At 60.8% G+C, this 57671-nt stretch carries 37 protein-coding genes, 1 tRNA gene and 1 riboswitch (2 of these 39 running past the window's edge); of the genes, 15 read left to right on the top strand and 23 right to left on the bottom strand.

The features are described 5' to 3' along the window. Nucleotides 1–173, bottom strand: the 5' portion of a protein-coding gene (locus ACYU7Q_RS20835) for a hypothetical protein (RefSeq protein ID WP_460611420.1). 73 nt of this gene lie to the left of the window's left edge; the window shows 173 of its 246 coding nt (coding positions 1–173); the start codon lies at nucleotides 171–173; its stop codon lies off the left edge, out of view. On the opposite strand from ACYU7Q_RS20835, the gene ACYU7Q_RS20830 reads away from it, so the two are divergent. From ACYU7Q_RS20830 to ACYU7Q_RS20810, 5 genes are all read left to right on the top strand, one after another. After that, nucleotides 78–3101, top strand: coding sequence for a COR domain-containing protein (locus ACYU7Q_RS20830; protein ID WP_460611419.1), 3024 nt, complete (start codon nucleotides 78–80; stop codon nucleotides 3099–3101). The two genes, ACYU7Q_RS20835 and ACYU7Q_RS20830, sit on opposite strands and share 96 nt — an antisense overlap. 528 nt (nucleotides 3102–3629) lie before the next feature. Further along, the gene (locus ACYU7Q_RS20825) at nucleotides 3630–5816 is read left to right on the top strand and encodes a type I restriction-modification system subunit M (RefSeq protein ID WP_460611386.1); all 2187 of its coding nucleotides are present in this window, start codon (nucleotides 3630–3632) and stop codon (nucleotides 5814–5816) included. Then, complete coding sequence (locus ACYU7Q_RS20820; protein WP_460611385.1) at nucleotides 5813–7129, top strand: restriction endonuclease subunit S; 1317 nt, start codon at nucleotides 5813–5815, stop codon at nucleotides 7127–7129. The genes ACYU7Q_RS20825 and ACYU7Q_RS20820 overlap by 4 nt, the downstream gene beginning before the upstream one ends. Nucleotides 7130–7169: 40 nt before the next feature. Next, the gene (locus tag ACYU7Q_RS20815) at nucleotides 7170–10241 is read left to right on the top strand and encodes a type I restriction endonuclease subunit R (RefSeq protein WP_460611384.1); all 3072 of its coding nucleotides are present in this window, start codon (nucleotides 7170–7172) and stop codon (nucleotides 10239–10241) included. Between the two features lie 514 nt (nucleotides 10242–10755). Continuing rightward, the gene (locus ACYU7Q_RS20810) at nucleotides 10756–11775 is read left to right on the top strand and encodes an ImmA/IrrE family metallo-endopeptidase (protein ID WP_460611383.1); all 1020 of its coding nucleotides are present in this window, start codon (nucleotides 10756–10758) and stop codon (nucleotides 11773–11775) included. Nucleotides 11776–11784: 9 nt separating this feature from the next. Here the strand turns inward: ACYU7Q_RS20810 and ACYU7Q_RS20805 are convergent, their stop codons facing one another. From ACYU7Q_RS20805 to ACYU7Q_RS20790, 4 genes are all read right to left on the bottom strand, one after another. Then, nucleotides 11785–12717, bottom strand: a complete 933-nt coding sequence (locus tag ACYU7Q_RS20805) for an alpha-glutamyl/putrescinyl thymine pyrophosphorylase clade 3 protein (protein WP_460611382.1) — start codon at nucleotides 12715–12717, stop codon at nucleotides 11785–11787. Continuing rightward, nucleotides 12714–13496, bottom strand: a complete 783-nt coding sequence (locus ACYU7Q_RS20800; RefSeq protein WP_460611381.1) for a hypothetical protein — start codon at nucleotides 13494–13496, stop codon at nucleotides 12714–12716. The genes ACYU7Q_RS20805 and ACYU7Q_RS20800 overlap by 4 nt, the downstream gene beginning before the upstream one ends. Before the next feature lie 20 nt (nucleotides 13497–13516). Beyond that, nucleotides 13517–14506 (bottom strand): thymidylate synthase, encoded by a 990-nt coding sequence (locus ACYU7Q_RS20795; protein WP_460611380.1) that lies wholly within the window; start codon nucleotides 14504–14506, stop codon nucleotides 13517–13519. A gap of 328 nt (nucleotides 14507–14834) precedes the next feature. Next, a tRNA-Gly gene (locus ACYU7Q_RS20790) sits at nucleotides 14835–14907 on the bottom strand. A gap of 104 nt (nucleotides 14908–15011) precedes the next feature. Here ACYU7Q_RS20790 and ACYU7Q_RS20785 point away from each other — a divergent pair. From ACYU7Q_RS20785 to ACYU7Q_RS20775, 3 genes are read left to right on the top strand one after another with little or no spacing between them, the layout of a single operon-like run. Further along, a complete protein-coding gene (locus ACYU7Q_RS20785; protein ID WP_460611379.1) occupies nucleotides 15012–15281 on the top strand; it encodes a hypothetical protein in 270 nt (89 codons plus the stop codon). 29 nt (nucleotides 15282–15310) lie between these two features. Further along, on the top strand, nucleotides 15311–15856 hold the full coding sequence (locus ACYU7Q_RS20780; RefSeq protein ID WP_460611378.1) for a GNAT family N-acetyltransferase: 546 nt from the start codon (nucleotides 15311–15313) through the stop codon (nucleotides 15854–15856). 23 nt (nucleotides 15857–15879) lie between these two features. After that, nucleotides 15880–16926 (top strand): hypothetical protein, encoded by a 1047-nt coding sequence (locus tag ACYU7Q_RS20775; protein WP_460611377.1) that lies wholly within the window; start codon nucleotides 15880–15882, stop codon nucleotides 16924–16926. 18 nt (nucleotides 16927–16944) lie between these two features. On the opposite strand, the gene ACYU7Q_RS20770 is transcribed toward ACYU7Q_RS20775, so the two are convergent. After that, nucleotides 16945–17949 (bottom strand): hypothetical protein, encoded by a 1005-nt coding sequence (locus ACYU7Q_RS20770; RefSeq protein ID WP_460611376.1) that lies wholly within the window; start codon nucleotides 17947–17949, stop codon nucleotides 16945–16947. Nucleotides 17950–18039: 90 nt separating this feature from the next. Then, on the bottom strand, nucleotides 18040–20349 hold the full coding sequence (locus ACYU7Q_RS20765) for a B12-binding domain-containing radical SAM protein (RefSeq protein ID WP_460611375.1): 2310 nt from the start codon (nucleotides 20347–20349) through the stop codon (nucleotides 18040–18042). A gap of 113 nt (nucleotides 20350–20462) precedes the next feature. Between ACYU7Q_RS20765 and ACYU7Q_RS20760 the strand changes: the two genes are divergently transcribed. Next, nucleotides 20463–20978, top strand: a complete 516-nt coding sequence (locus ACYU7Q_RS20760; RefSeq protein WP_460611374.1) for a DUF1440 domain-containing protein — start codon at nucleotides 20463–20465, stop codon at nucleotides 20976–20978. Here the strand turns inward: ACYU7Q_RS20760 and ACYU7Q_RS20755 are convergent. The 4 genes from ACYU7Q_RS20755 to ACYU7Q_RS20740 form a co-directional block, all read right to left on the bottom strand. After that, entirely contained in the window at nucleotides 20975–21172 is a 198-nt protein-coding gene (locus tag ACYU7Q_RS20755) for a hypothetical protein (protein WP_460611373.1), read from the bottom strand. The genes ACYU7Q_RS20760 and ACYU7Q_RS20755 overlap by 4 nt on opposite strands. A 91-nt stretch (nucleotides 21173–21263) precedes the next feature. Beyond that, on the bottom strand, nucleotides 21264–21836 hold the full coding sequence (locus tag ACYU7Q_RS20750; RefSeq protein WP_460611372.1) for a helix-turn-helix domain-containing protein: 573 nt from the start codon (nucleotides 21834–21836) through the stop codon (nucleotides 21264–21266). Between the two features lie 5 nt (nucleotides 21837–21841). Next, nucleotides 21842–22201, bottom strand: a complete 360-nt coding sequence (locus ACYU7Q_RS20745) for a hypothetical protein (protein WP_460611371.1) — start codon at nucleotides 22199–22201, stop codon at nucleotides 21842–21844. A 54-nt stretch (nucleotides 22202–22255) separates the two neighbouring features. Beyond that, a complete protein-coding gene (locus ACYU7Q_RS20740) occupies nucleotides 22256–22858 on the bottom strand; it encodes a thioredoxin family protein (RefSeq protein ID WP_460611370.1) in 603 nt (200 codons plus the stop codon). 167 nt (nucleotides 22859–23025) lie between these two features. Between ACYU7Q_RS20740 and ACYU7Q_RS20735 the strand changes: the two genes are divergently transcribed. Then, on the top strand, nucleotides 23026–23298 hold the full coding sequence (locus ACYU7Q_RS20735) for a hypothetical protein (RefSeq protein ID WP_460611369.1): 273 nt from the start codon (nucleotides 23026–23028) through the stop codon (nucleotides 23296–23298). Nucleotides 23299–23403: 105 nt separating this feature from the next. Here the strand turns inward: ACYU7Q_RS20735 and ACYU7Q_RS20730 are convergent, their stop codons facing one another. From ACYU7Q_RS20730 to ACYU7Q_RS20710, 5 genes are all read right to left on the bottom strand, one after another. Beyond that, a complete protein-coding gene (locus ACYU7Q_RS20730; protein WP_460611368.1) occupies nucleotides 23404–24459 on the bottom strand; it encodes a DUF5074 domain-containing protein in 1056 nt (351 codons plus the stop codon). A gap of 42 nt (nucleotides 24460–24501) precedes the next feature. Beyond that, entirely contained in the window at nucleotides 24502–26478 is a 1977-nt protein-coding gene (locus ACYU7Q_RS20725; RefSeq protein WP_460611367.1) for a TonB-dependent receptor plug domain-containing protein, read from the bottom strand. Nucleotides 26479–26641: 163 nt separating this feature from the next. After that, a riboswitch (cobalamin riboswitch) is annotated at nucleotides 26642–26856 on the bottom strand. 28 nt (nucleotides 26857–26884) lie between these two features. Then, a complete protein-coding gene (locus tag ACYU7Q_RS20720) occupies nucleotides 26885–27715 on the bottom strand; it encodes a transporter (RefSeq protein WP_460611366.1) in 831 nt (276 codons plus the stop codon). Nucleotides 27716–27817: 102 nt separating this feature from the next. Further along, nucleotides 27818–30247 carry a TonB-dependent receptor gene (locus ACYU7Q_RS20715; protein ID WP_460611365.1) on the bottom strand — a complete coding sequence of 810 codons (2430 nt, stop codon included), beginning with the start codon at nucleotides 30245–30247 and terminating at the stop codon, nucleotides 27818–27820. 220 nt (nucleotides 30248–30467) lie between these two features. Continuing rightward, nucleotides 30468–31841 carry a divalent metal cation transporter gene (locus ACYU7Q_RS20710; RefSeq protein WP_460611364.1) on the bottom strand — a complete coding sequence of 458 codons (1374 nt, stop codon included), beginning with the start codon at nucleotides 31839–31841 and terminating at the stop codon, nucleotides 30468–30470. A 272-nt stretch (nucleotides 31842–32113) separates the two neighbouring features. Here ACYU7Q_RS20710 and ACYU7Q_RS20705 point away from each other — a divergent pair, with 272 nt between their 5' ends. After that, nucleotides 32114–33109 (top strand): cation diffusion facilitator family transporter, encoded by a 996-nt coding sequence (locus ACYU7Q_RS20705; protein WP_460611363.1) that lies wholly within the window; start codon nucleotides 32114–32116, stop codon nucleotides 33107–33109. A 113-nt stretch (nucleotides 33110–33222) separates the two neighbouring features. Here the strand turns inward: ACYU7Q_RS20705 and ACYU7Q_RS20700 are convergent, their stop codons facing one another. Then, nucleotides 33223–36069, bottom strand: coding sequence for a gliding motility-associated C-terminal domain-containing protein (locus ACYU7Q_RS20700; protein ID WP_460611362.1), 2847 nt, complete (start codon nucleotides 36067–36069; stop codon nucleotides 33223–33225). A gap of 735 nt (nucleotides 36070–36804) precedes the next feature. On the opposite strand from ACYU7Q_RS20700, the gene ACYU7Q_RS20695 reads away from it, so the two are divergent. Then, entirely contained in the window at nucleotides 36805–40872 is a 4068-nt protein-coding gene (locus ACYU7Q_RS20695) for a fibronectin type III domain-containing protein (protein ID WP_460611361.1), read from the top strand. Between the two features lie 97 nt (nucleotides 40873–40969). Here the strand turns inward: ACYU7Q_RS20695 and ACYU7Q_RS20690 are convergent, their stop codons facing one another. Then, nucleotides 40970–42373, bottom strand: coding sequence for a PQQ-dependent sugar dehydrogenase (locus ACYU7Q_RS20690; protein WP_460611360.1), 1404 nt, complete (start codon nucleotides 42371–42373; stop codon nucleotides 40970–40972). A gap of 136 nt (nucleotides 42374–42509) precedes the next feature. Between ACYU7Q_RS20690 and ACYU7Q_RS20685 the strand changes: the two genes are divergently transcribed. Continuing rightward, nucleotides 42510–42977 carry a GNAT family N-acetyltransferase gene (locus tag ACYU7Q_RS20685; RefSeq protein ID WP_460611359.1) on the top strand — a complete coding sequence of 156 codons (468 nt, stop codon included), beginning with the start codon at nucleotides 42510–42512 and terminating at the stop codon, nucleotides 42975–42977. A 143-nt stretch (nucleotides 42978–43120) separates the two neighbouring features. On the opposite strand, the gene ACYU7Q_RS20680 is transcribed toward ACYU7Q_RS20685, so the two are convergent. Beyond that, nucleotides 43121–46555, bottom strand: a complete 3435-nt coding sequence (locus tag ACYU7Q_RS20680) for a TonB-dependent receptor (protein WP_460611358.1) — start codon at nucleotides 46553–46555, stop codon at nucleotides 43121–43123. 167 nt (nucleotides 46556–46722) lie between these two features. Next, on the bottom strand, nucleotides 46723–47175 hold the full coding sequence (locus tag ACYU7Q_RS20675; protein WP_460611357.1) for an energy transducer TonB: 453 nt from the start codon (nucleotides 47173–47175) through the stop codon (nucleotides 46723–46725). Nucleotides 47176–47555: 380 nt separating this feature from the next. Between ACYU7Q_RS20675 and ACYU7Q_RS20670 the strand changes: the two genes are divergently transcribed. Then, nucleotides 47556–48455, top strand: a complete 900-nt coding sequence (locus tag ACYU7Q_RS20670; protein WP_460611356.1) for a YicC family protein — start codon at nucleotides 47556–47558, stop codon at nucleotides 48453–48455. 355 nt (nucleotides 48456–48810) lie between these two features. Further along, nucleotides 48811–49347 carry a hypothetical protein gene (locus ACYU7Q_RS20665; RefSeq protein ID WP_460611355.1) on the top strand — a complete coding sequence of 179 codons (537 nt, stop codon included), beginning with the start codon at nucleotides 48811–48813 and terminating at the stop codon, nucleotides 49345–49347. A 54-nt stretch (nucleotides 49348–49401) separates the two neighbouring features. Here the strand turns inward: ACYU7Q_RS20665 and ACYU7Q_RS20660 are convergent, their stop codons facing one another. The 3 genes from ACYU7Q_RS20660 to sov all read right to left on the bottom strand — a co-directional run. Beyond that, the gene (locus ACYU7Q_RS20660) at nucleotides 49402–51225 is read right to left on the bottom strand and encodes a VanZ family protein (protein WP_460611354.1); all 1824 of its coding nucleotides are present in this window, start codon (nucleotides 51223–51225) and stop codon (nucleotides 49402–49404) included. A gap of 32 nt (nucleotides 51226–51257) precedes the next feature. Next, nucleotides 51258–51638: a glycine cleavage system H protein gene (gene gcvH, locus ACYU7Q_RS20655; RefSeq protein ID WP_460611353.1), complete on the bottom strand. Its 381-nt coding sequence runs from the start codon at nucleotides 51636–51638 to the stop codon at nucleotides 51258–51260. Nucleotides 51639–51792: 154 nt separating this feature from the next. Further along, nucleotides 51793–57671: the 3' portion of a T9SS outer membrane translocon Sov/SprA gene (sov, locus tag ACYU7Q_RS20650; RefSeq protein WP_460611352.1), read on the bottom strand. 1660 nt of this gene lie beyond the right edge of the window; only the last 5879 of its 7539 coding nucleotides appear in the window; its start codon lies off the right edge, out of view; it ends in the stop codon at nucleotides 51793–51795.

Genomic DNA, 57671 nt, shown 5'->3' with positions numbered 1-57671 from the left:
GCCGGGTTGAAGAAGCGCAGCGCACTGGGGCCGAAGAACTGCACCTGGATTTCTGGGCGGAGGATTATCAGGGAGAAATGCTGTTCCAATTGGTGGAAAGAGATACCGCGTTGCCACGCTTGGAACAACTTCCACATTCGGTTTATCAGCTTACGAATCTGAAAGAATTGCATGCATCGGGCAATGCAATTCAAACGTTACCTGAAGACATCAGAAAATTAATCAGTCTGCAATTAATCGATTTGGATTATAACCAACTCACGGCCTTACCTGAGAGCCTGGGTCAGCTTGGTCAGTTGTACACGTTGCGCCTTGTTCACAATCAACTCACGGCCCTACCCGAGAGCCTGGGCCAGCTTGGTCAGTTGAGAACACTGAATCTTACGAATAACCAACTCACGGCCCTACCCGAGAGCCTAGGCCAGCTTGGTCAGTTGCGAACACTGAACCTTATGAATAACCAACTCACGGCCCTACCCGAGAGCCTAGGCCAGCTTGGTCAGTTAAATAGCTTAGACTTAATGTCTAATCTATTTAAGACTTTGCCTGACACATTGGGCCAACTCAGTGAGCTAAAAATGCTGGATGTCCAATTTAATGACATTATCAACCTGCCCGAAAGCTTAGGAGAGCTTTGTCAATTAGACAGGCTGGAACTTGAGGGCAATCCACTTCCACCAGAATTAACAGCCATTTACGAGGAAAGTACGCAGGCGCTGTTAGCCTACCTCCGCGCCCCTAAAGTTGCCCTCTACGAAGCCAAACTAATACTGGTGGGCGAGAGGGAGGTGGGCAAAAGCTGCCTGCTGGGGGCCTTGCGGGGCGACCCGTGGGAGGAGAGGGTTTCTACCCACGGCGTGGAAATCAAGCCAGTGCCGGTGACTGACCTGGCCAGCGGGCAGGACATGACTCTGAACGGCTGGGACTTTGGCGGGCAGCAGGTGTACCGGCCCACCCACCAGCTGTTCTTTAGCTCCCCGGCCGTCTATCTGGTGGTGTGGAAGCCCCGTGAAGGCCAGCAGCAGGGGGCGGTACAGGAATGGATAAGGCTGGTGAAGTATCGCGAGCCAACCGCCAAAATCATTGTGGTGGCCACCCACGGCGGCCCCGGCCAGCGCCAGCCCGACATTGACAAGCAAGAGCTGTGGGACTTGTTTGGGCGCGATACCGTGGTGGGCTTTGCCTCCGTAAACAGCAAGGACGGCACCGACATTGAACGCCTGCGCACGCAAATTGCCGACATAGCAGCGGCACTACCCGAGATGGGCCGCCGGGTGCCCGAAAACTGGCTAGCCGCCCGGGCCGCCCTGCAAGCTTTGCCCGAGCCCTACTACAGCCGGGAAGAAATAGAGGCCCTGTGCCAGGTCCAGGGCATGAGCCTGACCGAGGCCGCGCGGTTTGTACGCGTGGCCCACGAGTTGGGCTACCTGATAAACTACCAGCACGACGAGCTGCTGCGCGACGTGGTGATTCTGAAGCCCGACTGGCTAACCAAGGCGCTGAGCTTTGTACTGGACGATGCCAGCACCCGCTCACGGCACGGCCTGGTAGCCTTTGAGCGCCTGGGCCAACTGTGGCGCAACCCCGCCCGGCCCATCACCGAGCACTACCCAGCCGCACTGCACCCAGTGTTCCTGCGGCTGATGGAGCGTTTCGAACTGTCGTACCGCATCACCGACGAAGTGGACAGCTCCCTGACCAAAAGCACCAGCCTAGTTGCCCAGCTGGTGCCCGACGTGCGCCCCGACCTGGCAGCTTGGGAAACCTACCCGGCCCCCTTGCAGCAAACTCAGCTGTGCCAGATTGTGGAAGCAAAGTTCGACCAGTCGGCCCCGGCTGAGGGAATTTTTTACCGGCTCATTGTCCGGATGCACCGCTATTCGCTGGGCCGGCGCGACTACGCCAACAGCCTGCACTGGCAGCGCGGGCTGGTGGTGGACGACGGCTACAACGGCCGAGCCCTGCTGGAGCACATCGGCAACGACATCAAGGTGACGGTGAAGGCCGTGTATCCCGAAAACCTGCTGAACCGGCTGACGGGCGACGTGCGCTGGCTGGTGGACAATTTCTGGAAAGGGCTGCGCTGCGATGTGATGGTGCCGTGCCAGGAGCCATGCGGGCGCCAGAGGCCGGGCATGGGCCTGTTCAATGTCGAAACCCTGATGGCTTATCGAATAAAAGGCGATATTGAATTTCCCTGCCTGGTATCCCGGTGCGTAACAAAGCAAAACATCGACTCGCTGCTGCGCAACGCCGCGCTGCCGGTCCCGACGGAAGTTGGCCCAGCTATTAACAAGCTGCTCACTGAAATTCAGGCCCTGCGGCAGCAACTAACCAACATGCAGAATGAGCAGCGGGAGCAAAACGCGTTGGAACTGGCCCGCATCAAGGAATTGCAGGATACAATTGCCAGCATGGTAGACACGGCGTTTACCAACCTGCTGGCCGCCCTCGACGACGATGGCCGTGAAGCCCCCCGCCTGTTCAGCCTGGAGCCGCTTGATGAGAACTGGCTGAGTTGGCCCATGGGCGCAGCGCGCCGGAAGTTCCGACTTACGCTCTGGTGTGAGCACACTCGCCTGCCCCTGAAGCTGTGGCATGGCCTCGACAGCACCGCCGGTGAGTACGTGCTGGAAGTGCCGAGGGAGTGGATTAGTGCAGCCGCGCCTTTCCTGAAAATGATGTTTACCACCCTAGCGGCCTCGATGCCGCTGCTGGCTGCGGCCGGCCCAGTTGGCGCGGCGCTGGGGGTATCGGTGGTGGCAGCCGGCCTTACTCTTGAGGGAGTGAAAAAGAACTTAGAAGCAGCTGCCAAAGCCACCGAGAACCTCAAAACCTGGCAGGAAGGCCGCCGCAAGACTCTGGGGACTGTAGGAGGTGCGATTCGGGAGGCTACCGCCACTGATGGGCCGATGCTCACGCTGCCCGAAATCATTAACAACGGTGGCCCAGAGCAGTCCAGCCAGGGGGCTTTGCGTAGCGTGCAAGATTTCCTGCGTAAAAATGACCCCAGCTTCGGCAACCTGGCCAGGGTGCGGAACCGGCAGCGCAAGGTATTGTGGGTATCTCCCCTGTTCGCCAAGGACCCAGAATACAACTAACTGCTGTATGTACTTAGGCGACGGCCTGCGCCCCGCTACCTCGTAAAAAGCCACACACGGCCAAGGGCTTCCTTAGCTACATCAGGCACCGCAGTTGCTTGCGTGCCCGCCCAATGTGCTTTTCAACTCGTTGCTCCGAGTTCTGCAACAGCCACGGTGGTTATTCTTCACAAGAATACCCAAACATGCTTCAGTGACGCAGAAACAAGATTTTTATGAATCTGCGCGCACTAGCGCGTACAAAAACATCTCTGAATAAAGTGCGCTGAAGTCCCACACGATGGCCTCCACTGCAAATCCGCTAGCCAGGGTTGATGAATCAGTCCAAGGTCAGTGAACGATGAGTCATGCACAAATACATATCTGATACATATTTAATTTGGGCCTATAATAAAACCTAACGAAATGCCCGCCCAGGCTCAAGGGTTACCGTAGCCAATCTGCTCACCTGCCTGTTGCCTCACAGGCTGGATATGCTACTCCTACAGGTTCGATGTAGCTTGCAGAAAATTTGCTTTTACTGAAATAATGGCCACCACATCCCACTCTACCCTCGTCAATTTCATCTTTGAAATTGCCAATAAGCTGCGCGGCCCCTACCGTCCACCCCAATACCGCAAGGTGATGCTGCCTCTCACCGTGTTGCGCCGCCTCGACCTCGTGCTCGAACCAACCAAAGAGGCGGTACTTAAAAAGCACGACGAGCTACAAGCCCGGGAGATGCCCCTGGAGCTACAACATGCCATCCTACTGAAGGCAGCTGGGCAGCCCTTCTATAACATCAGCAAGTACACCTTCCGCACCCTGCTGGGCGATGCCGACCATCTGGCCCAGAACCTGGTCACCTACATCAACGGTTTCTCGCCAGTGGTGCGCGAAATCTTCCAGCGGTTCAAGTTCGAGGCCGAAATCGCTACCCTGGACGATACCAACCGGCTGTTTCTTATCCTCAAAGACTTTGTTTCGGACGACATCAACCTGCACCCCCGCGACCTCAAGCCCTACCAGATGGGCCTGGTGTTCGAGGAGCTGATTCGGCGCTTCAATGAAGCCGCCAATGAGGAGGCGGGTGACCACTTCACCCCCCGCGAGGTAATCCGGCTCATGGCGGCCCTTACCTACGCGCACGACGAAGATGTGACGGGCGGCAAGGCCGTGGTACGCACCGTGTATGACCCCACCTGCGGCACGGGCGGGATGTTGTCGGTGTCGGAGGAGTACACTGCCGAGCTGAACCCGCACATGCATCTGGAGCTGTTCGGGCAAGACTACAACCCAGAGTCGTGGGCCATCTGCTGCGCCGACATGCTCATCAAGGATGAGCCCGTGAACAACATTGCCTTCGGCGACGTGCTGGGCGACGGCAAGAGCTTCGACGGCCACCCCACCGAGCGGTTCCACTACATGCTTGCTAACCCGCCCTTTGGCGTGAAGTGGGAGCCCCAGAAAGCCACCGTGGAGAAGGAATACGGTGCCCAGGGCTTCAGCGGGCGCTTCGGGCCGGGGCTGCCGCGCATCAACGAGGGTTCGCTGCTCTTCCTGCTACACATGCTCAGCAAGATGCACCCCAGCCCGGCGCAGGGCGGCGATGGCTCCAAGATTGCCGTGGTGTTCAACGGCTCGCCGCTGTTTGCGGGTGAGCCGGGGCCTAGCGAAAGCAATATTCGCCGCTGGGTGCTCGAAAACGACTGGCTCGATGCCATCGTGGCCCTGCCCGACCAGCTGTACTACAACACCGGCATCAATACCTACATCTGGCTGGTGAGCAACCGCAAGCCCGAGCACCGGCGCGGCCAGGTGCAGCTTATCGACGCTACCCGGCACTTCGTGAAGATGAAGAAGAGCCAGGGCAGCAAGCGCCACGAAATCGGCGATGGCCTGGAGGGACGCCCCAACCACATTGCCGACATCGTGCGCCTCTACGACGAGTACAAGGACGGCGGCACCAGCCGCGTGCTGGTCGAGGGCAAGGTGAATGAGGTCGTGTGCTCCAAAATCTTCGACACCCGCGAGTTTGGCTACCTGCGCCTCACCGTGGAGCGGCCTCTGCGCCTCAACTTCGTGGCTAGCCCCGAGCGCCTGGCGCGGGTGCAGGAGATGGGCGCTTGGAAAGCCCTGGCCGCCAGCAAGAAAAAGCACGGCTCGGAGGCGCACCGCGAGGAAATAGCAGCTGGCGAGAAAGAGCAGGCCCGCATTATGGCCGCGCTGACCCGCCTCAAGCCCGACGCCGTAGTACGCAACCGCGACGCCTTCGCCGCCATCCTGAAAGCCACTTGCAAGGGCGCCGGGGTGAAGCTGAGCGGCCCGCTGCAAAAGGCCATCCTGACGGCCCTGAGCGAGCGCGACCCCACCGCCGACATCTGCACGCTACCCAGCGGCCAGCCCGAGCCCGATACCGAGCTGCGCGATACCGAGCTGGTGCCGCTGCCCCCGGCCGTGCCCCTGCCGCTGCCCCTGAACTACACCAAGGACGCCGACAATACCGACCTGCTCAAGCTGGTGCGCCCGCACCTGGCCGCCCACTTTGCCCGCGAGGTGCTGCCCCACTGGCCCGATGCCTGGGCCGACTACACCAAAACCAAGCTGGGCTTCGAAATCCCGGTGTCGCGCTACTTCTACACCTATGAGCCGCCCCGCGAGCTGCCCGACATCGAGGCCGACATCAAAGGGCTGGAAGAGGAAATTCTGGAAATGCTAAAGGCTGTCACGGTATGAATAAAGTACCGTTTTCGCTGCCTTCTACCTGGCAAACTAAGCCACTCAAATTCGTTGTCACTTGCAACGATAACGCATTACCGGAGAACACAAACCCGGATTTTGAAATTGAGTACGTTGACATTTCCAGCGTTGATTTGATAAGTGGAATTAAATCAACGGAAGCAATGCTGTTTGAGAAGGCGCCCTCACGTGCCCGTAGGCGCGTTCAGCACGGTGACACCATAATTTCAACCGTGCGCACCTACCTAAAGGCAGTAGCAACGGTATGGAATCCGCCTTCTAACCTTGTCGTGTCCACTGGATTTGCCGTGCTTCGTCCTCAAGCGGAAATAGATGCCGGCTATTTGGGCTATTTCGCTAAATCTGAGAAATTCGTATCGGAGATAGTGGCTAATTCGACGGGGGTAAGTTACCCAGCAACTAATCCAACCGACATTCTACGATTGTCAATAGCGTATCCTCCGCTGCCCGAGCAACGCGCCATCGCTACCTTCCTTGACGAGCGCACGGCCCACCTCGACGGCCTCATCCGGCGCAAGGAGGACCTGCTGAAGCTGCTGGCCGAGCAACGCGCTGCCCTCATCACCCGCGCCGTCACGCGGGGCCTCGATGCCGCCGCGCCCCTGCAAGACTCGGGCGTGTCGTGGCTAGGGCAGGTGCCCGCGCACTGGGGCATGATGCCACTCAAACGCGATATTGAGTTTGTAACCAGCGGTTCGCGTGGCTGGGCGGAGTTCTATGCCGATGAAGGCCAACTCTTCATTCGTATTGGCAATCTGACCCGCGATGCCATCGCGTTGGACTTGTCCGACATTCAGTACGTGGCGGTGCCTGACAATGCAGAAGCCGAGCGTAGCTGCGTTCGGGCTGGTGATGTTATTGTGTCCATCACCGCTTACCTGGGCTCGGTAGCACTAGTACCGGAGGGCTTGGGCAAAGCCTACGTGAGCCAGCACGTTGCCCTCATCCGGCCTACTAGCGCCAAGCTGCTGCCCAAGTGGATTGCCTACTATATTTTGTCGGAAGTCGGCAAAACGTACTTGCAGATGCAGTCCTACGGCGGCACCAAGATTCAACTCAGCCTAGATGACATTCGCAACATACCAATGACGGCCCCGCCATTGGCTGAGCAGGCTTCCATTCTCGCCCACATTGACGAGGGCATGAAACGCTTCAAGGATATGGAAACGGCTACCAATGCCATCATTAAAAAGCTGCGCGAGTACCGTGCCGCCCTCATCACGGCCGCCGTCACGGGCCGCATCGACGTGCGGGCGGCCGTGGCCGTGCCGGAGCTGGTCGAAGCCTAACCCATCCCACCCTAGCAACTCTTTCTGCGCCGCCTACCCCGTGAAGCACCGCGAAATCCACTTTGAGGCCGCCCTGGAAGCCGCTCTCTGCACGCCGGCCGGTGGCTACACGGTGGGCACCACGCCGCTAGATGCCCGGCGCGGGCTTTTCGGGGCCGATGTGCTCGCCTTTATCGAGGCTAGCCAGCAACGGGCCTGGGCGCAGCTTTCCGGGATGCTGGGGGCCACCCTGGCCACCACCGTACTCGATACTCTGGGCCGTGAGCTGGCCAGCAAGGGCGCGCTACACGTGCTGCGCTACGGGTTCAAATGCTTCGGGCGCACGCTCCGGCTGGCCTACTTCGCGCCCAACACGGGCCTCAACCCCGATACCCAGGCGCTGTATGACCGCAACCAGGTGCGGGTGCACCGGCAGGTGCATTACCACCCCGACCGAGCCGGCCAGAGCATCGACGTGGTGCTGGCCCTCAACGGCCTGCCCGTGGCCACCCTGGAGCTGAAAAACCCGCTCACCGGCCAGACGGCTAAGGATGCCATTCAGCAGTATCAGCAGGAGCGCGACGCGCAGGCCCCGCTGTTCAAATTCAAGGAGCGGGCGCTGGTGCACTTCGCCGTGGACCCCGATACGGCCTGGATGACGACCCGCCTGCAAGGGGCCGATACGGTGTTCCTGCCCTTCAACCGGGGCAACCAGGGCGGGGCGGGCAACCCGCCCGTGGCCGAGGGCTACCGCACCCAGTACCTGTGGGAGGAGGTGTTGCAGCGCGACTCGCTGCTCGACCTGCTGGCCCGCTTCCTGCACCTCCAGACCGACCACACCACCGTGCGCCTGCCCGACGGCAGCACCGTACGCCAGACCCGCGAAACGCTCATTTTCCCGCGCTACCACCAGCTCCAGGCCGTGCGCGGGCTAGTGGCGGCGGCCCGCGCCCAGGGGCCGGGGCACAACTACCTCATCCAGCACTCGGCTGGCTCGGGCAAGAGCAACTCTATCGGCTGGCTGGCCCACCGCCTGGCCTCGCTGCACGATACCAACGACCGCAAGGTATTCGACACGGTGGTGGTGATTACCGACCGCCGCGTGCTCGACCAGCAGCTCCAGGACGCCATCTACCAGTTCGAGCATAGGCAGGGCGTGGTGATGAAGATTGACGAGAACACCCAACAACTCGCTAAGGCCCTGGCCGATGGCACGCCTATCGTCATCAGCACGCTCCAGAAGTTTCCCTACATCGCCCAGGCCCTCGATACCCTGGCCAAGCGCGGCGAGGCCACCCGCATCGACACCCGCGAGCGCCGCTTCGCCGTGGTGGTCGATGAAGCCCACAGCAGCCAGGGCGGCGAGGCCGCGCAGGAGATGCGCAAAATCCTGAACCGCGACGGCATCGAGGCCGCCCTGGCCGAGCAGCTCCTCGACCTAGACGAGGACGACCTGAGCCCCGCCGCCCGCGAGGAGATGGTGCGTGAGATGCTCAAGCGCCCCCGCCAGCCCAACCTGTCTTACTTCGCCTTCACGGCCACGCCCAAGTTCAAGACCCTGGCCGTGTTCAACGAGCCCGACCCGGCTACGGGGCTGCCGCCATTCCACCTGTATTCGATGCGGCAGGCTATCGAGGAGAAGTTCATTCTCGACGTGCTGGCCAACTACACCAGCTACCGGGCCTACTTCGGCCTCATCAAGTCCATTACCGACGACCCGCTGGTGCCCAAGCGCCAGGCCGCCGTAGCCCTGGCCCGGATGCTGGAGCACCACCCCACCAACGTTTCCTCGAAGGTAGAAGTCATCGTGGAGCACTTCCGGGCCTACACCCGCCACAAAATCGGCGGCAAGGCCAAGGCGATGGTCGTGACTGGCTCGCGCCTGATGGCCGTGCGCTACAAGCTGGGCTTCGACAAGTACCTGCGCGAAAAGGGCTATGCCGACATTCGCACGCTGGTAGCCTTTTCGGGCCAGGTGGTGGACCCCGACTTGCCCAACCAGACGTACACCGAGGTAGGCATTAACAAGGGCTTGGCCGAGCGCGAGCTGCCCGAGCGGTTTGCCTCCGACGAGTACCAGATTCTGCTGGTGGCCGACAAGTACCAGACCGGCTTCGACCAGCCCCTGCTGCACACCATGTACGTGGATAAGCGCCTAGCCGGCATCCAAGCCGTGCAGACGCTGAGCCGCCTCAACCGCATGGCCCCCGGCAAGGGCGACACCTTCGTGCTCGACTTCGTGAATGACCCCGAGGAAATCTACCTCGCGTTTAAGCCCTATTACGAGCGCACAGAGGCCGCCGGGCAGCCCGACCCGCACCACCTCTACGAGTTGCAGCATCGGCTCGAAGAAGCCCGTCTGTGGGAGGCCAGCGAGGTCGATGCTTTCTGCGACGTGTGGTTCAGCAATCGTCTTAAGCCCCTGGCCACCGACCACCAGAAGATGTACGCCATCCTCGACAAGGCCGTGGGCCGCTACGAGGCCCTGCCCGAACCCGAGCAGGATTTAATCAAGGGCCAGCTCACCAGCTTTCGTAACCTCTACGCCTTCCTTTCGCAGATTATCCCCTACCAGGATTCCAGCCTCGAAAAGCTGCACACCTACGGCCGCTTCCTGCTCACGCGCCTGCCCGCCCGCGCTGTGGACCAACGCTACCCCGTGGAGGACGATGTAACGCTGAAATACTACCGCCTGGAGCAGATTAACCAGGGCTCCATCAGCCTGAACGTGGGCGAATCCAGCCCGCTCTACGGCCCCAACGACGTGGGTACCGGCCGCGCTCAGGATGCGACCGTCAACCTCTCGCTGCTCATCACTACGCTCAACGCCCGCTTCGGCACCGAGTTCCTACCCGCCGACCAGCTATTCTTCGACCAGATTGTCGAGACGGCCATCCTCAACGCCCAGCTCCAGGACGTGGCCCAGGCCAACAGCCAGCAGAACTTCGAGTTCGTGTTCCGCAAGATGTTCGAGGGCTTCTTCGTGGAGCGCCTGGAGGGCAATGAGGAGGTATTCTCCCGCGTGTTCGGCGACGCCGAGCTGCGCCGAGCGGCCGAACAGTACCTCTCGGGGGAGGTTTACCGGCGCATCATGGCGCAAGTAGAAAAAGGTCAGAAAATGGATAGTGTTTAACAACTTATGCCGGAGTTCACTTCCGATGCTTATTATTGTCGGTGTAAGCGTTGCCTATACCCGACTGCCTGACATCATGCCGTCGCTCAGAGCAACTACCATATTGCTCAAAGCATATCTACCCGGCCAGAGATAGTTTGGAAATCAGCTTCGATACCATTGCCCTGCGTACCCTCTGTGAAGACCCAGCGGTAGCGGATGCGGCTTACAACCTGTCCGTGGCCGCCTCGCTACGTAGTCGCCTAGCTGATTTGGCAGCGGCTACTAGCGTGTACGACTTGCCGGTGGGCACCCCTCGGCCATTCAATCCTGACGAGCCGACTCGGTATGTGCTCGACCTATTCCCTCCCTACACGTTGCATTTCTGTTCGGCCCATGTGAAGCCCCCCCACCTGCCTACGGGGGAAGTGGATTGGCATAAAGTCAACCGTATCAAATTACTTGCTATTACTCGAAAGTCATGACTAAAACTTCCGCTTTCCAGCCCGCTTGGGCCTGCCCCCCAGGCGCTACCATGGTCGATATTCTCCGCGAGCGGCAACTCTCCGTGGACGCCTTCGCAGAGCAGATGTGCTGGTCAATCGCTTACACCGAGGGGCTAATCGGCGGTACTGCTCCGCTGACGGAAGAAGTAGCAAGGCGACTAGCTAAACATCTGGGTGCGTCAACAGACTTCTGGATTCGCCGCGAAGGGCAATACCAAGACGCACAGCAGCGTCTAAGCCGGCAGGAATTGCAAAGTTGGGTGAAGTCGCTGCCTACCAAAGATATGGTGCGGGCCGGCTGGATTTCGAACGCAACTGACTTAATAGAGGAATGTCTACGATACTTTAATGTAGCCAACTTGGCGGCATGGCAGAGACGATACGCCACGCCGCTGACGGCAGCGGCCTTTCATACTTCTACAACGTTTGCATTGCAGCCTGGCCCAGTCGCTGCATGGCTTCGTTACGGTGAAATTGAGGCCGAGCGGCGTGACTGTCAGCCCTGGAATCCCACGCTGTTAAACAGCCAGTTGCCTGCAATCAAGCGTCTAACCAAGCAGAAGGACCCAGCCATCTTCCTGCCTCAACTAATCGCCTTGTGCGCTGACTGCGGAGTAGCTGTTGTAGTAGCGCGGGCCCCAGCGGGCTGCGTGGCTAGTGGTGCAACCAAATTTGTGTCACCCGACCGGGCATTGCTTATGCTGAGCTTCCGTCACCTAACGGACGACCATTTTTGGTTTACATTTTTCCACGAGGTAGGTCATCTGCTGCTGCACGGCCCCAACGAACTGTTTCTAGAAGGGGCGGGTAAAGATGTTTGGGACGAGCGCAAGGAAGAAGAAGCTAATTCATTTTCAGCCGACTTGCTTATTCCCCCATCTTTGCGCCCGCGCCTGCCACGCCTGCCCTTAACTAGGCGCGGCATCGTCACCTTTGCTATTGAAGCAGGCACGTCGCCTGGCATCGTAATTGGTCAGTTGCAACATCTAGGCCGCGTCCCACATCAGAAACTTAATACCTACAAGCGGCGCTACGAATGGCCAGAATAAGCACTGAGGCTAGCCCGAAAAGTGGGTATAGGTCACCGGATTCTTCTGCCAGTTGCAAAGGGCATCCTCTAGCACTTGAAAGCCGAATGGTAGTTGGAGGTAGACTTCAAGCTGAGCTAGGTCATTCGTTAATGCTGTTGCGCTAAAGTTGGAGTTGACATCGCCTCCGAATAGCAGACGGACACCACGAAGGGGGCCAGTAGCTTGATGTAGATATGCTGAGCCTGGTACTAGGGTAGCAATGCCCAGCTTACCAAGCATACAGAGATAATCAAAACGTGCAGTGCGTCCGAACCTGAGGACCTCTTCTAGTCCCTGATACAGATAGTCAAACGCCTGTTGAGGAGTGCCGGCAGCTTGGGCCGCTTTGTGCAGTGCGTCATGGCCGCCCGCGTCCTTCACCCAGCTAACGTAACCGGCAACCGTATCAGCCGTGCCGGCACCGGTGCCGGGTGGTACCAAGCTCTCGTATTTGCGGTGGTTGCCGAAACTGCCCGCTTGGCGCAAAGTAGCCTCGTTGGCGACCAGCCACCGCCGGAAACCTTGAAGGTCGGTGCTCACGCGGGCCCAGGTCCAAGGGTTGCCACTGCCTAAGTCACCATACACGGCCCGTAGCAACCCCCAGCCGCGACGATTGCTCTTACCGAAATGCGTAGATAGAAAAACCAGCCAGCAGGCTTCTTCTAAGTTCCCATGCTGGTGCTGCCATACGGCAGCCACAATTGGATTGAATGAGGAGGAGGCAGCATCGGCTACCGTTGCACCTTGGATACGCCGCTGTCCAATAACGGTGGCGTAGCGCACGCGCTTGATACTGTCAATCAGTTGAGCCGCCAAGCAGTCGAGGCTGGCGGGTAACTGTACTCCTGGTAGAGCTGGATTGGTAAAGCGCGAAAGCCGAGTGGCAAGGGCCTGGGCTTGCGGAATATCCTTGCGGTTCATTTGGAAACATAAGCATGGTGAGCAATCCAACTGCGGAGCAATTTTAGAAAAGCCGCTGTAACTCCAAAGCTACTCTGTATGTTGTGATTATAGCCGAGTACGCGCACCGGGCGGCCCAGTTTAATTCCAGCAAGCATCGTAATTGTGCCTTCGTATGCAAAACCCGGCACTGGAACCCCACTGCGGCGTGGCAGTGCCCAGGCAGCGACTGGCAAACAGTTAAGTGTGATGCCCGCCATAGACTCAAACTGGCGCACCACTGCCCGACCATTCAGCACCAACGTTTGCAGCGCGGACTGCTGCACCAAGCGTGCCAACACGTCAACGTTAAGCGCAGCCAATGACGCTTGCTGCCGCGCAGTCAGTGCGCTCCATTTGCAACTAGTTGCGTACGGCACAAGGTCAAGGTGGCAGGCACCCTCCCCCGGAAAATAATAGGAAGTCCCCAGGCCGGAAATTAAATAATCCAAGGGCTTGAACCAGCGGTCGTAAGGGTTGCGGTTAAAATAGGTAGCGCAAGCGGCTTCTACTATGCTGGCGTGATGAGGCGTAGCTAGCGCCCAACTGGTGAGTTCCATCTGTTCCAACGTTGGAAATCTGCGCATATCCCCCTGCAGAGCCATTCCCTGCGCATCCACAAATTCGAGGTTACTAGGGTTTAGACCGACCGTTGCGACTGTGGCACTTTCCAATGCGCCGAAATATGGCACAGGACAAGCCCATGGGATAATTTCTGCCTGCGCTTCGGCGGCGGCCGGCAGTAGGGCAAACGTTGTCATAAATTCAAGCACACCACTCATCACGTTCGCACAACGAAGCCAGCCCTTTTGTTCACGTAAGTATCGAACACATTGGTACTCAAATCGGCTGCTGCTGCTACTAAATTGCTGTTATTCGCTGGTGCTGTCTTACTCAAATGATAGAGTTGGAGTAGCCTAAGTAAGTCCAGCCAGTAGGGGGATAAAGCTAAGTCATTCGAGTCGAGGCCGCCTCCCTGTCTAATGCGCTCTTCGGCTGCTACTACCTGACCAATGGCAGGCCATGGGTCACCGAGAGGCATGGGCGGCATAACCCGCGTGGTGGGCTGTACACCCTCATTAAGATATTGCTGAGCTTTATTAATTTTATTATCGTACAGGTGCATGCTGCCCACGAAGTGGTAGTAGCTGCCTAGAACTGTGCCTAACGAACGTGCCACAAGTTCCTGGAGCATTGTGAACGTAAATATGTCATGGGGTAATCCTAGGTAGGCATCGTTGGAGCGCATATGCACAACTAAGTGCAGTCGTTCGTCGCGCAATAGAAATTGCAGCGTACAGGTACATGGCACCTCATGGTGACCGCTGGCAACATCTTCGGCATCGAAAAGCTGGATGACTGCTTGACGTGAAGTTGGTTTGCGCCGCAGTAACTCAATGATATTAGCTACTTGGTCGTACTGTCCGCGAAAATTGAACAGCCGAGGGCCATATCCGCCATCCACTTCACGCAGAGAAGGGTCTAGTTGGCGATAGTATTTTAGGTAGTATGAAATCATGGCTACGTCATTTCGCTTAGCCAAGTACCAGAGCAATTCGCCGATGGCGCTGAATAGGGTTCCTTTAGTTTCTGTGCGACTGAGCCGGGCCAGAGGATTAGTGAGGTGTAACCGGCAACCTATAGATTCAGAGGTAGCGCCGCGAGTGGCTACTATAGAAAATGGCCCTTTTAGTAAGGCGGTTAGTACGACCTTCATCAGGTCATCAACGGTGCTCGCTGTAACGTCAAGGCTGGGTAGAAGCATGGGCATATCAGAGCAGTGTAGGGTAGTGTGGTACTGCTGCGACAAAGTAGGCTTAATTTATTCGATAAATAGCACATAGTCGCAGCTAAATACAATATTGACCCGTGAGCTTGCGGATGCGACAAGCGCCATACGGTTGATATGCTGAGCGCCAAGGGCGTGAACAATTATCTTGTAGAGCGGGTAGTAGATGGACGAAGGCGGTCTGTAGTCTTACTTTAACATGAGCACATAGTGTACTCGAAGCAACCTAGCATATAAATGTGTAATTCAACGTGTAATTTGAAACTAAAACAGCCACCTAGCAATGAAGCTAAATGGCTGTTAATCAATGAGCGAGAAACGAGGTTCGAACTCGCGACCCTCAGCTTGGGAAGCTGATGCTCTACCAACTGAGCTACTCTCGCGGGAATACTTGGTGCCACGAAATTACGCCAAAGAACCGAAACGGCAACGCCGGAAAAGCAAACGGCCAACCCCACCTTTGCGGGCATCGTATGCACTGTTGATAATGGCCACTCCTCCCCTCCCTCCTGCTACCCAACGTTTGGTAGGCCTGCTGCTGATATTTAGCGGCGTGCTTTTGGGCATTGGTTTGTTGTTGAAAGTAGCTGTAGGAGCCTATTCCTGGAATGCGGGCAGCCCGGAAAGCCCCTCCGCGTTGATGCTGTCGGTAAACCTGGTGGGCCTACTGGCCAGCGGCTTGCTGATGCGTTTGGGCTTGCGGATGCGGCGCGGCACCAGTGCGCATCGGAATCCCAACGCCGACGAAATTCTCTAAATCTGCGGCGGCAACGCGACCTTTGCGCCATGTCATCTCCTCTGCGCATCTCGCTGGCCAAGGCCAATACCGCCACCGCCGCCCAACTGGCCGATTTAGGCCGCCAAACGTTTCAAGACACCTTCGCCGCCACCAATACCCCGGCGGATATGGCCGCGTATCTGGCCGAGAACTTCGGCCCGGATATCCAGATGGCCGAATTGCAGGACCGCGAAAACACGTTTTTGCTAGCGCATATGCAGAATGAGTTGGTGGGCTACGCCAAGCTGCGCGACAACTCAGCACTGGGATTGCCCGAAGGCCAGGATGCGGCCGGCCGGCTCGAAATCGAGCGCCTGTATGTGCGCGACGATTGGCAGGGTACCGGCTTGGGTGCGGCCCTGATGCGCGGCATCCTTGCCCTGGCGGAGCAGCTGCACTGCACGGCCGTGGTGCTGGGCGTGTGGGAGAAAAACGACAAGGCCCGCGCTTTTTACCAGCGGTTTGGCTTCCGCGAGGTGGGCCAGCACGAGTTCCGGCTGGGCCAGGACGTGCAGACGGACCTGATTTTGCGCAAGGGCATGGCCGGCCGCTAAAGCGCCTACTTTTACGAATGCCTATGCCAGCTATTACGCGCCAGACTAATCTCTATTCCCTTCGTAAAAGGGGCACTTTGCTGGGCGCGTTTCTGGGTATATTATTGACGGCGTGCCAGCCCAAGCACGAGCAAACGGCAGAAGCCACCACGCCCCCGGTTGGACACTACGAAGGCAGCCTCAGCGCCACCGGGCAGCCCGAGGCGCGGGCCGCGCTCGACATTCGCCACCCCAGCCCGGGCCATTATGAGGCCGAATTCACTGCCCCCGGCACGCTCAGCTTCGTGGCCGACACCATTGTTTTCAGCAACAACCAACTGCGCCTGACGCGGCCCGCCCGGCCCGGCCAGACGCTGGCCCTGACGCTGGACGGCGACTTCTGGCGCGGCATTCTCACGCTGGATTCGACCAAGGCCACCACCATTCTGGTGAAGCGTGGCGTGCCCACACCCAGCGCCTACCACACCGAAGAAGTGCCGCAGGCCAACGGCTCGGCCTGGCTGTTTGCGCCCGCCGACACGGGCACGCCCGGCGCGGCCCTGGCCCTGCTGCCCGATGCCGAAACGGCTCCCACCGCCGCCATCTGGGCCGATGCGCTGGCCCGCGAAGGCCTCATCGTGCTGCTGCTCCCGCCCGCCGATTCGGCCACGGCCGCCGATGAAACGCCACGCCTACAGGCCGCCCTGCGCCTGCTACGCGGCACCGCCGGGGCCGACACGGCCAACGTGGGGGCGTGGGCAGCTGGCAGCCGGGCGACCACGCTGGCCTCGGCGCTGACCGGACCGGGCGCGCCCCGGACAGCCTTTTTCATTGCCCAAAACCCGGCGGTGGATGCCAATACCCGCGCCTCGTTTCGGGAGCTGCGCAACCGCAAAATGCCCTTGCTGGGCCTGTACGGCGGAACGGGAGCCACAACCCGGGCGGCCGCCATGCGCAATGCCCTGGGCGGGCGGCGCGGCGCGGCCGTGCTGGCTTTCCGCGCCACCGGCCCCGATTTGCTGCTGCCGGGCGGCGGAGCCTTCGGGCCGGGCCTGCCCGGTGCTGTGGTAGAATGGCTCCAGGGCAAGTAGCAGGGCAATACCCACGGGCTAAAAGGCCGCGTACTCAAGGATGGTAATGTACGACGCGCCCCTGGCAGTGGTGCCGTGCCCACGCAGTTGAAGCCTGGTTTCATTCACCACCAGGAGCTCATAGCTGGCTGGTGGGACGCCCGGGAAACTCATTTCGAGGTTGCTCTGGTTGGCGTCGAAGGCCCAGGTGCCGGTCACGGTTTGAGGGTCGGAAGCCGCACATTTGGTCGTGCCTTCGTCTTTGATTAACTGGTTTGGGATGTTGAAGCGGTAGAAGTTGTCGCGTTCGCAGGCGGCCATCTGCGCATAAACGTCCACGGCGCCGTTCGCACCAGCCTCATCGTACAAGTAGCCTGTGAGGCGCCATTTGGGCGTGCTGAGCTTGTTGGGGCGGGTGGCAACGGCCGTGATAACCGGCAGCGCCGTATTCTGCCCCGATACCACCGCCACGTTGGCCAGCGTATTGGGCGGGTAGTAAGCCAGAAACGCAAACGTCGTGATGCCGCCCAGGTAAGTGGCGTTGAACTCCACGTAGTAGTTGCCGGGCGGGAGGCTGGGGAACGAGAAAGCGCCGGTGCTGGTGGGCGTGGCCGTGGCGCTGAAACGGGTGGTGGCCTCGGTTACGGTCACGAGCGTGACGGCGCCAGCGGGCGCAATGGTGCCGCTCAGCGAGCCGCTGGTTTGCTGCACGGCTACGGCCGGCACCTGCGTGGTAGCCCCCGCTGTCACCACCGCCGTTGCCGGGGCCGGGGCGATGTAGGTGGCCGCCGGGGCGAAGCTCAGCACGTAGGAGCCGGCCGCCAGGCCGGTAAACTGAAAGGTGCCCGTTGTGGTCACGGCCGCCGTGGCGGAGGTGCCGCCGGGACCAGCTGCCGTTACAGTGGTCACGGCATTGGCCGGGGTCACCTGTCCGCTGATGCCCCCGGGGGCCGGCGCGGCGGGGTCTTCTTTTTTTGAGCAGGCGGTGAGGAAGAGCAGGCAGCCGGCCAGCAGCATCAGCAAAAAGCGTAGAGGGTGCATCATAATTAGCAAAGCGAATAAAATTCAAGCAGTAAACCACCCGAAAGTTAACGCCTTACCGAAGATACTGCCGGGGGCCGGCCACGCCCGACGCTACAGCAGCAGCAGGCCCTTCTCGCGCAGCAGGGCCCAGGCCGGGCTTTGCAGGAAGGCCTCGAACGAGCCTTCGGTGGTGGGGAAAGTGGCGGCGGCGTCCTTCAACAGCACTTTGGTGTCGAAATCCTGGCTGAGCTGGGTGAGGAGCTGGTGCAGCCAGCGGCCGGCGGCTTCGGTGGTTTTCACCTCGAAATCCTCGGCCTGCTCGTAGCAGGTGAGCACGGCGCGGGGGGCTTTTTTGCCGGCTTCGAGGCGGATTTCGGGGGCGTTGCCGAGCCAGAACAGGCGCTGGTTCTGGCGGGCGAAATCGGGCTTGTCGGATGCTTGCAGGGCCTGCTGCACCAGGTGGCGTGGGGTGGTGGGGCGCGGCGTTTTGAAATCGAACCAGCGGGCCAGGGGCTCATCCAGCGCCACGCCGTGCAGGTAGTTATACAGCGACTTGGCTAGGCCGGGGCCGAAGGCTTCGTGGTCGGTGCCGAGGGGGTCGTCGTGCCAGAGGTCGTTCCAGGCGAAACCGGCGGGCTCCGGGCCGATGGCTTCGACCTGGTACTTCGCGGGGTTCTTGCCCACGGGCGAGTGCGCCGTCATCGAAAAGCGGTGCCAGTAGCCGCTCTGCACCACGCCGGCCGCGAACAGCTGGCGCACCACTTCGAGGCTGTCCACCGTTTCCTGGGCGGTTTGGGTGGGGAAGCCGTACATCAGATAAGCGTGCACCATGATGCCGGCCTGCGTGAATCCGTCCGTGACGCGGGCCACCTGGGCGATGGTCACGCCCTTTTCCATCAACGCCAACAGCCTATCCGACGCCACTTCCAGGCCGCCCGAAACGGCGATGCAGCCCGAGGCGGCCAGCAGCCGGCAGAGGTCGGGCGAGAAGGTTTTCTCGAACCGGATATTACCCCACCAGGTGATGGCCACGCGGCGCTTCAGCAGCTCGATGGCGAGGTCGCGCAGGGCCAGTGGCGGGGCGGCTTCGTCCACGAAGTGAAAGCCGGTCTGGCCGGTTTGCCGAATGATTTGCTCGATTCTATCCACCAGCAGCGTGCTGGGGGCCGTTTCGTACCGCGAGATGTAGTCCAGCGTCACGTCGCAGAAGGAGCAGCGCTTCCAGTAGCAGCCGTGGGCCACGGTGAGCTTGTTCCAGCGGCCGTCGCTCCAGAGACGGTGCATGGGGTTCAGCACTTCCAGCACCGAGAGGTACTCGGTGAGGGGCAGGTCGGAGTAGTCGGGCGTGCCCACTTCGGCATGCGGCACGTCGGGGTAAGGGTGGTTGATGTATTCTATTTGCGCTTGCGCGTTGCGGCGGAAGGTGCGCTGTAGCAGGCTGCTGGGGTCCTGGGCGTAGAGCACGGACTGCAACGCACAATGCACACCATCAGCCACTTCTTTGCCCGATGCCAGCATGCCAGCTACTGAGCTGTGCTCTGCATCACGAGCTTTTTGCTCTTTCAAGCCGCCCAGATATTCCAGCAGCCGCAGCCAAGGCCCTTCGCCATCGTCCAGCGTCAGGTAGTCGATGTAGTCGAAAAACCGGGGTTCCTGAATGGTGCGCAGCTCAGTGTTTGGGTAGCCGCCACCCATCACGGTCATCGTTTCAGGGCTGATTTCCTTGATGTGCTTCGCCAGCCGCAACGCGCCGTAGAGGTTGCCAGGGAAGGGCACGGTGAAGCCCACCACATCCGGCTGCACCCGCGCCAAAAGCGGCTCCAACTCCTCCAGCAGCATGCGGTCGAGCAGGTTGGGGGCGCCTGCCAGCTCCTGGTGCAGGGGCTCGAAGCTGGTGGCGGAGAGAGCCAGCTTTTCGGCATAGCGCGAGAAGCCGAAGTGCGGCCCCACGGTTTCCTTGATGAGGTCGGCGAGGTCTTCGAGGTAGAGCGTGGCCAGGTGGCGGGCCTGGTCGGTGAGGCCCATGGTGCCGAAGGCGGTTTCGAGGTCGGCCACGTTGTCGAAACGACTGGCTTCGGGCAGGAAACGGCCGTGGCAAATGCGTGGGGCCAGCGTAAGGTCCTTGTTCTGGAGAAACCGAATGACCGGGCCGATGGTGGCCAGGTAGCGGTTCTGGAGCCGCAGCATGCGCCTGGCGTTGTCACTCAGGTCAAAATTCCCGGCTTCAATTTCCTGAAAAACCCGCTGTAGTCCGGCCGCTGAAAACAGCCGCAGCACCAGCTGCAAACCCATATCAGCCTGGGTCACATCGTAGCCGCGCCCGCCCAGAAAACCCTTGATGTAGGCCGTGGCCGGGTACGGGGTGTTGAGCTGCGTGAGCGGCGGCGTCAGGAGCAGGATGCGGGGCGAGTGGTTCGACACAGTGGAGACTAACCCGGCGCAGCCGGCCGGGGTTCATTTCCGGCAAAGGTCGGGCCTGACAGCCGGTGTGCCGAGTGGCTCATGACTTTCAGACAAAATCCCTATTTTACTGCATGGAAACTTCTCCCTCACCCATCGCCGCCGAGCGTCCTGCCGGCTGGCTCAGCGCGGCGCTCGTAACCGGCTTGCTGGCGGGCACGCTCGACATCACCGCGGCATGCACCCAATACGTGCTGACGACGCACAAGTCCCCGGTCGGCGTGCTGTATTTTGTGGCCAGCGGGCTGGTTGGGCGGGCCGCGTTTGCGGGCGGCCCGGGCATGGCCGTGCTGGGCCTGGTGGCCCACTACTGCATTGCGGTGGCGTTTGCCGTGTTTTTATATTGGCTGAGCCCGCGGCTGCCGGTGCTGCTACGGTATCCGGTGCTGGCCGGCCTTGGCTACGGGCTGGTGGTTTGGCTGATAATGAACCTGGTGGTGCTGCCCAGCTCGCGGGTGGCGGTACCACCCCTCAAACCCGAGCCGGCGGCCATTGGGCTGGTGATTCTCATGCTGTGCATCGGGCTGCCCATTGCCCTGCGCGCCGCCCGCTTCTACGCTGGCCGGCGGCCCGGAGCACCCCCCCATTAGCGTCTGCCCCGCAGTACTTCCAGCGTTTCGCGGTGGCGCTTTTCGGCCAGGTCCTGGCTGCGCGATGCCACGCCCCAAATAGCCGCCGGAATCCAGCCAATCAGCGTTATCTGAAGCACAAAACACAGGATACCTTTCAGCAGATGGCCGTTGACCATCATGGACAAGCCGGGCAGCAGAATAGCGAGCAACATCAGGAGAAGTGGGTAGTGACGCGGCAAACCTAAATAAAAAAGGCGGCTCCAGATTGGGAAGCCGCCTTTTTTATTGCCGAAGGGTGGTGCTCTACGCCAGCGCATCAAGCGACATGCGCTCGGGCAGCATCAGGCGGCGGAACTCGCTCACTGAATAGCCCGTCACTTGGCGGAACTGGTTGCTCAGGTGCTGGCCCGAGCTGTAGCGCATCTGGTCGGCAATCTGGTTGAGGGTCAGCTCGCCGTAGCTGAGCATCTCCTTCACGCGCTCGATTTTGAGGCGGATGAGGTATTTCTCGATGGTGAGGTGGGCGGTGCGCGAAAACACCTTGCTCAGGTGCGAGTAGGTGGCCGCAAACCGGTCGGTGAGAAAAGCCGAAGTGGTGAGCGGCGAGCGCGCCGTGCGCAGGTGCTCCAGGTACTCGGCCAGGGTGCCTTTGATTTGTTCGGTGAGCTGCTCGGCCCGGCCGCGCAGCAGCTCGAAGCCGGCGGCTTGCAGCAGCGGGGCCAGGTCTTCGGGGTCGGCGGGGGTGTTCTCGTCGAGCTCGGCCACGCCCAGCGTTACGGCTTTGGGGCTGTAACCAGCGCGCTCCAACAGGTTGTGCACGGCTTCTACGCACCGGGGGCACACCATATTTTTGATGTGCAGTAGGTTAGTTTTCAAGGGCTTTAACGTGTTTGGGGCCGCCGTGAGGCAGCCGGTGGAGAAATAGAACGCGCTGCTGATGCGCCGGGGGCCGCCCGGCGCGGGCGCGGGGCCGGCGTCGAGACTTCGGCCCACCCGCTTCCGAACCAATGCGCGGTGGCCCAGGTGACGAAGGGCACCACGGCGAGGAACGTAACGGCCAGCAGCCAGACCAATACGAGAAACGCAAAAAAAAGTCGACCAAAGAAATGGTCACTTATGCCAAACAAATACCCCACCAGCATTAGTGCCAGCAACAGGCTGACGCCGGCCAGCACGCCCATCCGCCGCCAGGGCCAGGCGGCAACGTGTTTCTGAAGGCGATGGCGCAGCGGTAAGGGCATATAATCGGGAATTAGGAAGGTGAAAATAGGGGAAATTTTGATTCAACCCCAATCTTAGCTCAATAGCGCCAGCAGCTCGTGCTGCATGGACTGGCCATTATCAGCCTCGTACCACATATTCATGCCTTTTACTACCTGGTTGGTATGCAAAGTTTTATCGGCGTGCAGCTGGTGGCTCAGCAGCTGGGCCTCGGCCGGACGTGGGCCCCAGGTGCCCAGCTCGGCGCCGGTGGCCGCGTCGTAGCGAATGAGCTTGGGGATGCTGTTTTTGCCGTCGGTCTGGTGGGTGGCCATGAGCTCGGGATGCTCAGAGCGGAGGGCTACGTGCAAGGCGATGAGGCCCTGGCTTTCTTCGGCCAGGTGGGCCAGGATGGGCAGGGAGTGGGCGGTGTCGCCGCACCAGGTTTCGCCCAGCACCAGCCAGTGCTCGGGGCGGGGCAGCTGCCGGAGCTTTTCGACCAGCGCCGGCAGCAAGGGCCGGGCGTAGGCGGTGTCGAGGTGCTGCTGGTTCTGGGCGGTGTAGCGGATGAGGCCCGGCAACTGCTCGGGGCCAGTGGTGCGGCCGGCGGTGGCCAGCGTGCCCATCAGCGCCCGGAACTCCGGGTAAGTGTAGGTTGGCCCGGGCGCGGGCAACGAAGCAGAAAGCGAATTGGACATCAGGCGAATAAAGAAAATTGAAGCGGGAACGCGCGGCTTTGGGCAACCTTGGCCCGGCCCGCGCCGGTACAACCGTACCCGCGCCCAGTGGTTCGGGTTGCGCGCGGGTCGGTTATTTTTCTACCTTGCGGCATCGCTTGTTATTTACTCCTCACCTTCGCTCTTTCATGTCTCTGAAAAACTTCCTCCGCCCCCTCGCCGTGGCCTGCGCCCTCACCGCCACCTTTAGCGCCTGCAGCTCGGGCACCAAAGAAGGCGACACCAACGTGGAGCGCGGCTACACCAAAAAAGGCCCCGCTGCCGGCACCGACGGCGTAGCCAACGGCGACTCGGCCACGGCCGGCCTCTCCCGCGACACCACGCACCGCGTGACCGGCAAAGACCTCTACAAAGCCGCCGGCGAAGCCAAAGACCGCAACCACGACGGCATCGCCGACTAGGTTTCGGCTTTTCGGTTTTACCACAAGGCCCACAAAAAGGCCCGCTCCTTCCGGGGCGGGCCTTTTCCGATTTTGCAGAAGGAGAAGGAGGATGAAAACCGTGGCTTAGCGGAACACAAACCCGTTGGGGCCGGTCACCACGCTGAAGCTGTCGATGGGTACGCCGGCCACCGTGTATCGAATGACTTTGTCGCTGCCTGTGAAGCCCGTGCCGCCGTAAATGGTGTTGTCCTGCGGGTCGATGCCCAGGCCGTAGAAATTGCGGCGAATGAGCGGCGTGGCCGGCAGCGCAGTGGCGGCTTTGTCCAGCACGTAAGTGCCCGAGCCCAGCGAAACGTAGATTTTGGAGCCGTCGGCGTTGGTACGCAGGTTGCCGTTGGTGTAGGAATTGGGGAAGGCAATGCGCGTTTGCTGGGCGGCTGCGGTGCTGCCCGGCGCAAAGCGCACGAGGTAGTCGGTGGCCGGCGCGGTGCCGGAGTTGTACTTGCTGCACAGCACCCAGATGTTGCCGCTGCCGTCGCGCAGAATGTTTTTGGGGCCGTCGGGCATGGCAATGGTGCTTTCCACGGCATCGGTGCTGGTGTTGATGACCGTGAGGGCGTTGCCGTAGGTGGCGGTTACGTACAGCTTGCCATCCGCGAGCAGCATCTCGTCGGGGGCGTTGCCCACGGCTATCTGCTTGGTTACGGCGTTGGTCTTCAAATCAATCACCGATACGCGGCCGGTGTAGTTGGGGTAGCGGCCCAGCCACTCCGTCAGGTAAGCCTTGTCAGCAGAAGCGGCCACCAGGTAGCGCGGCTGCGAAAGTCCAGTGATGGTGCTCAGGGCTTTAAAATCGGCCAGCTTCACCACCTGAATGGCATCGGTGCCGTTGCCAATCAGGTAGGCATTATCGCCCACCACGGTCATCGACTGCAGAATGGCTCCCAGCTGGCGGCCGCTGTTGGCATCGGCAAACCGGTCAAGTTGCACACGTTTCGTAGCCTTGTCGAACAGGCTCACCGCGCCGTTGGAATTGCCTTCGTTCACCACATACACCGAATTGGTGACGGTGACGGCGGGCGCGGGCGTCTCATTTTTCTTCGGGTCGCAGGCCGTGGTGAGGGCAAAGGCGGCCAGCGCAACAGCCAGCAAGCGCGGAGAAGTAGTGGGGTATTTCATCGAAAACGGGTTAGAAAAAAAGAGGTTGATGTAACGAAAATCCTAGCGCTTCGCTACCCGTAGGCTCAGCATGAAGGAGCGGGGCGGCATGGCGTGGTTGAGGTAGGTTTGATAGCGGGCGTTGGTCAGGTTGTAGCCCTGCACCAGCAGCGTGAAGCGGGCCGGGCCCTGGTCGAAGTGCCGGCCCGCACCGGCCTGCACCAGCAGGTAGGCGGGCAGGAAGTCGGCAGCACCGGGCGTAGTGTAGCGGTAGCTGCTGGCGTTGGCGGTGGCGTTCAGCAGCCAATGGCCGCGCCAAGTGGCCTCGGCGCTGGCAGTGGCGGCGTGCAGCGGCACATAAGCCAGCTGGTTGCCGATGGGCTCGGCATCGGCGGCGTAGCCCTGCTGCTTGCGGGCCTGGGTGAAAGCATACGTAGCCCGGAAAGCCGTTTGCCAAGTGCCCTGCTGGCGCTGCAGGCTGGTGGCCACTTCCAGGCCCTGAGTGCGCACCAGGCGCAGGTTGAGCGGCGAAAAGCCAATGGCCGTGGGCACCCACTGCACCCAGTTATCCACCAGTTGGCGGTAGGCCGTGAGCTCGGTGCGCCAGTGCCAGCGGCGGGTGAGGTCGGCTTCGTACTGCAGGCCGGCTTCGTAGCCCCAGCCGGTTTCGGGCAGGATATTGGGGTTGCCGGTGGGCCAGTACCGCTCGTTGAGGGTGGCGGCGCGGTAGCTGCGGGCCGCGCTGGCTTTGAGGGTGAGCAGGCGCACGGGGTTCTGGCCAGCCAGCGGGGCGGCCCGCCGGTACAGGTCCCACTCCAGGCCCGCTGCGGGCGCAAGGGGCGGCTGTTGGTTGGGCACGGCGGCTTGGCGCACGTTTAGGTTGAAGCGCAGTTCGGGGCGCGGGTCGTAGCGCAGCAGGCCAAAGGCGGCAAAGCGGTTTTCGGTGATGGGCGAGGCATAGCCCTCCACGGTGGCGGCGAAATGCTGGGCCTCGGCGCCCAGGCGCAGGCTGGCGCGGGGGCCGAAGGTAAGGGTGTGCTCGGTCTGGGCCTGGGTGGTGCGCAGGTCAGAGTCCTGCGGCTCCAGGGTGTCATCGCCGTAGCGGATACCGTCCTGCACGTAGGCCACGCGCACCAGGCCTTCGTAGCGGCCAAGTTGCTGGCGGTATTCGGTGAGCAGGCGGGTGCTCCGGTCCAGTTCACGGCCGTGGCGGTTGGCCAGGCCCAGCACAGCCTGAATCTGGCGGTCGGCCCGGCTGAGCCAGGCGGCGGCCGTGAGTTGGCCGCCCTCTCCTATCCGCAAACGCACATCCTGGGTCACGTTCCACTGGTTGAAAGCAGCGTTTTGCTGGCGCAGGCCCGGCGTGCCGGTGTAGCTTTCGGGGAGCGGAAAGTCGTTCTGGGCGGTGCGGTAGAGCGCGGTGGTGCGCACGGCCACCCGCGCGGTGCCGTAGCTGGCTTCGGCCGTGCCCGCCCCCAGCTCAAAACTGCCGGCATCGGCCTGCACGCTGCCCCGCAGCCCGCCCCCGAAGGCCGGCTGGCCGCTCAGCAGCACGGCTCCGCCCACGGCCCCGGTGCCGTAGAGGGCGCTACCCGGCCCGGCCTGCACCTGCACCTGGGTATTGCCGCCCACCGGCAGCAGCGAAAAATCAGCCTCGCCCAGCGAAGAAAAATTGATATTGAACCCGTTCCAGAGCACGGCCGTGTGCCGCGCCGTGGTGCCGCGAATGCTAACGGAAGCCAGCTGCCCCGGCCCGTAGTTCTTAAAATAAATGGGCGTGCGGGCCGCCAGCGCCTCGGCCAGGGTAGCGCCCCGGAACTGGCTGAGCGCGGCTGAATCGAGGGCGTAGCGGGTGGTGCCCAGGGCGTAGCGGCTGGTGCGCTCGGCCGCTACCGTCACCTCGGCCAGCGTGTGGACGCGGCCGGTGAGCGTATCGGGCCGGCCCTGGGCGGTGGCCAGCTGGGGCAAAACGCAGAGCAGGCTGCCGCTCAGCAGGCGCGCACAGCGCGTCAGGCCCCAGTCAGCAAGCAAACAACGCATTGGAATCAAATTTTCGGTCAGGAAAATTCGATTCAAAATCTGCCGGCAGCCGTCTCCTTTTTAGAAGCCAACCAGCGCCAGACCGAGGCCGAAAAACAGTTAAAATCCGGCCCACTAAGACGAGCCAGCTGTTCTCTTTCTCCATTCGTCCTCCGCGAATGCTGAACCTGTGAATGTCCGGGCAGGTTTCCTGGCTTGCTCCGCCGAGCGGGCCGCCTTCCCATTCAGTCAGTTGATAATCAACCGACAAACAGTGGCATTCGTGGCCCGCCCCGATGTGAAGCGTACAGTTGCGGGGACAGCTCCGGCATTGAACCGAATTCCCTTTTCAGCCGCGCCCCGCGATTGGGGTCTGGCACCTTGACGGCGCAAAGGTACGGGAAGGACGCTTAGCAGGGCGCAAGCCTTAGCGCCGGAAGCTCATGCCGATGAAATATTCACGGTCCACGGAATTGGTGATGGGCAGATGGGTACCGAAATCGAGCTGTACGTTGTCGCTCACGTCGAGCTGTGCCCCGGTGTTGATGGAGCTCAGCCACGAGGACTGGCGCACGTCGCGGTAGCCCACCAGCTCCACAAAGGCCTGAAAGAGCTTGGTAAACTGATAGTCAGTGGTGAACGTGGGCGTGAGCTGCAGGTAGTGTGAGTGGGTTTCGCGGTCCCAGTACACCTGCGTAGCCACCTGCCCGCCAATGCTCCAGGGCTTAGTGAGCTGGTACACCACGGGCAGCACGGCCCCGTACTCCACGGCCCCGTCGCCGCGCGGGCCGCCGGTGGGCAGGGTCACGTAGCCAATCAGGCCCAGGGCCCAGCGGCTGTCGTCGTCGCCCACCAGCGTGTGCTTCAGGCGCAGGTTCAGGTCGCCGAGGCCGCGGAATACGGCCGTCTGGCCGGGGTCGGCGTCGTCGTAGTTGCGGGTATCGGTGTAGGAATCGAGGCCCACTTGTAAATCCGTCCGGTCGGTGAGGCCAATTTTCGCCAGGGCGTGGTTGATGTACCAGTCGTGCCCGTAGGCCGTGCCCTCGCGGCGCGTGAGCAGGCGCAGGGCATCGGTTTCGTACTGAAAGTGGCCCGCATCGACCGAATACGGACTTTCGGTAATGCCGGGCCGGTCGGGCACCATGGGGCGCATGTATTTGCGCGGCGTAGGATTGAACAGGTTAAATTGATGTTTATCAATATGAAACGTGTCGTTTTCAACGCCCTGCTGTGCGACGGCCGAGTGCATTAGCATCATTAAAAACAAACAAAGCGTACCTAAACGAAGCATAGCACAAAGAGAAAGAGAGCCCCGCATACGCTGTTTCCATCTGAACAGTCGTCTTACATCAAGGTTAATTTAGAACGGCACCACCACTTTCACGCCCACGTTCCGGCCGGGGTTGTAGATGCCCGAGCGGCCGTTGGGCGCGGCAGCGTAGTATTCGAAGTATTTCAACCGGTTGAGGTGGGCCTGATAGGCGACATCAAACACGTTATCAACCTGCACGATGAGCTGCACCACCGGCCGGCCGCCTGGGGTAGCCAGGGTGGTGCCGGCCCCCAGGCCCAGCAGGGCGTAGCCGGCGGTGGCAGTTTCGGTGTTGTCGAGGGCGTAGAAATGCTTTTGACTGGCGCTGCCATCTACGGTGGCCCGGAAATAGGTGCCCGTGAGGCGGCCCTGGCCGCTGGGCAGCGTAGCGCGCACTTCGGAGCGGGCCCGTAGCGGCGGGATGAGCGGAAGGTAGCGCGCGGCTTCGCCCTGGCGCTCCAGCAGACTGGCATCGGCATTCTGCCCGCTCACGAAGGCCACGCTGTTGTTGAGCGCCAGCCACGGCAGGGCGGCGGGCCGCCAGTTAAGGGTGGCCTCCAAGCCGAAGAGCCGGGCGGCCGACTGCTGGAACTGGTAGGTGGTGTTGCCGGGCACGATGACGACCGGCTGCCCGGCCTCGTTCAGCAAACGACCCTGGTAAATGAAATTCTGCACGTAGTTGTGGAACACCTCTACCGAGGCATCCAGCGTGGTTTGGTGCCAGAGCATGCCCACGTCCTGCTGCCAGCTGAACTCGGGCCGGAAACTGCGGTTGCCGAGGTACACAATGTGCGCGCCGGGGTCGAGGCCGTTGGAGCCGATTTCGGGGATGTTCGGGGCGCGGTAGCCCCGGGCCAGGTTGGCGCGGAGCGTGAGCTGTTCGGTAGCCACATAGCTCGCCCCCGCACTAGCCGACACGCCCTGGTATCGCTGCCGAAATGCCGGAAACGGCAGCTCCGCTCCTACCGCGCCGGGCTCGGCCGCGTCCGCAAAACCCGTGGCCGCGTTGGGGGCGATATAAAAGTCATTCCAGGTTACGAGGCGGGTATCGTAGCGCAGGCCGCCGCTTAGCTCCAGCTTGCCCAGAGGCTTTTTCAGCAGCAGGAAGCCGCCCGCGTCCACCAGGTTGTAGTCGGGAATGGGGAAATCGGTGGCGTTCTGGTGGCGGTTCAGTTGGCCCATGCCGTTGCTGCCGAGGCTGATTTGCAGGCCCTGCCAGTCGGGCAGGTGGTAGCGCACATCGTAGGTGTAGGTGGTTAGGCGCAGGGCTAGGCCGGGCTGGCCGGGCGCGGTGGGGTGGTTGAATTCCTCCCGCGTGTTTTGCTGCGCCCCCAGCAACAGGTGCAACTCGCCGCCGCCCAAATGAACTTGCGTTTTGGTGAATACCCGGTAGTGCCGGATGCGCTGGTGCAGCGGGCTGATGGCGTAGGACCCCAACTCGTCGTCGCTCACCAACGGCCGGTTTTTGATGTCATCCAGCCCGCTTTCGGCCACCTGGCGGGTGAAGCGGCGGCTGAGCGAGTCGCGGCTGCCATCCGGGATTTCCTGCTGGTTGTCGTAGAGCGTGAGGTACCAGTGCGAGCTGCCCCAATGCTTACTCACGCCGGCCATCCCGGTCAGCGTCAGCTCCCGAAAACCGGTGTTGTACACTTGGCCATCCACGCGGTTGCGGTAGTCGCGCGCCAGGCGGTGGCTGGCCCGGAAGCTGGTCTGGAAACCGTGTTTCTGGTAGTTCAGTCCCAGCGAATTCCCCACTAAGCCGTTGTTGGATTGGTACTCATTGAGAACTTCGCCGCGCAGCCGGCCCTCAGGACCGGATGGCAAAGCGGGTAGCAAATTGACTACGCCGGCTACGGCATCAGAGCCGTAGAGCAGGCTGGCGGGGCCTTTCACCACTTCCACGCGCTCGATGTCGTAGCCGTCTACTTCCACGCCGTGCTCGTCGCCCCACTGCTGGCCTTCCTGGCGCAGGCCGTTGTAGAGGGTCAGCACGCGGTTGTAGCCCAGCCCCCGGATGAACGGCTTAGAAACGTTGGGGCCGGTAGTCACGGCGCTCAGCCCCGGAATGCCCCGCACGGCCGCGTCAATCACATTCGTATTGGCATTGAGGTTGATTTCGCGGCGGCTGAGCGTGGCAATGGGCACGGGGCTGCGCCGAATTTCGGTGGCCCGGCTCACGCCCGTCACCACCACTTCGCCTAGGTCGGCGGCGGTGGCTTGCAGCAGGAAATCAACCGTCTGGGGCTGGCCGGCAGTTACCTCGGCGCGCTGTTCCCATGCGGCGAAGCCCACGGCGCTGGCCCGCAGGCGCACCGCCCCAGCCGGCACGCCGGTTAGCTCGTAATGGCCCGCCGCGTCGGCTACGGCCCCCAGCGTGGTGCCCACCACGGCCACGCTGGCAAATGGCACCGGCTGGCGAGTAGCACCATGCACTACACCACCAATGCTAGACGCCTGAGCAAAAGCCAATTGCGGCATTAAAAAAATCAATTTCAATAGTATTTTCATAGATATTTTATTCGATATAAATGGGCACAAGAATTCTGCGCCGCAGAATGTGCGGATGCTAACGGTGAAGCCCAATGCTGATTGGAATGAGGGATGGACTACAACGGCGAGTTATTCACCCGCCTCACCCACTGGCTCGCCACTCACGCGTTCACGTGCAAGCTGCGGCCAGCGGGACCAGTAGAAATTATCAGGCAAAGAAGGTTTGCCAGAGCAAAAACACGTTGAGAATGATGATGATACCCGACACTACCCAAGCCACGATTTTCACCCACGGCCGATTCACAAACACGCCCATTTTGGCCTTGCTACTGGTGAACAGCACCAGCGGCACCACCGCGAAGCTGAGCTGAAACGACAGAATTACCTGGCTGAGCACCAGCAGCTGCCCTGTTCCCTTCTCGCCGTAGAGCAGAGCCACTATCAGGGCCGGTATCACGGCAATAAGCCGTGTAATGAGCCGCCGCACCCAGGGTTTCAGCTTCAAATCGAGGAAGCCTTCCATCACAATCTGGCCGGCCAGCGTGCCGGTCAGGGTCGAATTTTGGCCCGAGGCGAGCAGGGCGATGGCAAACAGCGCACTGGCCGCGCCCGCGCCCAGCACCGGCGTGAGCAGCTTGTGGGCGTCGGCAATATCGGCCACGTCCTCATGGCCCTTGCCGTGGAAGGCGGCGGCCGCCGTTACTAGGATGGCCGCATTCACAAAAAACGCCAGAAACAGCGCCACCGTCGAATCAATAGTGGCAAACTTGATGGCCGAGCGTTTGCCCGGCTCATCTTGCGGGAAAGCCCGCGTTTGCACGATGCTGGAGTGCAGGTACAGGTTGTGCGGCATCACCGTAGCGCCCAGAATACCGATGGCCACGTACAGCATCTGCGGGTTGGTCACCACTTCGAGGCGCGGAACCAGGCCCTTGCCCAGCGCCAGCCAATCAGGGTGCGAGGCAATGATTTCATAGAGGAAACAGCCGAAAATCAGCGCGATAAGCCCGGCCACGATGCTTTCGATGATGCGAAAGCCTTTGTTCTGAAAGTACAGCACCACCAGCACGTCCAGCGTGGTGAAGACCACGCCCCAGGCCAGCGGCAGGCCAAACAGCAGCTTGAGCGCAATGGCCGAGCCGATGACTTCGGCCAAATCGCAGGCCGCGATGGCAATTTCACACAGTACCCACAGCATCAGGCTGATGGGGCGCGAGTAATGGTCGCGGCAGGCTTGGGCCAGGTCGCGCCCGGTCACGATGCCCAGCTTGGCCGCCAGGTGCTGGAGCAGCATGGCGAACAGGTTGGATATCAGCACCACCGACAGCAGTGTATAGCCGTAGCGGGCCCCGCCGGCCAGGTCGGTGGCCCAGTTGCCGGGGTCCATGTAGCCCACGGCCACCAGCAGGCCCGGCCCCCAGAAGGCCATCAGCTTGCGCCAGAACGACGCATCGGCCGGCGGCACCTTGATGCTGGCGAAAACCTCGCTCAGGGAGTTGCCCCGACGGGCATGGCGCCAGCCAGTTTCCGGTGTCTCTACCGGTGTCTCTACTTGGGTATCAGGAAGAATAGCGGGAGGCACGATAATCAGGAGATAAAGCTGTGAAGCATTTTTTAGATTAGCCTAAAAATAATTTTCGACTGCCTTAAATACAAGATTAAGCGAAAAAAGTTGCGTCCGTCCGGCAATTATTCGCCGGGCCGGAAAAATCCGGCACTGGCGCAGGCATCGGCTGCCGAACCATTTAGAGTAAATCGGGCATTAGCAGCAGTGGCATTTGGCAAAGGCCCGCTCGGAATACGCCGCCCCGCTTGCGCTTGGTGCCCGACCTTTGCACCGAAATATCCCGCTGCATGACGCCCTCCCAAACCAAGTACCGCCTCGGCCTGCTGTCCCTCGTGGTCAGCGTTGGGCTCGTGGCCATCAAGTTCTACGCCTACCACCTCACCCGCTCCCAAGCGGTGCTCACCGATGCGCTGGAAAGCATCATCAACGTGGCTACCAGTGGCTTTGCGCTGTATAGCCTCTACCTGTCCAGCCTGCCCAAGGACGAAAACCATCCCTACGGCCACGGCAAAATAGAGAACCTGTCGCTTGGATTTGAAGGGGGACTGATTTTCATGGCCGGCGCATTCATCCTTTACAGCGCCAGCGGACACTTCTGGCACCCTCACCCCGTGGCCCGGCCCGACTGGGGTGTGTTGCTGCTGGCCAGCACCGCCGTGGTCAACCTGGGCGTGGGCCTGCTGCTGGTGCGCAATGGCAAGCGCCTGAAATCGGTGGCGCTGGTGGGCGATGGGCAGCATCTTTACATTGATGCCCTCACGTCCATCGTGTCGTCGGGGGCGCTGGTGCTGGTGGCGGCCACGGGCATCGTGCGGTTCGACTCGGGCGCGGCGCTGCTGCTGGGCGGTTTCATCCTGGTGAATGGCGGGCGGATGATGCGCCGGGCCGTATCGGGCCTGATGGACGAAACCGATACCGCCGTGGTGGCTGAGGTCATTGCCGAGCTTCAGGCCCAGCGCCGTGCGCCCTGGATTGACGTGCACAACCTGCGCGTGCAGCGCTACGGGGCCAACCTGCACATCGACTGCCACATGCAGATGCCCTACTACTTCACCCTGGACCAGGTGCACACCGAGCTGCATGATATCGAAGAACTCATCCGGGCGCGCTTTGCGGTGGAGGTCGAAATGTTCGTGCACGCCGACCCCTGCACCTTTGCCGCCTGCTCCCTGTGCCTGATGCCGGAGTGCCCCGTGCGCCAGTTTGCCCTGCGGCACGAAGTGACCTGGACCGTGCAGAATGCCGTGAAGAACGAGCGGCACCACCTCGGACAGCCCGCTTAAACCAGTAGTCAAATAATCATTTAAAAGGCCCGGCCTACCATCAACCACAACAAAAAAGGGTGCCGCGATAATCGCGGCACCCTTTTTTGTTGTGGTTGGTGAGAAGTGTGTGCTTAGCGCACTACTTCAATCCAGCCTTTGGTCTGCACCCCGTTGCGGTCGGTGAGCAGGTAGTAGTACACACCAGCAGGCTGGTTGTCGCCGCCCCAGTTGTTCTGGTAGTTGTTCTGCTCGTACACCTTGCGGCCCCAGCGGTTATAAATCTCCATTTTGCTGGCCGTACCAGCCGTCGACACCTTGAACACGTCGTTCTGATTGTCGCCGTTGGGCGTAATCACGTTGGGTATCTGGTAGTCGGGTACTACCACATTCTGCACTTTGGTCGAGGTTGTGCAGTTGGTATTGCCAGACGAAACGGTAATAGCTAGTCTGATAGCGTAGGTACCCGCAATTTCGAGCTTCAGAGGAGCCGGAGTAGCAGCGTTGGAGAACGTGACGGGGGCATCGTTGGTAGCGAGGCCGGTGGGGTCGCTCATGCGCTGGTACGTCCAAACGTAAGCGATGCCAGCCCCCGTGGTGCTACCCGTGGTCACCGACTGGTTGGTCAGCGTGAAGTACACAGGCGGGCGGCTGACGGGGTTGCCCGCTTGGTCGGCCGGAGCCGAAGCAGTGAAGTTGGCAACAACACTTGGCAACACGCGCACCAGTACCGAAGTGGTATCCGAGCAACCGCTGCGGGGGTCGCCCGTAATCGTTACGCGGTACCGGGTGGTCACGGTGGGGTTCACGGTGGGGTTGGCTTTGGTTTCGTCGGCAGCGGCCAGGCCGTTTGCAGGGGCGAAGCGGTAAGTATAGGTGTTGTTGCCACCATTGTTAACAGCCGAAGCCAGCAGGCTGGCTGTGCTGCCGGGGCATATCAGCGTGGGCGTAGCAACCAGGCGTGCAGTCGGCAGGGGCACTACTTCAATCTGAACAGTTTGCGTGGCATCGCAGCCGAAAGCGGTAGCACCCGTGGCAACCACGGTGTACGTGTTTAGCCCCAGTGCCGTGGGCCGTACCGAGAGCGAGGCCCCGGTAGTATTGGCGGCAACGCCCGGCCCTGACCAGCGGTAAGTATAGGTATCGGGCAACGTGCTGCCCACGCCGGAGGGGCGGGTAGCCAAAGCTTGCAACGTTACGGCCGTGCCAGAATTGGCGCATATCTGCGTGGCCGATGCCGTGATGGCTACCGTCGGCTCAGGCACAACGCGTACGAGTACCGACATGGTATCGCCACAAACGCTCTGGCCATTGTTGTCAACCGGGAAGGTGTTAGGGAAGGCGCTGCTGCCCAGCGGATTGGCCTGCAGGGTGTATCGCGTCGTTACGGTGGGGTTAACCGTGATGTTGAAAGGACCCGTCAAACGGGTGCTGTTCACAGCGGGCAGGCCGCTGTTGTTGGGGGCCGTCCAGCGCAGTTCGTAGTTCTGAGCCACCGTTCTCACCACGCCGCTCACCAGCTGGCGCACCGAGTCAACGCGCGTAACCAAGCCGCTCAGGTTCACCGAACCACCGGGGCAGATGGAAACCGGCGACACGTTACCCAGGCCCTGGCTTGTGGTTTGGGCCTGCACCCGCACGCGGCGGCCGTCGGTTACCGTGATTTCAACGATGCGTTCCTGCACACCTTTAATGGGGCAGGCATCATCTTCGACCCGGAAGGGCAGGCGTAGCGTCGTGCCAATGTAGGCGGGGTTTGGCTGAAAGTTGAATACGATAACCGGGCTGAAGCTACCGTTCTGCGTGAGAGTAGCCGTGCCAATCTCGCCGTTTTGCAGCAGGTTGTTGAGGGCCGTGATGCCACCCGTGCCGGTGTAGCTAACGGTGAGGAACTGGCCGGCACCGTTGGGCGAACCGGGGGTAGCCGCGTTGTCGGGGTCGGTAAACACTACCCGGGCAGTAGAATAGTTGCACGAAGCCACCGAAATCCGGGTTACCTGCGGTGTATTTACTACGGCACCACCGATTTGGGTGGGGTCGAGCGTAGCCGTAGGCGTAGCGGGCGATGAGTTGCCCAGACCATCCACCACCGTTATCAGGTAGTCGCGGCGAACCGAACCCACCAGTACCCGCTGGTGCGTACCCGGTATCAGGCGGTATTCCGAAATCTTACATACTACAACATACTTGTTATCGCCCTGAATGGGAGGTGTGTTGAGCAGGATACGGGGCGTGAACTGCAACAGGCCGGTCTGCGCGTTAAACGTGAGGCGCGGCGTGAGGGTGCGGGCACCGGGGCAAGTGCCGGTTACGTCATAAACGACATCAATCGGAACCTGGGGCGTGTAGAGTTGGCCGGGGCCGTTGGTCGTGGGGCAGGTAAACGTGCAGCCGGGCACGGGCGTAGGAGGTACGCAAGTACCAAGGCGGGTTTTGTAAGTGTTAGGCGAGCCGCAGGATTGCAGCGGCGAGTCGAGGGCGTAAACTACGGAGTCACCGTCGGGCTCGGAACCGGCGAACAGCACCGAAGCAGGCTGATTCACAGATACGTACGGAACCGGCTTGTCCTGGTCAGAGAATTGAGCCGACGTGTTGTGCAGAATGATTGGCGTGGTGCTGCCAGCAGGCGTCACCAGCGAGTTCAGGCGGGCCTCGAAGCGGAACGAGCCCTGACCGGTGAGGTTAGCAGTATTGGGGCGGGCCGAATCATCATAGCTCAGCACCCACTCAGGGGCCGGCAGCAGGTCGATGGTACCCACGTAGTTGCGAAATTCGTAGAGGGGGCGGGTAGCAGACGTTGAGCACGTCACCCCGGCCTGTATGCGGGGGCAGTAGGGCTGGCCCACCTGCGCAACACCTACCGGCGACAGGGAGGCCGTTTGGGTAGCGGTTGTGTTGCAACCACCCCGACGGGCCTCAAGTGTGATGGCACCCGTGGGCAGGTCGATACCGGTGCAGTCCCGGTAAAAGCTGACGGTCACTTCGTAGCGGTCGGTATTTCCGCCAGCTCCCGGCCCGAGGTACCGGTAGCTTATCTGTCCCCCCTGAATGTGAGAGGCAAAGGCTGGCACGAAGCCGCCCAGCAAGAGCAAAACAATCGCTAACCACCGGATTGGCAGTGAATGTAGTGTTTGTTTCATATTTAAATGAATGAACTAAGGTGAAAAAAATGAGAGGGGGTGTGAGGGGAAAATTAAATGCTAAGAAACGCAATAAGCTCTACAATGCCTATTATCACCTGTTTTTTTGGTGAAAGACCGGGGTTATTCACGAAGGCTAGTATATGGAAGCAGAAGCATTGCATACCACCTTCACTTATAAGGCTAATCACAATTAGCACACTGCAAAAAAGGTGCCAAGCCAATGTTTTTCAGGCCAGAGCAGGAACTTTTTTGGCTTCTCTTATATCAACATTGCAACCGTCTCCCTCTCTAATTCTATTAAAATCCTGCGGACAAGCAGGACTTTGCACATTGGTCATTGCTTAACCCTCGGCGTTAACGGCCCAGCCCTGGCTAAAAACAGTTCCTTGCCGGCAGTTTATCGCCTTAGCGCTTATGTTGATACTGCCGTAAACACATTGATAAACAGGGACACAAAAGAAAGATGCTATATAATTCATCTATGCGTTGTAGATTTAGAGCCACTTCTATGCTTCTTAGTCACCCGTTTTTTCAATACCCCCTCTTTTTCTTTCACTTTTTTAACCACCCCCTATGAAGTTACCAATACGTAACAGTTGGTTCCGTCTAGCGAGCCTGCTGCTCCTCTTCCACCTGCCAGCCTGGGCCCAAGTAGACACCTACACGATGGTGCCCTCCACCGGCACTTTCACGCCGCTGCCCTCCACGGCAACCAACGTACCGGCGGTACAGGCGGATATTGCCGTATCGAGCAGTATCACATTGCCTTTCACGTTTACGTTCGATGGCACGCCCTTCCAAAATGTAGTAGCCTCTTCGAACGGCTTTTTGTCGTTCAACACGAGCGCCACGGGCTCGGACACGAATGACTTGTCCCACCCTGTTTCGGGCAACAATAACAACTACCCGCTACTGGGTGTGTATTGGGACGACCTGAATGGCGCTGGCGCCCAAGCCAGCTACTTGGTTTCGGGCACGGCCCCGAACCGAGTATTCACGTTTGAGTGGCTGAACTGGAAGCGCTACGGCAACGCTGGCCCCAGCATGTCGATGCAGGTGAAGCTGTACGAAACCACCAACGTGGTGCAATACGTTTACCGGCCGGAATCAGCGGCTCTGGGCACCGTCAACGCTTCCATTGGCTTGGCTGGTGCTCTTTCCTCCGCTACCGGCCCGGCCTCTTCGTTCTTGTCGCTACAGGATGCATCGGCTGCCCCAGTGGTCAGCTCTACTACGGAGAACAAAAACATCGCCACTTTTCCGGCCAGCGGTCAGATTTATACATTCACCCCGCCCGTAGTAACCGCCTGCCCCACCCCGCGTAACCCAACGGTACTGGCACAGTCGGCTACCAGCGCCACGGTTACGTGGAGTGTGCCCAGCGGCACGGGTCCGTACACCATCATCTATGGCCCAACGGGCTTCAATCCGGCGACCGGCGGCCAGCGCATCACCGCTACCACCGCTCTGGCTAACATCACCGGCCTGACTCCCAGCACAACTTACCAGTTTTACGTGGTGCAAAACTGCGGCGGCACGCTGGGCAGCAGCGGCAACTCGGCCCCGGGCTCTTTCACCACAAACTGCAGCGCCCCGCTCTACGCCACCCTGCCCGTGACGGAGAGCTTCGAAAACACCTGGATTAACCGTTGCGACACCCGCGACGTGCCCAACAACAACTGGAATAATGACCCGCTCACGGGCAATAACTCCTGGCGCCGCGAAGACGATGGTGCCGCCGCTGCCTGGACCAGCGTCACCTCGGGAACCTACACGCCGACCGGCAGCTTGGGTACCCATTCTGCCCGCTTCCATAGCTATTCTGCTTCGAGTGGCTCGACCGGTGCTTTCGACCTCTACGTGAACCTAAGCCAGGCCGGGACTAAGCGCCTGAGCTTCGACTTCATCAATACCAGCGGCTCCGACTCGCTGGTAGTGCAACTCTCCACCAATGGCGGCACTTCTTTCAGCCGCGTAGGAGGCTTCAAGCTGAGCAGTGGCACTGGGTTTTCCAGTCAGGCGCTGAACATTAACAGCACTTCCGCTACGTCGATTGTGCGCTTTTTGGGTAAGGGCGACTTCGGCACCACGGACATTGGCCTCGACAACATCGTGCTGGAATCGGCCACCGGCTGCCTCCGGCCGGCCGGCCTCGCCGCCACCGCTACCACCGCCACCAGCGCCACGGTTACGTGGCTGACCAGCGGCACGAGCCCGTACACCATCATCTATGGCCCAACGGGCTTCAATCCGGCGACCGGCGGCCAGAGCATCACCGCCACCACCGCCCCGGCTACTATCACCGGCCTGACTCCTAGCACGACCTACCAGTTTTACGTGGTTCAAAACTGCGGCGGCACGCTGGGCAATAGCAGCCTCTCGGCTCCGAGTTCCTTTACCACAAACTGCAGCGCCCCGCTCTACGCCACCCTGCCCGTGACGGAAAACTTCGAAAACACCTGGATTAACCGTTGCGATACCCGCGACGTGCCCAACAACAACTGGAGCAATACCCCGCTCACGGGCAATAACTCCTGGCGCCGCGAAGACGACGGTGCCGCCGCTGCCTGGACCAGCGTCACCTCGGGAGCCTACACCCCGACCGGCAGCTTGGGCACCCATTCGGCCCGTTTCCATAGCTATTATGCTGCCAATGGAACGACCGGTGCTTTCGACCTGTATGCGAACCTAAGCCCGGCCGGAGCCAAACGCCTAACCTTTGATTTCATTAATACCAGCGGTTCTGACTCGCTGGTGGTGCAGATTTCCACCGATGGCGGCCTTTCTTTCAGCCGCGTAGGCGGTGTCAAGCTCAGCAGTACGACTGGTTTTACCAATCAGGTGTTCACCATTAACAGCACCTCTGCCACGTCGGTTGTGCGCTTTTTGGGCAAGAGCGACTACGGTGTCACGGACATTGGCCTCGACAACATAGTGCTGGAATCGGCTACCGGCTGCATCCGACCGACCGGCCTCGCCGCCACCGCCTCAACGACTACCACCGCCACCCTTACGTGGCTGACCGGCGGCACGGGCACCTACACGTTGGAGTACGGCCCGGCAGGCTTTGTGCGCAGCACGGGTACCGTTGTTCCGAACCTGACGGCTCCGCCCTACACGGCAACGGGCCTGACCTCGGGCACGAGCTACGATTTCTACGTGACGCTGAACTGCGCTGGCGGTACCAGCTCCACTCCAGGTGGTCCGGGCTCCTTCGCAACGGCCATCACCAACGACAACCCCTGCGGCGCGACGGTACTGCCGATTACTTCTTCTTGCTCCCCGCTCTCGACCACTACTGTTGGCGCTACTGCCACCACGGGTACGGGCATCAGCACCAGCAATTGCGCTGGCTCCAACACTGCTCCGCGTGATGTGTGGTATTCGTTTACCACCCCCGCAACCGGTCCGACCAGCACCGCCGTGCGCCTCTCTGTGACGGGCGTGGCCGCCAGCCAGGTACAGGTGTTTTCGGCTACGAGCTGCACGGGCACGTTTGCATCCATTGGCTGCTCGGGCACGTCGTCAACGGCGGCGGCTCCCGACCTTGATTTGGCTGGTCTGACCCCTAGCACTACTTACTACGCACGGGTATTCGGCTACAGCTCCACCGTTGCGCTGGGAAGCTTCACCATTTGCGCGACGGCAGTGCCCAACTGTAACGAGCCCGTGGCTCTGGGCGCGGACAGCGTCGCCAGCACGACGGCCCGCCTCACATGGGCTGGTGGTAACACGCCCGGCAACACCTACACGGTGCGCTTCGGCCTCGGCCCCAACTTGTCGCCCACCGGCGGCACGGTGGTTGCCAACCTGACCACGCAGAACTACAAGCCCACGGGCTTGGCGCCCAACACGAACTACTGCTTCTATGTAACGCGTGTCTGCAACAACTTCAACGGCTCCAGCATTCAGGCAGGCCCCTACTGCTTCACCACTGCCCCGACTCCGCCGGCCAACGACAACCCCTGCGGTAGCGTAACGCTGACGGCTGGTACGCCTTCGGTGACGGGCACTACGGCCGGTGCCACCACCAGCACCCAAGCCGGCCTGAACAGTGTGCCTTCGTGCGCTCCTACCCAGCAGCCCAATGATGTATGGTACAAATTCACCCCGGCTGCTGGCAGCACCTCGGTTTCGGTTAACTTGCAAGGTGCCGCCGCTGGCGCGGTGCGTGTATTCACGTCGCCAAACTGTGCGTCCGGTCCCTTCACGCAAGTGTTCTGCCGGAGTGCGGGTGGTGCTAACGGCTTCTCGGGTGCTTTCTCGGTAACGGGCCTCACTGCCGGCACCACGTACTACATGGCGGTTTCCAACTACGCTACCGGCAACCCTACGGGCACGTTCACGATGTCGGTGAGCACGCTGGGTACCGTTACCGCCACCAGCGTCCAAGCCAACACCGATGCGCTGCTGGTGTACCCCAACCCGAGCAACACCGGCCAGCTCACGCTGCGCCTGAGTGGCTTGAGCGCAGCCGGCCAGGCCACGCTGTTGAACTCCCTGGGTCAGGTAGTAGCTACCAAAGCCCTGAACGGCACCGCCGAGCAAACCATGAGCACCCGCGGCCTGGCCACGGGCCTCTACACGCTCCGTGTGATGGCAGGCGGCCAGGTGCTGACCCGCAAAGTGGTGCTGGAATAACGCTCCGCACTACCTCTCGCAACGAAAAGGGCCGGCAAATTGCCGGCCCTTTTTTGTGCCCGAAAATTCCGGCTTGCCGCCGGGATTTTCGCTGGTTTCATTCCACCACCAATTTGCGGGTGATGCGGCCGGCAGCACCGTCGGACTGCACGATATAGGTACCAGGGTGCAGCCCGGAGAGGTCCAGCGTGGCAGTAGTCCCGGAAGAACGCACCGAATACACGGGGCGACTCAGCAGGTCGCTCAGCGTGAGCAGGCTACCCGGCGTGGGCAGTTGCACAGTAGCCTGCTGGTGGGCCGGGTTGGGAAAAAGATTGAAGCTTGAACTGGTAGCCGGGCGCGTGGCCGTGGGCACGTAGGCCCGGTTTTCAAGGGTCAGAATCCGGTCATCGGTGGCGGCGGGGTTGCCGCGGCCGTCGCGGTTGCTGGTACCGATGTACACCTTGCCATCCGGCGACACGCAAATGGCCCGCAGCCGGCCAAAACCAGTCAGGAAATCGGTGCGGCTGGGAATGGTGAGGCCGGCCGCATCCAGCGTCAGCTGGGTGAGCTTGTGGTCTTTGAGCACAGCCAGCAGCAGGCTGCCCCGCCAGCCGGGAATGGCCGGGTGGTCGTAATACGTGAGGCCCGCTGGAGCAATGGTGGGCGTCCAGACGGTGAGGGGTTCGCGCACGTTGTTGGCGGTGCAAAAGGTGGCTTCGGCCGGCAGGTCGCAAAGGCCTTCCACGTTGGGCCAGCCGTAGTTGCGGCCCGCTTCTATCTTATTAATTTCGTCGTCATTGTTCGGGCCATGCTCCGAGCTGTAGATGCGGCCATCGGGCAGCCGCACGATGCCCTGCGGGTTGCGATGGCCTAGCGTGTAGATGGCACTGCCGGCGGTGGGGTTATTGGCGGGGATGGTGCCGTCGAAATTCAGCCGCAGAATTTTGCCGTTGAGCGACGCGCGGTTTTGGGCTTCGGAAGCCACCAGCGCGTCGCCAGTGGTCATGAGCAGCGTGCGGTCGGGCAGCAGCAGCAGGCGCGAGCCGCTGTGGTTGGTGGTGGCCACGATGTTGCCCAGCAGCACCACGGGGTTGCTCAGCGCGCCGTTGGCATAAGAGTAGCGCACCAGCTTCTCTTTCAGCGTGCCCTGGTCGGTGTAGTTGTATACCACAAATACGCCGTAGGTACCAGCCGGCTGGCCCGTGGGAGTAGCATCGATGGCCATGCCCAGCAGGCCGCTCTCGTTGTTTTCGGTCACGTCGGCAATGGTGAGCAGCGGCAACACCTGCCCGGTGGCCGGGTTCACGCGGCTGATGCGGCCGCTACGCTCCGTCATCCAAATGAAATTATCCGGTCCCCACACCAGTTCCCAGATGGTGCTCAGGTTGGAGGCCAGGGCCGAAGCCGTGACCGTGGTGGTGCCCACCGAAAACGTGGTGAGGGCCGGCGCCTGGGCACAGGCGGCAAGCGGCAGCCCCGTGGTGCACAAGGCCAGCAACGCATTACGTAGAGATTTCATGGCAAATAGGCAGTAGCTGATGAAACGATAAATACACTGTTTATCAAAAGCTAACGAAACTTCAGCGTAGCCGGATGCCCCTTGCCTGGCCCGGAGCCATTTTTGTAGCTTGCGGCGGCATTTAACCACTTCCGCTATGGCTGATTTCTTCACCGCCGCCCATCCCGCCGGCTACACCCTCAGCACCGACCCCGCCCGGCTCGACATTACTGCCATTCACCGCTGGCTGAGCGAAGAATCATACTGGGCGAAGCACATTCCGCGCGCTACCGTGGAGCGCGCTGTGGCCAATTCCCTCAATTTTGGCCTCTATGCGCCTGATGGCCGCCAGGCCGGCTTCTGCCGCGTGGTGACGGACAGGGCCACGTTTGCCTGGCTCTGCGACGTGTTCGTACTGCCCGAGTTCCGGGGCCACGGCCTCTCCAAGTGGCTGGTGAAGCAGATGCTGGCCCACCCCGACCTCCAAAACCTGCGCCGCCACCTGCTCGCCACCTTCGATGCCCATACCCTCTACCAACGATTCGGCTACGAGCCGCTGGACCGCCCCGAGCGCTGGCTCGAAATCAAAAAGGCCAACCCGTATCCAATGAAGACTGAAGAATAAGACATTCCCTTCAGAGGCAACGCACGGCCTTGCCCCGCACAAAAACGCGGCCGCCCCACAATGGAACGGCCGCGTTGCAAAAGTGAGCAAAGCCAGAATCAGGTAAACCCTAATTCTTCACTCCTCATTCAGCCGAAGGCTGACTAGAACGAGTAGCGCAGGCCCAGCTGGCCCTGCCAGCGCGAGGCCAGCTGGTCGATGGAGTAGGTGGCCGGCGTGCCGTAAGTGAAGGCCGGGCGGTTGAACGAGGTAGCGTTGTAGTTGGTCGAAATGGTGCCGGCGGCATCGGCGTAGCCCACCTGCGTGAGGCCGGTGCCCAATGTCGAGTTGAAGGTGTTGGGCACGAAGTACTGACGGCCCCAGTTGCTATTCAGGAAGTTGCCGAAGTTGATGATATCCAGCGAAACTTGGATGGTGTGGCCTTTGGGCATGATGCCGGCGGCGTTGGCTTCGAGGCTGCCGAGCTTCACGTCCATCATCAGGCGCACGTCGGCCTGATTGTTCCAGGGGGTGCGGCCGGCGTTGCGCTCGGTGTACTGGCCCCGGCGGGTTTTCAGGTAGCTGTCGTTGTCGACGAAGCTATTGAAGGCGGCGCTTTGGGCCCCGGAGGCATCCACGCCGTAGCCGTTGGGGTTGGTGGTGGGCACCACGGGGCCGGCGCCTTTGGTTACAAACACGATGTCGGAGCCCGAGGTGGGGATGTAGGCCAGCTGCACGTTCTGCTGGCCGTTGCCGAAGAAGTTGTTGTTGTACACCCAGGTGTAGGGCGAGCCGCTGGCGTAGGTCAGCACCGAGGTGAAGTAGCCGGTGAAGCGCTGAGCGAAGGTTTTGTGCAGGTTGATGGAGGCCACCACGCGGTGGCGCAGGTCGAAGTTGGAGTAGGCCAGGGCGGGGTTGTTCACGTTCAGGGCCGGGTTCAGCTCCCAGTTGCTCTGGGGCGAGTTGCGGATGCCGTTGCTGATGTCCTTGCTCTGGCCGTAGGTGTAGGCCACCGAGGCATCCACCAGGTTGTTAATGGTCTGGCCCACCGAGCCGGTGAGCTGGTAGCGGTAGCCCTTCTGGGTGTTGGTCAGGAAGAAGGCGTTCGAGAAGCCCGAATTCACCTTGTTGCCGCTGGACGCATACACGGGGCTCTGCGTAGGGCCGTTGGCCAGGTAGCTCACGTTGTCTTTGAGGTTGATGTTCTCAAACTGCACGTCCTGCAAGGTCTTGGTGTAGAGTCCTTCCACCGAGAAGCGGGTTCCCGTTTTCAGCTTGAAATCGAAGGCCAGCGACGAGCGCCACACCTGCGGCATCTTGAAGTTGTTGTCAATCAGGTTGACTTCGGTGGGGCTGCCCTTCAGGTTGTTGGGGTTGTAGTTGCCCACCGGCAGCTGGCCGTAGATGTTGTTCGGGTTCGTGTTCAGGTAGATGGTCTTGGGGCCGGTGTTGCTGGCCGCTTGGATGTTGTTGTAGTCTACCGAGTTGAAATTCACGCCATTGTTATAATAAGCGTAGCCGAACCAGGCAAACGGCACGCGGCCGGTGAAGATGCCCGAGCCGCCGCGAATCACGAACGACTGGTCGCCGTTCACGTCGTAGTTGAAGCCCAAGCGGGGCGAGAACTGCACCTGGCCCAGGTAATTGTTGTTCAGCGAGGCCCAGGGCGTGTGCGAGTAGCTCTGGTTCAGGGTGTTCGCATCGTTCTGCGGGTTGTTTACCAGAGCCGTGTTCAGGGCCGGCTTGGTGGGCAGCGAGGCGATGTCGAAGCGGATGCCGGGCGTGATTTTCAGCCGGTCGGTCACATTCCACTCGTCCTGCAGGTAGGCGCTGTAGAAGTTGATGTTAAAGGCAGCCGAGGGGTTGTTGTAGTTGTACTGGTAGGAGTTGTCGCCCACCGTGCCGTTGTTGTAAGTACCGCGAATACGGCTGGGCTTATCGGCCAGAAAGTCGTTGACGTTGTTGTACTCAATACGGCCGTTCCAGGAGTTGATGAAGCCGTAGTCGATGTTGTAGAACTCGTTGTGCGTGCCCAGCGTGAGGGCGTGCGCGCCTACGTAGTACGTGAAGTTGTCGGTCAGCTCAAACGTCTTCTGGCGGGTATTGAAAATGCTGGCCTCGCGGTCGGAACCGAGCAGAATCTGGTTCGAGCCCGAGTAGTAATTGGCCGAGCCCGGGCCACCGCCAATTGAGGTGCCCACGTTATTAATCTGCACGGCCGGAAACAGGTTGGCCTGGCCGCCCAGCAGGTCGCGGTAGTCGTGAATGTTGGTGTAGCCCAGAATCAGGTTGTTGGCAAACTTGCTGCTGAAGTTGCTCTTCACTTCCAGCACCGTCGAGTTTTGCACGTTGTGCTGGGTGAAATCCTGCGAGCCAAACTTGAACAGGCTGCCCGAGCGCTCCAGGTTGGTGGCTTCCGAGGTGATGTAGTTGTGACGCAGCGCAATGCTGGTTTTTTCGTCCAGGTTGAAGTCGATACGACCGAAAATCTTATTGCTGTTCGCGTGGATGTTGTAGTCGCCGTACTCGCCCACGTTGTAGCTGGCGGTGCCCAGCGAGCCATCGGCGTTACGGACCGTGTAGTTGTTCAGCTTGCTGGTAATGGCCTGGGCCAGGTCCGTGGTTACGGGCGAACCGGGCGTACCGGCGGCGTAGAACTGCGGCTCGGTGCGGCGGGCAATTTCGGCATTGGTGAAGAAGAACAGCTTGTTTTTAATAATCGGGCCGCCCACCCGGAAACCGGTCTGGTAGTCGTGGTAGGCCGTGCCGATTTTCGACTTGTCGCCGTCGATGCTGCGGCCGGTCACGCCCTGGTTGCGGCCGTAGCCATACACCGAGCCCGTGAATTCGTTGGTGCCGGAGCGCGTCACGGCGTTAATCGAGCCGCCAGTGAAGTTGCCCAATTTCACATCGTAAGGCGCCACCGAGGCCTGAATTTCCTGAATGGCATCGAGCGAGATGGGGTTGGCGCGGGCCGAGCCGCCGGGCAGGCCGCTGCTGCCGCTCTGCCCGCCCAATGAGGGCGAAAAACCAATGGCGTCGTTGTTCACGGCGCCATCCAGGGTGATGTTGTTGTAGCGGAACGAGCTGCCCGCGAAGGAGTTGTTCGAGTTGCGCGGGTCGAGGCGCGTAAAGTCCGTGATGCTGCGCGAGATGGTGGGCAGCTGCTGGATGGCGGCGCTGCCCACGTTGGTGCCGGCGCCGGTTTTAGTGGCCTGGGTGTTGCCCACCACCACTACTTCGTTCAGGGCCTGGGCTTCGGCCGCCAGCACGAAGTTGAGGCGGGTGGTGTTGCCCAGCGTCAGGTATACGTTGCTGACGGTCTGCTCTTTGTAGCCTACGTAGGTTACGGTTACTTCGTAGGGGCCGCCGGGGGCCAGGTTCGGAATGGTGAAGCGGCCGTCGGGCTCGGTGCCGGTGCCGCGCTTAGTGCCGGTGGGCAGGTTGGTGGCCACCACGGTCACGCCAATGAGGTCTTCGCCCTTGTCGGAAGTCACCTTGCCGCTCAGTGCAGACGTAGTGACCTGCGCCGTGGCCACCTGGGACCAGGCCAGCAGCAATAGGAAACTCAGTTGGGTAAAAAAATTGCGAATCGACATAAAAGTGGGGGTTGATTTCGGGTGCAAAGTTCCGACCCTACAACGTTGCCCTCACCCCCGGCATCATTTCCTAATTGTTGTATTTCAGCCGCTTGCTTAACACGCCGGTAACACACCTGCTCCGGCGGCCCACCCCTGCCGTGCCGGGCCCAAGCCACCGGGCTTTTCTAGTGTCTTACCCGGAACAGGATGGGCAGTGTGCGCATCACGCGCACCGGCTGGCCACCCATGCGGCCGGGGCTCCACCATGGCATCAGCCGGACCAGCCGCAGGGCTTCTTCATCGAAGCCATTGCCACAGCCCTTGGCCACCTCCGCATCGCGAATCCGCCCTTCCTCATCCACCACAAAGCGCACGTACACTGTCCCTGATAAATTGCGGCGTTGGGCGTCGGCCGGGTAATTGATTTTCTCGGCCAGGTATTTATGAAACGCCACGTCGCCGCCCGGGAAGACGGGCATCTCGTCGGCATAGGTCAACACTGCCGGCTGCTGCCCCGGCGCCGCAGCCGAAACAGGCGCTTTGGCAGTGCCCAGGGCTACCGGCTGGCCGGGTTGCGCCTGCACGCTTGTGACCATGCCGGCCAGCAGCCCCAATACTCGTATAAAATCAGCTTTCATAAACCTCCGGCGCTTAAATATCCACACAAACCTAAGCGGAGCGCCGGCTCACACAACAGGCTGAAAATTAACTCTTCATCAAGCTATTATTACGCCTGGAATCGCACCGGGGCAACGGTAATAATCAGCGCGTTTGCCCAAATCAGGCAGCTGGCCGTCAGGCCGCCCTCTGGTGGGGAGCGAAGCGGGCGGTGAGGCTGCCCGGCTGCCCCACGTGTACCGATTATGAAACGGCGGCATAAAGCATTGCCAGCAATCTGTTTCGCCGCGCGACCGCTGGGGCGGTTATCGGCCAGGGACGAGTTGCAGCCCGCTTGCCCCACTTCATTCCGAAACCAAGCCATAGGCTTTCCTTTGTGACTTCATTAAACTGCTCCCCCATGCTCCTCTCCATGACCGGCTACGGCCAGGCCCACCGCGAAACCGACGCCTACACCGCTACCCTCGAAGTCAAGTCGCTCAACTCCAAAACCCTCGACCTGACCCTGCGCCTGCCCCGCTTCCTGCTGTCGCACGAGCTCGAAATCCGCAACACCGTGGCCAAGGCCCTGCTGCGCGGCAAAGTCAACCTCACCCTCGATTTTGTGCGGCCCGCCGCCACCCGCGCCGCCGCCACCCTCAACCGCGAAGCCCTGGCAGCTGCCTACCACGAGCTGCAAGCCGTGGCCGATAGCCTGGGCCTGCCCACCGGCGAAGCCACCCTGTTGGCTGCCCTGCGCCTGCCGGGCGTCATCCCCAGCGCCAGCGAGGTGCGCGACACCGAACCCGCCGCCGAAGACGTGACCTGGGCCGAGCTCCAGCCGCTGCTGATGCAGGCGCTGGCCGCTATGCAGCAGTTCCGGCAGGACGAGGGCCACACCCTCACCACCGAAATCATGGGCTACATTGCCACCATCCGGCAGCAGCTGGCCGCCGTGGAGCAGCATGACCCCGCCCGCATCGAGCACGTGCGCCAGCGCCTGGCCGGCCACCTGGCCGAGCTCACCAGCCACGAGCAGTTCAACGCCACCCGCTTCGAGCAGGAAGTACTGTACTACATTGAGAAACTGGACATTGCCGAAGAAAAGGTGCGTCTGGCCGCCCACCTGGCTTATTTCGAGCAAGCCGTGCTCCAGCCCGACGAAGCCGTGGGCAAAAAGCTTGGCTTCCTGGCGCAGGAAATCGGCCGCGAAATCAATACCATCGGCTCCAAGGCCAACGATGCCACGGTGCAGCACTTAGTGGTGGGCATGAAGGAGGAGCTGGAAAAAATAAAAGAGCAGCTGAATAATATCCTCTAGGCCTGAGTCAGCTTTTTGGTAGCCACACTGGTCTGAACAGGCGCATGGTTCGCCCAGCAAAAGGTCCAGTTGACCGAAAACCCAGGAGCCAAATTGGACTATACCAGTTAGTTTTGAAATCTGATGATGACGCCTTTACGATGTGGCCGGAAATTTGTGTAGATTTTGACATCTGAGCCACAATGCCTTCAACCGTTCGATTGTTAGGCATTTATTGTTAATTTTAAGCTCCGCTCAGCCAGCATCTCAAAAAAAATGACAATATTTGTGCGTTCAAAGTTGGATATTTAATTATTGTATCTAACTTGGGTTTACAAATAGGCCGTTAGTTACCAACCCCTTATCCCCCATTAATATGAAATCTACACTTTTACTCTGTATTCTGGGACTTTTACTAACCGCTGCGCGTCCCGCATCCGAAATTGAACTCGTCAAGAAGCGCGTGCTCAGCGAGCGGGTTGAAATCCTGATTCCCAAGGGGTTCGAGGTAATGACCGAGCAGCAGATGGACTTCGCCTACGCCAAAGCCCAGAGCCGCCCGAGCGTCATTTTCACCAATAACAACCTCATCAGCCTCGCCTTCAACTACAGCGACAACGACGCCGACCAGGACATGGTTGACGTGTATTCTGCTTCGTTCGGCAAGACGTACCACAAGCAATACAAGGAGGCCACCTGGTTTGGCGACGGTGTGAAGAACATCAACAACCGCAAGGTGGGCTACCTCGAATTCATGAAGCCCGAGATGGGCCACGAGGTGTACACGCTGGTTTTCTTCACCGACGTAGAAGGCAAATTGATGATTTGCACCTTCAACTGCGCCGACCGTCAGAAGCCCGAATGGGAGCCCATCGCCAAGCAAATCATGCTTTCGCTGAAAGCCAAAGGTTAATATCCCTGCAAATCAGTACCGTAGTCGGTGGTTGAACGCAAGTTCGGCCACCGACTATTTTTTTGCCGCCGGCGCGGCCCCTTCTTCGTTCAGGAAGTCGCGCACCAGCCCGAAGGCCCCGGCAAAGCCAACCAGCGACAAGGCTTTGGGCTGGTCGTTCACGTCGTGGTAGGCGGGGCTGCCGCCACGCGTGTACATGAAAAACGCCGGCACCTTGGCTTCGGAAAACGGGAAATGGTCGGAGTTGGCCGCGCGGCCACGGGCTCCCAGAGCGGGCAGATAGTGGTGGGCGTCGTTGATGGCTACCAGGCGGCGGTAAGGCGCCTCCAGCAGCTTGCCATTGACGACGGTAGCACCCTGCTCGCCGGTGCCCAGCAGGTCGAGATTGAACAGGAATTTGATGCTTTTGAGTGGCACCAGCGGGTGCGCCACGAAGTAGCTGGAACCCACCAAACCGGCTTCTTCCCCACCGAAAAGCAGGAAGACTACGGAATAGGCCGGGCGGTTTTCGGGCTTGGCGTAGTGGGCGGCCAGCTCCAGGAGCAGGGCCACGCCGCTGGCGTTGTCGTTGGCCCCGGGAAAGTACACGTCCTTGCCCATCATGCCGAGGTGGTCGTAGTGAGCCGAAACGATGAGGAAGGAATCGGGCCGGATGGAGCCACGCACCACGGCAGCCAGATTCTGCGTCTGGTAATTGCGCTGAAGCTGGGCCTCGACGCGCACCGTGCTCCACACGGTGCGGCCCTGGGGCGCACCGGTGGCCGTATCGCCAAAAATGGCTTTATCGAGCCACATGGGCACCTTTTCGGCCAGCACCTCCACGCGGGGCTGCGCGGCCTGCTCGGCGGCCAGCGAGGCGGTGAGCTTGGGCACCACGGTTATCCAGGCAGCGGCAGTGTTCAGGCGCTGGCGCAGCGCGGCAGGCAGGGTGGTCAGCCGGTTGGCATCGGCGGCGCGCAGGAGCAGGATGCGGCTGCTCCACTGCGTGCGCAGGTAGCGCGCCTGCACGGAGGCTTTGGTGAATACCAGCGTATCGAGTAGCAGGAGGCGGCCTTTGGCGGTGCCGGTGCCCGAATTGGGCGCGGCAATGCAGGCCGTACCGGCTTTCCAGCTTGTCATTTTGCCGGCGGGGCCATCGGCTTTAATTGACGCGCTTACGCGGCCCGGAAACGTGTTTACATCCAGCGTGAATGGCTGGGTGTAGTTGGGAGCCAGCGGCGTTAATTTCAACTCAGCCAGTTGCTCGCGCAGGTAGGCGGCGGCCAGGTGTTCGCCCTGCTTCACGTAGCCCCGACCGTACATACTGGGCGCGGCCAGGGCCTTTATGGTGCGGCGGGCACGGGCACGAATCATCAACGCATTTTGCGCCCGCCCGGGCAGCGGAGCGGCGCTGAGCGTGGCGGCCGCGGCCAGCACCAGCCACGGCCCGCTGGCCAAAGGCCGGGAGCGGCGACCGGGCTGACGGGTCGTCCAGACGGCCGTTACGCCCACGGCCAGCGCGGCACCAATGCCGTCGCTCAGCAAATCGGACCACTCGCCGTGGCGGCCCAGACGCATGGTCATTTGCAGCACTTCGATGATAGCCCCGAACAGGATGCAGCCGGCCAGTACGGCCCAGCCGGTGTGCCGGGCCAGCGTAGGCCAGCGGCGCTGCCGGTGCAGGGAAAACCAACTCAGGCCCGCTAAAACGAGGAACACGCCCGCATGGGCAGCTGTGTCGAACGACAGCAGCTCCCACACGGGCGTGCGCGGCATTTCATCAGATGGGGTAAGCGTGAGGACCAGCACCACGGCCGCCCAAGCCAGTGGCAGGGCGGCGTAGGGACGGCGGGAACGGGGTAACGGGGGCGTTGGCTTGGGTTGGACGGATTCAGGCATCGCGGCGCACAAGCGAAAGCCGTGCTAGTTTTTTAGGCTCCTACCAGTTCGCCGTAGGCTTCGGCGCTCAGCAGCTCGCTCAGCTCCTCGGGCTTGGCAATGGAGATTTTCACCATCCAACCGTCGCCGTAGGGGTCCGAGTTCACGGTTTCGGGGGCATCGGCCAGTTTGTCGTTCACCTCCAGCACGGTGCCGGTGATGGGGCTGAACAGGTCCGAAACCGTTTTCACGGCCTCCACGGTGCCGAACACTTCGTGCTGGGCCACGTCCTTGTCGAGCGTGTCGATGTCGACGTACACGATGTCGCCCAGCTCTTTCTGCGCGTGGTCGGTGATGCCCACGTAGGCAACGTCGCCTTCAACGCGAATCCATTCGTGGTCCTTGGTGTAGTGCAGGGTGGCGGGCAGGTTCATTGGGAGGGAATTTTGAATTAGAAATTATGAGTTACGAGTTGGCCCGGATGAGTGACCAACGGCGGCGATACCTCAAAAGTAGAACCGGCAAACTTCTCCGCTCCATAATTCTCTGCCACCTGACTCATAATTCCAAACTCACTACTCGTAACTCCTATTGAGTCAGGCTGTAGCGCAGCTGAATACCACCTTCGGTGTTGGAGTTGCGGAAGGCGTTGCTGATGCGCGGCGTGGTGATGGTCTGGCTGTAGTAGAACTGCAGGTTGAGGCGGGTGTTGAGCAGGTAGTCGATGGTGGGGCGCAGCTGGAAGGTCTTAGAGCCGTTGGTAATCTGGCCCTGGGCACGGCCCACCGACGGCGTCAGGCCCTGCGTGTTGTTGGGGTCGGCCGAGTCGATGATGCTGCGCTGGATGGTGATGTTGTCGCGGATGCTCAAGTCGAGGCGGGCAGTAAGGTTGTTTTTCAGCACGCGCTGCTCGCCGCCCACTTTAAAGGGCAGCTTGAAGCTGTTGGTGGCGTAGCCGAAACCAATCACGAATTCCTTGGTCGACAACTCGGTCACCTGGGCATTGGTGATGTTCAGGGCCACGGTGCGGTTGGTGCGGTACTCGATTCGGCCGGTTACTTTGCTCACGGTCTGAAAGTTGACACCGATGAGCGGGGCCAGCGTTTCCACGATGCTCACCTGGCCCACCACGTAGTAGGGCTGGAACTGCTTGCTGGCATTCGGCTGGAAGGGATTGGGATTAGGCTGCGGGCTGCCCGGCGTATTGAAGCGGGGCTCAGCGGAGTAGATGTTGTTGGTGGTGTAGCTGCCGATGCTGTAGATGGACGAGTACGCGTGGTTCAGGGTGAACGAGCTGAAATACTGCTTAATAAGTGGCAGCTGGGCGAAGCCGTTGTAGTCGACGCGCCAGTTGGGCAGCGGTATCATGGCGAAGGGGCTAAACTCCTTGGCTTGGTAGCCGTCCGACGAGCGGCCGTGGTAGGCATCGATGAAGCTCTGGACCAGCACGTCCTGTGAGTTGTAGCCGTAGGTGGCGTCGGGGCTTTGGTTGGCTAAGGACAACTTGTCACGCACGATTTTGCGGTTTTTGACAAACTGCTCGAACGCTGCCGATGTTTCGCCATTGGCGCTGAGGTCGCCGAACAGGGTATTGATGGTGATGGTGGACGTCTGGAACGAACCCGAACCCAGCGTTTGGGGCACGATGGGCGCGTTGGCTATTGGCTGCAGCGTCTGCTCGTCGATGGTGCGGCGGTAGTAGGCATCGAGGTTCTTCACCTTTTGCTGGCGGGCATCCACCTGAATGTTGAAGTCTCGGAACGGCTCCAGAGCTGTGCGCAGGGTAAAGCTCTGCGTTAGCAGCGAGCTCAGCGGAGTGTTCAGAAACTCGCTGCGGTCGGTGTACCACTTGTTGTTGCTGGCGCGGTCGTAGAGGGTTTGCAGGCCCGGTTGCTCGCCCAGAATGAAGGGCAGGCCGGGAGCAGTAAACGTTTCATCGAGGCCAAAGGCTTTGGTCTTGGGCAGGTAGCCGGGCAGCAGCGTGCCGTTGGAGCGGGTGAAAGTGAAGTTGATGGAGCGGGCCGTCATCAGCGAGCGCAGCACGGCTTTCACGAAGCGTAGTTTTTCGCGGGTGGTATCGGCAGCGGGCGCGGGGCGTTTGGCCGCGTTGGCTTCGCCGATGGTGGACCGCATGGATGCGGGCCGGCCCTGCGGTGGAGGCGCGTTGTTGATGATGTTCAGGAACTTGACCTTGTTGTAGAGCTTCACCAGGTCGATTTTGCCATTGGCGCTGATTTCGGCGTTGTTCTGAATCGTGTTGCCCACGTTGATGGTGGCCGTGGTGGTATCGGAGGGGTCGGTGGGGTGTATAAGGGCGCGCTGGCCCTGCGAGGCCGCCTGCCAGCTGTAGGTTGCGGCATAGCGGGTGTCGGCGCTCAGCCAGTCGGTGAGGGGAAATTTGTCGAGCGGCAGCCGGTAGGTGAGCGCGGCGGTCTGGTTGAAATTGACGGTTCGGCCGCCGCGCAGCAGGTTTTGCTGCACCTGGCTGCGGTTGCGAATGGCATCGTCGCTCACCCCAATGGTGCGGCCGGGGCCTTCGTCAATCACACCGCGGTTGGTGGCGGTGTAGTCGAAAATCAGGCTCTTGGTGAGGTCCCACTTCAGGTCGTAGATGCGGCTGATGAAGAAGGATTTTTGCACCACGGGCGCAATACCGTCGGTGCTCGGCACTTCGCCGGGGTTCAGCACGCGCTGCAGAAACCGCTCGTTGTAGCGCCGGTCGAGGTCGGTGCGGAACGAGAAGCGCGAGGGCAGCGGGGTGAAGTTGATTTGCTGGAAAATCTTCAGGTACGGGTTGTCCAGCGCCTTGAAGTTGGACAGCGGCGTGTAGTTCTTGGGCGTGGTCTGGTACACGTAGGCCACGGCGGCGGTGTAGGCCTTGGTGTAGTCGCGGTCGGTCCGAATATCAGAATGCAGACGGTCGGTAATCGAGTAGCTCAGGGCCACGTTTTCGATGTCCCAGGGCTTTGGCTTGGCGGGCAGGGCCCCAGGCTTGGGCAGGGCGCGCTCTTTGCGCACGTTCAATACCGAGATGCTACGGCTGGTGGTCTGGTCGATGACCTTGTTGCGGTATTGAGCCTGGGCCGCCGTGTTGATGCTACCATCAGTGTTTTTAAATTTCTGCAGGCTCTGCTCCAGCTTGGTGTCGGGGTCGAGGGGGTCGTAGAGGGGCGAGCGGCTTTCGCGGCCAATCTGGAGCAATACCGGCAGACGCAGGTTCAACTGCGGAGGGAGGAATTTCTCTACTGCCACGGTCGTGTTCAGGTCGCCGCGGAACACGTCGTCCACGGAGCGCTGCTGCACTTTGTCTTGCAAGCCGCCGAAGCCCACGCTGGTAAAGCTGCCCGTGGCCGTCACGTTGGCCACGTCGGCCAGCTTCACGTTGAGGCGAGCGGTGGCGGCATAGCCAGCCTGCTGCTCGAAGTCGAACACGCGGAACTCATCGGCCCATAGGTTCACGGTTTTTTCGGCCGTGCTGGGGTCGGTGGGGTTCAGAATGCCCAGCATCACGCCCTGCACCGCCGAGAAGTCGGGGTTGCCCTGCACCGTGATGGTTGCGCCGTTGGCGAGCGTCACAGTGAAAGGGGTTTGGAGCGAGGCACCGCTCTGGTTACGCTTGGCCTTGGCATCAATAAAGTCCTGAAACGCCACGTCGATACGGTTTTCCACGGGCCACACGCCGTCGGGCGTCTGGTCGCCCGCGGCGGTCAGCTTCAGCGGCAGGGAGTACTGGTAGTAGTTCTGGCTGTAGTCGGTGCCGATGCGCAGGAAGGCCTGCACGTCGCCGCTGAGCGTGGTGGGGTCGTCGGTATCGCCGTGCAAGAACATGCGCAGGCGCTTGTAGCGCAGCATGTTGATGGTGATGTTCTTGTAAGCGGCTTTGGCGAAACCATCGCGCAGGTTTACCACGGCCAGGCGCAGACTCTGCTCGTTTTGCAGGCGCGAAGTGCTGCTGCTGCCGTACTCCTTGTCGCGCAGGATACCGGGTGGCGACACGTAGGGAATCTTCGTGCCCGTTCCGCTGGCTACGGCCACGCCGTTTTCCTCCACGCTCACCGTCGAGATGTTGAAGGCATCGGCATCGGTGAGGCTGGGCCCCGGCGCAATGCCGCCCTGGCGCGTATCCACGATGGGGTACAGGAAGCGGCGCCACTGGTTGGCCACAAACTGCGGCTGCACCAAGCGCAGCACCACGGGGTCCTGCCAGTTGGTCATGTACATGCGCAGGAAACGGATGGACTTGAAGCCGAAGTCCTTGCCGCCGTTGCCCTGCACCTTGTAGCCCTCCCGAATTGGAATGCGGAACAGGTACCAGTTTACATCTTCGCCGTTCACGTTGTTCTTCACGTTGTCGATGATGTAGTTCGAGCCCACATTCAGGTTGCCCGGCCGCAGCGACATCTTGTACTCGTAATAGCGCTCCACGTCCTGCACCACGTTGTCGCGGTTCAGGTCCTCCTTATCGGGAAAGGCAGTGGAGCTGAGCTGGCTGTTTTCGGGGGAGTTGCCATCGTAGCCATCATAGTTCTTGTAGCGACCCAGGATTTTGGTGTTGTTCTGGTCGTAGCTCGGGTCGAGGTGGTGGCGGAAGTCGTCGCCCGAGGGGTCGGGCAGCGTGCCATACACCGGGGCTACGGTACCCAGCGCGGGCGGATAGTTGCTGAAATAATTCTTCTCGTTGTCGTCACTCAGACCGTCGAGGCCCACGTCCTGGGCGGTGCGTGCGCCGGGGGCGGCGTTGAAGGCATCGGTTAGGAACTGCTGGCGCGTCACGCGGCCCCACACCGTGCTGTTGGTGTTGTCCTTCACGTCCTGCGGGTCGTTGGTCACGGGCAGGCCGTTCTCGAACTCGTGCTGGTTGCCGTCTTTCAGCACGTCCTCGCTCACGTTGCCCAGGTTGATGACGAAGTCGCCGCCGGTCACGTTGGCCTTGTCGTTGCCGTCCTGGTCGGTGATGTTCACGCGGGCAGCCGGGGCATTGGGGTTGGTGCTCTTCAGGAAGGGGTCCATCATCCAGAACTCCAGGTACTCGATGTTGGCGTTGTCGAAATCGGTATCGAAAGTGATGGCCCGGCTGACGCCGGCAAACTTGTCTTCGGGCCGCTCAGCCGTCGTAAACTTCTTACCGTTATTATCTACGTTGGGGTTATAGTTGTACGGCCCGCGCTCCCCCGGAAAATAGGCCAGGTCGAAGCTGTACTCGAAGCCGTTACCAGTTGAGCCCAGGTCCTTGTTCGGGAACACCTCGTCGCGCTTGATGCCGCGGGTGTAGTGGTTCAGCAGGTCGCTGGCCCCGATGTTGCCCGGCACATTGGTCCCGCCGGTGTAGTAGCTCTGGTCCACAGTATACCAAGCCAGCTTAGCGCGCTGGTAGTTGTAGGGAAGCCCGCCCACCGAGCTATTCTTGATGGGCAGCGGCGTAGACGCCAGCCGCCACGCCGGAATGGACGCCAGCCCGCCCAGCGTGTAGGGCGTGCGCGCATTCTCAAAATCGTCGATGTACGACACGCCATTCTCGCCGTTGCCCAGCTGCGAGCGGCCCGGCAGCAGCTTGGCAAATTCACCGCTGAAGGCAATGGTCGAAATCTCCTTCGTCGACACGAAGGGCAGCATGTCGAGGTACTTGGTGAGCACCCGGCTGTCCTTGCGAATGCTGCCGTCGAGGCCGATGATGGTGTTGTTGCCCGGTTCGTCGCCAATGTTCACGCGGTTGATGCCCGGGGCCTGGTTTTCCAGCAAGTGCAGGGCCGTGCCGCCAATGGTCACGTCCTTATTCAAGCGGTAGTCCAGGCGCACGCCCAGGAGCTTGCGCGGCTGCACCTGCACCAAAGCGTTTTTCTCGAACTCTACCCGCAGTTCATTAGCCGAATTCAGGTAGGCCGGATTCAGGATTTTCACCTTGGCCTGGTCGTAGAATACCTGGTAGTCGGTGCCCTCCGTGAGCAGCGTCGAGCCCGAGCGCACCCGCACCGACCCCTGCGCAATGCCAATCCCCGGCAGGTTAATCTCATCCGAAGACGCCCCGCCCTGGAAGCGCCCGCGCAGGAAAAACTTATCCTTTTCCTGCCGCTGCTGGGCGTCGCTCTGGGTCTGGTTGTATAGCTCGTTATAAACGTACTTATCAATTAGCGGCTGCTCGCCCACAAACTTGCTTTGCAGGAACGAGCCAAACGGCTGCACGTTCGGGAAAATAATCTTGCCCAACTCGGGGTCAATCGTGATGCCCGGAAAGTAGTCAAAGTTGCCGTCCGGAATCTTGTCGTTGTTGGAGTTAACGTGGTCGAGGTTAAGCACCTCCACCAGCGGCCGGTTGGTCACCTGGGCGCCTTCCTTCAACGAAATCAAGTCCACGCCCGTCGCGTCGTCCTTATAGATGATTTGCAGCTGGAAGTTGTCGCGCTGCAGCTGCGAGGCGTTCAGGGGATAGATGTTTTTCATCATCAAATCCCAGGTCGGCGTGTTCAGCG

The sequence above is a fragment of the Hymenobacter terrigena genome (assembly GCF_054776515.1).
Note: the sequence above shows the minus strand (reverse complement) of the source record. Positions and strands in the feature narration are given on the sequence as shown.

What these genes read in the sequence shown, in the direction of transcription:
- ACYU7Q_RS20830 (WP_460611419.1), top strand. Translation starts at nt 78, where the DNA reads ATGCTGTTCCAATTGGTGGAAAGAGATACCGCGTTGCCACGCTTGGAA.
- ACYU7Q_RS20825 (WP_460611386.1), top strand. Translation starts at nt 3,630, where the DNA reads ATGGCCACCACATCCCACTCTACCCTCGTCAATTTCATCTTTGAAATT.
- ACYU7Q_RS20820 (WP_460611385.1), top strand. Translation starts at nt 5,813, where the DNA reads ATGAATAAAGTACCGTTTTCGCTGCCTTCTACCTGGCAAACTAAGCCA.
- ACYU7Q_RS20810 (WP_460611383.1), top strand. Translation starts at nt 10,756, where the DNA reads ATGGTCGATATTCTCCGCGAGCGGCAACTCTCCGTGGACGCCTTCGCA.
- ACYU7Q_RS20805 (WP_460611382.1), bottom strand. Translation starts at nt 12,717, where the DNA reads ATGAACCGCAAGGATATTCCGCAAGCCCAGGCCCTTGCCACTCGGCTT.
- ACYU7Q_RS20800 (WP_460611381.1), bottom strand. Translation starts at nt 13,496, where the DNA reads ATGACAACGTTTGCCCTACTGCCGGCCGCCGCCGAAGCGCAGGCAGAA.
- ACYU7Q_RS20795 (WP_460611380.1), bottom strand. Translation starts at nt 14,506, where the DNA reads ATGCCCATGCTTCTACCCAGCCTTGACGTTACAGCGAGCACCGTTGAT.
- ACYU7Q_RS20785 (WP_460611379.1), top strand. Translation starts at nt 15,012, where the DNA reads ATGGCCACTCCTCCCCTCCCTCCTGCTACCCAACGTTTGGTAGGCCTG.
- ACYU7Q_RS20780 (WP_460611378.1), top strand. Translation starts at nt 15,311, where the DNA reads ATGTCATCTCCTCTGCGCATCTCGCTGGCCAAGGCCAATACCGCCACC.
- ACYU7Q_RS20775 (WP_460611377.1), top strand. Translation starts at nt 15,880, where the DNA reads ATGCCAGCTATTACGCGCCAGACTAATCTCTATTCCCTTCGTAAAAGG.
- ACYU7Q_RS20770 (WP_460611376.1), bottom strand. Translation starts at nt 17,949, where the DNA reads ATGATGCACCCTCTACGCTTTTTGCTGATGCTGCTGGCCGGCTGCCTG.
- ACYU7Q_RS20760 (WP_460611374.1), top strand. Translation starts at nt 20,463, where the DNA reads ATGGAAACTTCTCCCTCACCCATCGCCGCCGAGCGTCCTGCCGGCTGG.
- ACYU7Q_RS20755 (WP_460611373.1), bottom strand. Translation starts at nt 21,172, where the DNA reads ATGTTGCTCGCTATTCTGCTGCCCGGCTTGTCCATGATGGTCAACGGC.
- ACYU7Q_RS20745 (WP_460611371.1), bottom strand. Translation starts at nt 22,201, where the DNA reads ATGCCCTTACCGCTGCGCCATCGCCTTCAGAAACACGTTGCCGCCTGG.
- ACYU7Q_RS20740 (WP_460611370.1), bottom strand. Translation starts at nt 22,858, where the DNA reads ATGTCCAATTCGCTTTCTGCTTCGTTGCCCGCGCCCGGGCCAACCTAC.
- ACYU7Q_RS20735 (WP_460611369.1), top strand. Translation starts at nt 23,026, where the DNA reads ATGTCTCTGAAAAACTTCCTCCGCCCCCTCGCCGTGGCCTGCGCCCTC.
- ACYU7Q_RS20730 (WP_460611368.1), bottom strand. Translation starts at nt 24,459, where the DNA reads ATGAAATACCCCACTACTTCTCCGCGCTTGCTGGCTGTTGCGCTGGCC.
- ACYU7Q_RS20725 (WP_460611367.1), bottom strand. Translation starts at nt 26,478, where the DNA reads ATGCGTTGTTTGCTTGCTGACTGGGGCCTGACGCGCTGTGCGCGCCTG.
- ACYU7Q_RS20720 (WP_460611366.1), bottom strand. Translation starts at nt 27,715, where the DNA reads ATGATGCTAATGCACTCGGCCGTCGCACAGCAGGGCGTTGAAAACGAC.
- ACYU7Q_RS20715 (WP_460611365.1), bottom strand. Translation starts at nt 30,247, where the DNA reads ATGCCGCAATTGGCTTTTGCTCAGGCGTCTAGCATTGGTGGTGTAGTG.
- ACYU7Q_RS20705 (WP_460611363.1), top strand. Translation starts at nt 32,114, where the DNA reads ATGACGCCCTCCCAAACCAAGTACCGCCTCGGCCTGCTGTCCCTCGTG.
- ACYU7Q_RS20695 (WP_460611361.1), top strand. Translation starts at nt 36,805, where the DNA reads ATGAAGTTACCAATACGTAACAGTTGGTTCCGTCTAGCGAGCCTGCTG.
- ACYU7Q_RS20690 (WP_460611360.1), bottom strand. Translation starts at nt 42,373, where the DNA reads ATGAAATCTCTACGTAATGCGTTGCTGGCCTTGTGCACCACGGGGCTG.
- ACYU7Q_RS20685 (WP_460611359.1), top strand. Translation starts at nt 42,510, where the DNA reads ATGGCTGATTTCTTCACCGCCGCCCATCCCGCCGGCTACACCCTCAGC.
- ACYU7Q_RS20680 (WP_460611358.1), bottom strand. Translation starts at nt 46,555, where the DNA reads ATGTCGATTCGCAATTTTTTTACCCAACTGAGTTTCCTATTGCTGCTG.
- ACYU7Q_RS20675 (WP_460611357.1), bottom strand. Translation starts at nt 47,175, where the DNA reads ATGAAAGCTGATTTTATACGAGTATTGGGGCTGCTGGCCGGCATGGTC.
- ACYU7Q_RS20670 (WP_460611356.1), top strand. Translation starts at nt 47,556, where the DNA reads ATGCTCCTCTCCATGACCGGCTACGGCCAGGCCCACCGCGAAACCGAC.
- ACYU7Q_RS20665 (WP_460611355.1), top strand. Translation starts at nt 48,811, where the DNA reads ATGAAATCTACACTTTTACTCTGTATTCTGGGACTTTTACTAACCGCT.
- ACYU7Q_RS20660 (WP_460611354.1), bottom strand. Translation starts at nt 51,225, where the DNA reads ATGCCTGAATCCGTCCAACCCAAGCCAACGCCCCCGTTACCCCGTTCC.
- gcvH (WP_460611353.1), bottom strand. Translation starts at nt 51,638, where the DNA reads ATGAACCTGCCCGCCACCCTGCACTACACCAAGGACCACGAATGGATT.